The organism is Buchnera aphidicola (Aphis glycines), from assembly GCF_001280225.1.
GTDB lineage: Bacteria > Pseudomonadota > Gammaproteobacteria > Enterobacterales > Enterobacteriaceae > Buchnera > Buchnera aphidicola_E.
In genome coordinates, this window is the sequence record NZ_CP009253.1 from 288,358 (window position 1) to 346,028 (window position 57,671).

Annotated in this window: 49 protein-coding genes and 2 pseudogenes (2 of these 51 only partly in view); 27 read left to right on the plus strand and 24 right to left on the minus strand. The window is 24.5% G+C overall.

The window, feature by feature from the left end; translation table 11 throughout:
- The 6 genes from rnb to ribA form a co-directional block, all read left to right on the plus strand.
- Positions 1–1,779, plus strand: partial view of an exoribonuclease II gene (gene rnb, locus IX46_RS01335; protein ID WP_053940225.1) — the 3' portion only. Its footprint begins 162 nt before the window's first position; 1,779 of the gene's 1,941 nt are visible here — the last part of the coding sequence; its start codon lies beyond the left edge, outside the window; the stop codon is at positions 1,777–1,779.
- 108 nt (positions 1,780–1,887) lie between these two features.
- Positions 1,888–2,529: a YchE family NAAT transporter gene (locus IX46_RS01340; protein WP_053940226.1), complete on the plus strand. Its 642-nt coding sequence runs from the start codon at positions 1,888–1,890 to the stop codon at positions 2,527–2,529.
- 53 nt (positions 2,530–2,582) lie between these two features.
- On the plus strand, positions 2,583–3,239 hold the full coding sequence (gene lipB / locus IX46_RS01345) for a lipoyl(octanoyl) transferase LipB (RefSeq protein ID WP_053940227.1): 657 nt from the start codon (positions 2,583–2,585) through the stop codon (positions 3,237–3,239).
- Between the two features lie 61 nt (positions 3,240–3,300).
- Positions 3,301–4,209 carry a lipoyl synthase gene (gene lipA, locus IX46_RS01350; protein ID WP_053940228.1) on the plus strand — a complete coding sequence of 303 codons (909 nt, stop codon included), beginning with the start codon at positions 3,301–3,303 and terminating at the stop codon, positions 4,207–4,209.
- Between the two features lie 76 nt (positions 4,210–4,285).
- The gene (gene pyrF / locus IX46_RS01355; protein WP_053940535.1) at positions 4,286–4,972 is read left to right on the plus strand and encodes an orotidine-5'-phosphate decarboxylase; all 687 of its coding nucleotides are present in this window, start codon (positions 4,286–4,288) and stop codon (positions 4,970–4,972) included.
- Positions 4,973–5,052: 80 nt separating this feature from the next.
- Positions 5,053–5,643, plus strand: a complete 591-nt coding sequence (gene ribA / locus IX46_RS01360) for a GTP cyclohydrolase II (RefSeq protein ID WP_053940229.1) — start codon at positions 5,053–5,055, stop codon at positions 5,641–5,643.
- Between the two features lie 226 nt (positions 5,644–5,869).
- Here ribA and cls read toward each other — a convergent pair whose 3' ends face one another.
- The 8 genes and pseudogenes from cls to trpD all read right to left on the minus strand — a co-directional run bounded on the left by cls (position 5,870) and on the right by trpD (position 13,830).
- Complete coding sequence (gene cls / locus IX46_RS01365; RefSeq protein WP_053940230.1) at positions 5,870–7,330, minus strand: cardiolipin synthase; 1,461 nt, start codon at positions 7,328–7,330, stop codon at positions 5,870–5,872.
- A 254-nt stretch (positions 7,331–7,584) separates the two neighbouring features.
- Positions 7,585–7,986: pseudogene (gene yciA, locus IX46_RS01370) on the minus strand (acyl-CoA thioester hydrolase YciA); the annotation flags it as partial.
- A gap of 38 nt (positions 7,987–8,024) precedes the next feature.
- Entirely contained in the window at positions 8,025–8,558 is a 534-nt protein-coding gene (locus IX46_RS01375; protein WP_053940232.1) for a septation protein A, read from the minus strand.
- A 26-nt stretch (positions 8,559–8,584) separates the two neighbouring features.
- Positions 8,585–9,328 (minus strand): YciC family protein, encoded by a 744-nt coding sequence (locus tag IX46_RS01380; protein ID WP_053940233.1) that lies wholly within the window; start codon positions 9,326–9,328, stop codon positions 8,585–8,587.
- Positions 9,329–9,438: 110 nt separating this feature from the next.
- Positions 9,439–10,242 (minus strand): tryptophan synthase subunit alpha, encoded by an 804-nt coding sequence (gene trpA / locus IX46_RS01385; RefSeq protein ID WP_053940234.1) that lies wholly within the window; start codon positions 10,240–10,242, stop codon positions 9,439–9,441.
- Positions 10,239–11,426 (minus strand): tryptophan synthase subunit beta, encoded by a 1,188-nt coding sequence (trpB, locus tag IX46_RS01390; RefSeq protein WP_053940235.1) that lies wholly within the window; start codon positions 11,424–11,426, stop codon positions 10,239–10,241. Before trpB ends, trpA begins: the two co-directional genes overlap by 4 nt.
- Before the next feature lie 39 nt (positions 11,427–11,465).
- Complete coding sequence (gene trpCF / locus IX46_RS01395; RefSeq protein ID WP_053940236.1) at positions 11,466–12,821, minus strand: bifunctional indole-3-glycerol-phosphate synthase TrpC/phosphoribosylanthranilate isomerase TrpF; 1,356 nt, start codon at positions 12,819–12,821, stop codon at positions 11,466–11,468.
- On the minus strand, positions 12,799–13,830 hold the full coding sequence (gene trpD, locus IX46_RS01400) for an anthranilate phosphoribosyltransferase (protein ID WP_053940237.1): 1,032 nt from the start codon (positions 13,828–13,830) through the stop codon (positions 12,799–12,801). Before trpD ends, trpCF begins: the two co-directional genes overlap by 23 nt.
- A gap of 208 nt (positions 13,831–14,038) precedes the next feature.
- On the opposite strand from trpD, the gene IX46_RS01405 reads away from it, so the two are divergent.
- Both IX46_RS01405 and IX46_RS01410 read left to right on the plus strand, forming a co-directional pair.
- Positions 14,039–14,971, plus strand: a complete 933-nt coding sequence (locus IX46_RS01405; RefSeq protein ID WP_053940238.1) for a DMT family transporter — start codon at positions 14,039–14,041, stop codon at positions 14,969–14,971.
- The gene (locus IX46_RS01410) at positions 14,940–15,674 is read left to right on the plus strand and encodes a pseudouridine synthase (protein WP_053940239.1); all 735 of its coding nucleotides are present in this window, start codon (positions 14,940–14,942) and stop codon (positions 15,672–15,674) included. Before IX46_RS01405 ends, IX46_RS01410 begins: the two co-directional genes overlap by 32 nt.
- 1,690 nt (positions 15,675–17,364) lie before the next feature.
- Here IX46_RS01410 and IX46_RS01415 read toward each other — a convergent pair.
- On the minus strand, positions 17,365–18,156 hold the full coding sequence (locus tag IX46_RS01415) for an inositol monophosphatase family protein (RefSeq protein WP_053940240.1): 792 nt from the start codon (positions 18,154–18,156) through the stop codon (positions 17,365–17,367).
- A gap of 193 nt (positions 18,157–18,349) precedes the next feature.
- On the opposite strand from IX46_RS01415, the gene rlmN reads away from it, so the two are divergent.
- The 4 genes from rlmN to glyA all read left to right on the plus strand — a co-directional run bounded on the left by rlmN (position 18,350) and on the right by glyA (position 23,269).
- Entirely contained in the window at positions 18,350–19,432 is a 1,083-nt protein-coding gene (rlmN, locus tag IX46_RS01420; RefSeq protein WP_053940241.1) for a 23S rRNA (adenine(2503)-C(2))-methyltransferase RlmN, read from the plus strand.
- A gap of 104 nt (positions 19,433–19,536) precedes the next feature.
- On the plus strand, positions 19,537–20,637 hold the full coding sequence (gene ispG, locus IX46_RS01425; protein WP_053940242.1) for a flavodoxin-dependent (E)-4-hydroxy-3-methylbut-2-enyl-diphosphate synthase: 1,101 nt from the start codon (positions 19,537–19,539) through the stop codon (positions 20,635–20,637).
- 42 nt (positions 20,638–20,679) lie between these two features.
- The gene (hisS, locus tag IX46_RS01430) at positions 20,680–21,975 is read left to right on the plus strand and encodes a histidine--tRNA ligase (RefSeq protein WP_053940243.1); all 1,296 of its coding nucleotides are present in this window, start codon (positions 20,680–20,682) and stop codon (positions 21,973–21,975) included.
- A 40-nt stretch (positions 21,976–22,015) separates the two neighbouring features.
- Positions 22,016–23,269, plus strand: a complete 1,254-nt coding sequence (gene glyA, locus IX46_RS01435) for a serine hydroxymethyltransferase (protein WP_053940244.1) — start codon at positions 22,016–22,018, stop codon at positions 23,267–23,269.
- 58 nt (positions 23,270–23,327) lie between these two features.
- Here glyA and bioD read toward each other — a convergent pair whose 3' ends face one another.
- The gene (bioD, locus tag IX46_RS01440) at positions 23,328–24,032 is read right to left on the minus strand and encodes a dethiobiotin synthase (protein WP_053940245.1); all 705 of its coding nucleotides are present in this window, start codon (positions 24,030–24,032) and stop codon (positions 23,328–23,330) included.
- Between the two features lie 196 nt (positions 24,033–24,228).
- Positions 24,229–25,251 (minus strand): biotin synthase BioB, encoded by a 1,023-nt coding sequence (bioB, locus tag IX46_RS01445; protein WP_053940246.1) that lies wholly within the window; start codon positions 25,249–25,251, stop codon positions 24,229–24,231.
- Between the two features lie 77 nt (positions 25,252–25,328).
- Between bioB and bioA the strand changes: the two genes are divergently transcribed.
- Entirely contained in the window at positions 25,329–26,615 is a 1,287-nt protein-coding gene (gene bioA / locus IX46_RS01450) for an adenosylmethionine--8-amino-7-oxononanoate transaminase (protein WP_053940247.1), read from the plus strand.
- 4 nt (positions 26,616–26,619) lie between these two features.
- Here the strand turns inward: bioA and IX46_RS01455 are convergent, their stop codons facing one another.
- Together IX46_RS01455 and mfd are read right to left on the minus strand one after the other, a co-directional pair.
- Entirely contained in the window at positions 26,620–27,624 is a 1,005-nt protein-coding gene (locus IX46_RS01455; RefSeq protein ID WP_053940248.1) for a beta-propeller fold lactonase family protein, read from the minus strand.
- Between the two features lie 38 nt (positions 27,625–27,662).
- Positions 27,663–30,071: a transcription-repair coupling factor gene (mfd, locus tag IX46_RS01460; protein ID WP_053940249.1), complete on the minus strand. Its 2,409-nt coding sequence runs from the start codon at positions 30,069–30,071 to the stop codon at positions 27,663–27,665.
- Positions 30,072–30,469: 398 nt separating this feature from the next.
- On the opposite strand from mfd, the gene IX46_RS01465 reads away from it, so the two are divergent.
- The 4 genes from IX46_RS01465 to gap all read left to right on the plus strand — a co-directional run bounded on the left by IX46_RS01465 (position 30,470) and on the right by gap (position 34,687).
- A complete protein-coding gene (locus tag IX46_RS01465) occupies positions 30,470–31,669 on the plus strand; it encodes an ABC transporter permease (RefSeq protein ID WP_053940250.1) in 1,200 nt (399 codons plus the stop codon).
- Positions 31,662–32,354 (plus strand): lipoprotein-releasing ABC transporter ATP-binding protein LolD, encoded by a 693-nt coding sequence (lolD, locus tag IX46_RS01470; RefSeq protein ID WP_053940251.1) that lies wholly within the window; start codon positions 31,662–31,664, stop codon positions 32,352–32,354. Before IX46_RS01465 ends, lolD begins: the two co-directional genes overlap by 8 nt.
- Complete coding sequence (locus tag IX46_RS01475) at positions 32,351–33,592, plus strand: FtsX-like permease family protein (RefSeq protein WP_053940252.1); 1,242 nt, start codon at positions 32,351–32,353, stop codon at positions 33,590–33,592. The genes lolD and IX46_RS01475 overlap by 4 nt, the downstream gene beginning before the upstream one ends.
- A 96-nt stretch (positions 33,593–33,688) precedes the next feature.
- Positions 33,689–34,687, plus strand: coding sequence for a type I glyceraldehyde-3-phosphate dehydrogenase (gap, locus tag IX46_RS01480; RefSeq protein WP_053940253.1), 999 nt, complete (start codon positions 33,689–33,691; stop codon positions 34,685–34,687).
- 103 nt (positions 34,688–34,790) lie between these two features.
- Here the strand turns inward: gap and queF are convergent, their stop codons facing one another.
- Positions 34,791–35,582 (minus strand): NADPH-dependent 7-cyano-7-deazaguanine reductase QueF, encoded by a 792-nt coding sequence (gene queF / locus IX46_RS01485; protein WP_053940254.1) that lies wholly within the window; start codon positions 35,580–35,582, stop codon positions 34,791–34,793.
- A gap of 99 nt (positions 35,583–35,681) precedes the next feature.
- Positions 35,682–36,191: a flavodoxin FldA gene (gene fldA / locus IX46_RS01490; RefSeq protein ID WP_053940255.1), complete on the minus strand. Its 510-nt coding sequence runs from the start codon at positions 36,189–36,191 to the stop codon at positions 35,682–35,684.
- 209 nt (positions 36,192–36,400) lie between these two features.
- Between fldA and phrB the strand changes: the two genes are divergently transcribed.
- From phrB to IX46_RS03255, 7 genes and pseudogenes are all read left to right on the plus strand, one after another.
- Positions 36,401–37,825 carry a deoxyribodipyrimidine photo-lyase gene (phrB, locus tag IX46_RS01495; protein WP_053940256.1) on the plus strand — a complete coding sequence of 475 codons (1,425 nt, stop codon included), beginning with the start codon at positions 36,401–36,403 and terminating at the stop codon, positions 37,823–37,825.
- A 22-nt stretch (positions 37,826–37,847) separates the two neighbouring features.
- A complete protein-coding gene (locus IX46_RS01500) occupies positions 37,848–38,591 on the plus strand; it encodes a Nif3-like dinuclear metal center hexameric protein (protein WP_053940257.1) in 744 nt (247 codons plus the stop codon).
- A gap of 62 nt (positions 38,592–38,653) precedes the next feature.
- The gene (locus IX46_RS01505) at positions 38,654–41,428 is read left to right on the plus strand and encodes a 2-oxoglutarate dehydrogenase E1 component (protein ID WP_053940258.1); all 2,775 of its coding nucleotides are present in this window, start codon (positions 38,654–38,656) and stop codon (positions 41,426–41,428) included.
- Between the two features lie 24 nt (positions 41,429–41,452).
- Entirely contained in the window at positions 41,453–42,664 is a 1,212-nt protein-coding gene (gene sucB / locus IX46_RS01510) for a dihydrolipoyllysine-residue succinyltransferase (protein WP_053940259.1), read from the plus strand.
- Between the two features lie 237 nt (positions 42,665–42,901).
- Positions 42,902–43,597, plus strand: coding sequence for a 2,3-diphosphoglycerate-dependent phosphoglycerate mutase (gene gpmA / locus IX46_RS01515; RefSeq protein WP_053940260.1), 696 nt, complete (start codon positions 42,902–42,904; stop codon positions 43,595–43,597).
- A 239-nt stretch (positions 43,598–43,836) separates the two neighbouring features.
- Positions 43,837–44,799 carry a 6-phosphofructokinase gene (gene pfkA / locus IX46_RS01520; RefSeq protein ID WP_053940261.1) on the plus strand — a complete coding sequence of 321 codons (963 nt, stop codon included), beginning with the start codon at positions 43,837–43,839 and terminating at the stop codon, positions 44,797–44,799.
- Positions 44,800–44,896: 97 nt separating this feature from the next.
- Positions 44,897–45,683, plus strand: a pseudogene (locus IX46_RS03255) (aquaporin).
- Between the two features lies 1 nt (position 45,684).
- Here the strand turns inward: IX46_RS03255 and tpiA are convergent.
- The 7 genes from tpiA to serS form a co-directional block, all read right to left on the minus strand.
- Positions 45,685–46,455, minus strand: coding sequence for a triose-phosphate isomerase (gene tpiA, locus IX46_RS01530; protein ID WP_053940262.1), 771 nt, complete (start codon positions 46,453–46,455; stop codon positions 45,685–45,687).
- Between the two features lie 103 nt (positions 46,456–46,558).
- On the minus strand, positions 46,559–46,867 hold the full coding sequence (gene ihfB, locus IX46_RS01535; RefSeq protein ID WP_275226095.1) for an integration host factor subunit beta: 309 nt from the start codon (positions 46,865–46,867) through the stop codon (positions 46,559–46,561).
- 55 nt (positions 46,868–46,922) lie between these two features.
- Complete coding sequence (rpsA, locus tag IX46_RS01540; protein ID WP_053940264.1) at positions 46,923–48,599, minus strand: 30S ribosomal protein S1; 1,677 nt, start codon at positions 48,597–48,599, stop codon at positions 46,923–46,925.
- A gap of 117 nt (positions 48,600–48,716) precedes the next feature.
- Positions 48,717–49,364 (minus strand): (d)CMP kinase, encoded by a 648-nt coding sequence (gene cmk, locus IX46_RS01545; RefSeq protein ID WP_053940265.1) that lies wholly within the window; start codon positions 49,362–49,364, stop codon positions 48,717–48,719.
- Between the two features lie 63 nt (positions 49,365–49,427).
- Positions 49,428–50,711 (minus strand): 3-phosphoshikimate 1-carboxyvinyltransferase, encoded by a 1,284-nt coding sequence (gene aroA, locus IX46_RS01550; RefSeq protein ID WP_053940266.1) that lies wholly within the window; start codon positions 50,709–50,711, stop codon positions 49,428–49,430.
- A 39-nt stretch (positions 50,712–50,750) separates the two neighbouring features.
- A complete protein-coding gene (gene serC, locus IX46_RS01555) occupies positions 50,751–51,836 on the minus strand; it encodes a phosphoserine transaminase (protein WP_053940267.1) in 1,086 nt (361 codons plus the stop codon).
- 30 nt (positions 51,837–51,866) lie between these two features.
- A complete protein-coding gene (gene serS, locus IX46_RS01560) occupies positions 51,867–53,150 on the minus strand; it encodes a serine--tRNA ligase (protein ID WP_053940268.1) in 1,284 nt (427 codons plus the stop codon).
- 261 nt (positions 53,151–53,411) lie between these two features.
- Here serS and trxB point away from each other — a divergent pair, with 261 nt between their 5' ends.
- From trxB to aspS, 3 genes are all read left to right on the plus strand, one after another.
- Positions 53,412–54,371: a thioredoxin-disulfide reductase gene (gene trxB, locus IX46_RS01565; protein ID WP_053940269.1), complete on the plus strand. Its 960-nt coding sequence runs from the start codon at positions 53,412–53,414 to the stop codon at positions 54,369–54,371.
- Between the two features lie 105 nt (positions 54,372–54,476).
- A complete protein-coding gene (gene infA, locus IX46_RS01570) occupies positions 54,477–54,695 on the plus strand; it encodes a translation initiation factor IF-1 (protein WP_053940270.1) in 219 nt (72 codons plus the stop codon).
- 201 nt (positions 54,696–54,896) lie between these two features.
- Complete coding sequence (gene aspS / locus IX46_RS01575) at positions 54,897–56,657, plus strand: aspartate--tRNA ligase (protein WP_053940271.1); 1,761 nt, start codon at positions 54,897–54,899, stop codon at positions 56,655–56,657.
- A gap of 11 nt (positions 56,658–56,668) precedes the next feature.
- Here the strand turns inward: aspS and znuB are convergent, their stop codons facing one another.
- Positions 56,669–57,457: a zinc ABC transporter permease subunit ZnuB gene (znuB, locus tag IX46_RS01580; protein ID WP_053940272.1), complete on the minus strand. Its 789-nt coding sequence runs from the start codon at positions 57,455–57,457 to the stop codon at positions 56,669–56,671.
- Between the two features lie 34 nt (positions 57,458–57,491).
- A protein-coding gene (gene znuC / locus IX46_RS01585; RefSeq protein ID WP_053940273.1) for a zinc ABC transporter ATP-binding protein ZnuC crosses the window boundary here: on the minus strand, positions 57,492–57,671 show its 3' portion. Its footprint extends 537 nt past the window's final position; only the last 180 of its 717 coding nucleotides appear in the window; its start codon lies off the right edge, out of view; it ends in the stop codon at positions 57,492–57,494.

Here is a 57,671-nt window from a genome sequence, read left to right on the forward strand (position 1 = left end):
ATGCACGGAGATAAAGTATCTGCTTTGTTAAAAATAGAAAACAATCGTGAAATAGTTGATCCTGAAAAATTAATTGAACCCTTTTTAAAAAGATTTGTAGGAAGAATTCAAAAAAAAGATAATAAATTATTTATAATACCAGATTATCCTTTTCTAAAAGATCTCATTATAATATGTTACCCAAAAAAAAATTGCATTAATTTATTTGAAACAGGAGATTGGGCAACAGCTCATTTAGTTAAGCATAAGCTTAATGGAAGTTCTATATTTTGCGCAGAATTAATCGAAGAAATTGTCAAAAACAATGATCCATTAACACCATGGTGGGTAACGTTGTCACGTCATAAACTCGACAGAAAAGCACCGTTAATCGAAAAGCAAGATTTTATTTTAAAAGATCATTTCAAGAGACAAGATTTAACACATCTTGACTTTATTACAATTGATAATCTTCACACAAAAGATATTGATGATGCTTTATTTATTCAGAAAACTAAAAATGAAAATTTTCACTTAATAGTAGCAATTGCAGATCCAACGTCATATATAGAAAGTGGAAGTAAATTAGATATAACTGCTTCACAAAGAGGTTTTACAAATTATTTACCAGGTTTTAACATTCCTATGTTGCCTAAGGAACTATCAGAAAATATATGTTCATTACTCCCTAATGAACGTCGACCAGTGTTAGCATGTTCTATAACAATTACAAAAGATGGAAATATTTTGAATACAGTTGATTTTTTCTTAGCTTGGATTGTGTCAAAAGAAAAGCTATCTTATGAAGATGTTTCAAATTGGATTGAAAAAAAAAACTCATGGCAACCATCAAAAGAATCTATTCAAAATCAAATTTTGCTTTTACATCAACTATGTTTATCTCGAATAAAATGGAGAAAATTAAATGCAGTACTATTTAAAGATAGTTTAGAATATAGATTTCAGTTTTCTGAAACAGGTATAGTAAAAAATGTAATTATTGAAAAAAGAAGAATTGCTCATAAAATTATTGAAGAATCAATGATAATAGCCAATATTGTAGCTGCAAATTTTTTATCAAAAAATCTTGGATTTGGAATATATAATATACATACTGGTTTTGATCTGATTAATGCTGAGCATACTGTATCTTTTTTGAAAAGTTACAATTTAAATTTTACTGCAAAAGAAATAATGACATTAAGGGGGTTTTGTAATCTTAGGCGTGTGTTAAATCTTTTATCAGATAGTTATATTGATAGTCGTGTTCGACGATACCAATCTTTTGGAGAATTTAGCATTACTCCTGGCCCACATTTTGCATTAGGATTTTCAGAATATGCTACTTGGACATCACCTATTAGAAAATATAGTGATATGATTAATCATCGTTTATTAAAGTCAATTATTAAAAAAGAACCAAGTATTAAACCCGATGAAGAAATAAAATTAAAAATAAGTGAACAAAAACGTAAAAATAGAATATCTGAAAGAAATATTTCAGATTGGCTTTATACATTACTTTTACAAAAGAAAGAATATCAGAATAAAAAATTCTCTGCTGAAATTATTGATATTTCTAGAAGTGGAATACGAGCTAAAATAATAGAAAATGGTGCACATGTTTTTATTCCTGCATTGTTTTTACATCCTATTCGAGAAGAGTTAATTTTGAATCAAGAAACAGGAAAAGCTTTTATTAATGGTAATTTACATTATAAAGTTTCTGATGTAATTCAAATAATATTATGTGAGATTCGATTGAAAACAAGAAATATTATTGCAAGGCCTGATTATTAAATATGAATTTAGTATCTAAAAATCATTTAAAAATTTTAATTTCTTTAAATATTTTTAAAATTACTTCAATAAAATTATAAGAATTTCAATATTAATTAAGAGCTTAATATGCATATTTCAATTTGTGATTTTTCTATATATATAAAATTTTTTATAAGTTTATGCGCACTGGTAAATCCGATAGGAATGATTCCTATTTTCACTACTATGACTGCTAATCAATCTGTGTTAGAGCGAAAAAAAACTAATTTAGTATCAAATTTTTCTGCATTTTTAATATTGTTAATATCATTATTTTTAGGTGATACTATTCTAAATGTTTTTGGTATATCTATTAATTCATTTCGCATCGCAGGCGGTTTATTGATTATGGGCATTGCTTGTTCTATGATTAATGGAAAATTTACAAAAAGTAAAAAAATAAAAAAAAATCAAGAAGTAACTCAAGACAATATCAGCGTTGTTCCCTTAGCTATGCCTTTAATTGCTGGACCAGGTGCGATTAGTTCAACTATTGTTTGGAGTACCTATTATTCTACTTGGTTTAATTTAGTAGGATGTACAATATCTATTTTTTTATTTTCTCTAGTTTGTTGGTTATGTTTTCGAGCTGCTCCGTGTGTAGTGCAAATATTAGGAAAAACAGGTATTAATATTATCACACGTGTTATGGGTTTATTGTTAATGTCTTTAGGAATAGAATTTTTTAGTATTGGAATAAAATCTATTATATATGAATTATTACATTAATTTTAAAGATATTACTTTATATTTTACATGTTTAAACAACGTTGGATATTCTGTTGAAAAATAAAATTATGTTCTTTGAAAATATAGGATTAGTAGATTGGATTATAATTTCTGATAAAATGAATGATTTTACAGAAACACGTGATAGTTTCACATTTGATGAAATTTGGTTTGCAGAACATTACCCTATTTTTACAACAGGTTTATTAAACAAAGATTATTCAATCAAATTTAACAATAATTTTATTAATAATATTCCTGTGGTTACTTCAAACAGAGGTGGTCAAATTACATATCATGGTCCTGGTCAACAAATACTGTATTTTTTAATAGATTTAAAACGTCGGAAAATTAACATTCGTCAATTTATAGATATGATGCACGTTTTAATAATAGATACGTTGAATTATTTTTCTATCAACTCAATAATTAAAAAAAAATCCCCAGGAGTATACGTAAACGATAAAAAAATTTGTTCTTTAGGACTTAGAGTGAAAAAAGGCTGTACTTTGCATGGTTTATCATTGAATGTTGATATGAACTTAGATCCATTTAATTATATTTATCCTTGTGGAGATAGATATATTAAAATGACACAAATAAAAGATTTTAGTTCTTTGTTAACATTAAAAGATATTCGTGTAGTTTTAATTAAAAAATTATCTCAATTATTAAATGTTAAAATTGTGAAAAAATCATATTTTTATTGATTTTCAAACATTTTAAAAACATTTTTCTTAATTATAAAAAATACTTTATAAGTTATCGACAATGACATTTATAAATAAAAAAGAAAATTTAATACCTATTAAAAATATTTTAGTAAAAAAAAGAATGTTAAAAAAACCAGATTGGATTAAAATTAAACTACCTATTCACACATTTCAAATAAATAAAGTTAAAAACGCTTTACGAAAAAATAATTTACATTCTGTTTGCGAAGAAGCTAATTGTCCAAATTTATCAGAATGTTTTAATAATGGCACTGCGACTTTTATGATTCTTGGAGCTGTATGTACTCGAAATTGTCCATTTTGTGCAGTACTACATGGTACGCCTGAAAAAGTAAATTCTGAAGAACCTACAAAGTTAGCAAATGCTATATTTGATATGGAGATTAATTATGTAGTGATCACCTCAGTTGTAAGAGATGATTTATATGATTGCGGCGCACAACACTTTGTTAATTGTATAAGTGCTATTAGAGACAAAAATAAAGTAAAAATTGAAATATTAGTGCCTGACTTTAGAGGAAAAATTAAATTAGTTTTAGAAATTTTTAACGCTGCTTTACCTGATGTGTTTAATCATAATATAGAAAATGTTCCTCGGCTTTATAAAAAAATACGTCCTGGAGCTAATTATAAAAAATCATTATTATTATTAGAAGAATTTAAAAAAAAGTATAAAAACGTTATTACTAAATCAGGTTTAATGTTAGGAATAGGCGAGAAAGATAAAGAAATTATTCAGGTCATGAAAGATTTATATTCTAGTGGTGTGACGTTATTAACTATAGGACAATATCTTCAACCTAGCAAAAAACATCATCCAGTAGAACGTTATATATCACCATTAGAATTTGAAAATATTAAACAAGAAGCTATATCCATTGGTTTTAAAAGTGCATACTGTGGACCATTTATACGTTCATCGTATCATGCTAGTTCTCAAAATTAACGTATAAAACAATTAATTATATTTTTAAAAATATTTTAATAGAGGTTAAATAGTGTCAAAATTGAATAGTTTTAACATGCCCAAGATAATTATTGCATTAGATTTTAACGATAAAAAAGACGCTATGAAGTTAGTAAATCTGCTTAATCCATCTTTGTTTTATTTAAAAATCGGGAAAGAAATGTTTACAATTTTAGGAAAAAAATTTATTCATGAACTACATCAGTTAGGGTTTAATGTATTTTTAGATTTAAAATTTCATGATATTCCTAATACTGTTTTTAACGCGACGAAAGCAGCAGCAGATTTAGGTATATGGATGTTGAGTATACATGCATCTGGTGGAAAAAAAATGTTAATATCTGCTAAAAAAGCATTAAAATCATTTAAAAAACGTCCTTTATTAATTGGTGTTACAGCTCTTACAAGTTTAACACAAACAGATTTAAATGATATTGGTATTCAAACATCATTACAAGATTATATTTTAATTTTATCTAAATTATCTAGTGATTGTGGTTTAGATGGTGTTGTATGCCCAGGAAAAGAAGCGAAAAAAATTAAATCATTATGTGGCAAGAAATACAAAATAATTACTCCAGGTATTAGATGTTTAAATGATTCTACATTTGATCAACATCAAATTATTACTCCAATACAAACGAAAGAGTTCCCAATTGATTATATAGTGGTAGGTCGATCTATTACTACTTCAAAAAATCCAATTAAAAAATTAAATTTTATAATACAATCTATGCGATAATATTTGTATATTGAACATGTTTTTTATATATTTATATTCATTTAAATTCATGAATTTCTAATAAACATAGAGGAGTCTTTATGCAATTAACTAAAATAGAAAAAGCTATATTACCTACTCGTTGGGGAGATTTTATCATGTTTGGATTTGAAGAGAAAAAAAATGGGAAAAATCATATTGCTCTTGTTTATGGTGATATAAAAAAAAATATACCTATTCTTTCTAGAATACATTCTGAATGTTTAACAGGAGATGCATTATTTAGTCTAAGATGCGATTGTGGAGATCAGTTAAAAATGGCAATGCATAAAATTGCACACGAAGGAAGAGGTATATTAATATATCATCGTCAAGAAGGAAGAAACATTGGTCTTTTAAATAAAATTAAAGCGTATTCTTTGCAAGATCAAGGTTTAGATACTGTTGAAGCTAATTTAAAACTCGGATTTTCTGCAGATGAACGAGATTTTTCATTATGCGCTGATATTTTCAACATTTTAAACATTAAAAAAATTCGATTATTAACCAATAATCCATATAAAGTTGATATGCTAACTGCCGCTGGAATCGACGTTGTAGAAAGAATCGCTCTTATAGCAAAAAAAAATAATAAAAATTATTGTTATTTAAAAACTAAAGCAGAAAAAATGGGTCATTTATTGTGTAAGTAAAAATTTTTTTAAAAGATATATATAATATACATTTTATTAATCTTTCTTTTATATATCATTTAATAACATTAGATATATTTTTAAAAAAATTTATACTGTTTAAAACAGAAGGGGTTTTTATTAAACCCCCACTTAATTATTGAATCTGTTTGTCTTTCATCACATAAAATAATTCTTTTATATTTTTAAAATAGTTTTAAAAAATACAATTTGTTAATAAAATCATTTATAATAACGGACTTAAGAAATAAAAAATTTTTTCTAATATTTTTTTCCAATATGAACGATTAGACCAATTTTTTTTATCTAGTAACTCAGAATTAGACATGTATTCTGTTTGTACTAAAGATAATTTTTTACTAAAATTATTATCATCAATTACTAAAGTAATTTCAAAATTTAACCATAAACTTCTCATGTCTAAATTAACAGTTCCAATTAAGCTAAGTTGACGATCTACTAATATACTTTTACTATGTAATAACCCATTTTTAAATTGATAGATCTTGACTCCTGCTTCCAATAGTTCACTAAAAAAAACTCTGCTCGCCCATTTTACCAAAATAGAATCATGATATAATGGTATAATAATACTTACTTTTACACCTCTTTGCGCGGCTGTACAAATAGCGTGTAATAAATCATCACTAGGAACTAAATATGGAGTAGTCATAATTAATTCATTTCTTGAAGAATAAATTGCTGTTAATAAGGCTTGATGAATTACATTTTTAGGGAATCCTGGACCAGATGCAATTACTTGAACACTAGAATTGTGATTCGATGTATTTTTTAACATTTCTTTATTAGGTAGTTTAGGTAAAATTTTACATCCGGTTTCAATTTCCCAATCACATGAGTAAATCATGCCTATTGTTGTGGCTATGGGACCTTCAATTCGCGTCATCAAATCAATCCATTGATTAATTCCTGAAGATTTTTTAAATAAATTAGGATCTACTAAATTCATACTTCCAGAATATGAAATATAATTATCAATTAATATTATTTTTCTATGCTGTCTTAAGTCTAATCGGTGTAAAAACATTCTTACTAAATTAACTTTTAATGCCTCTACAATCTGAATTCCAGATTTTTTCATTTTTTTAACCCATGGACTTCTGAAAAAATCAAGACTACCAGCTGAATCTAGCATTAATCTACACCGTATGCCTCGTTTTGCTGAATTTATCAGTGCTCTTGCAACATCATCAGCAAGACCTCCTGGTTTCCAAATATAAAACACCATTTCAATATTTTTACGGGCTAAATAAATATCTCGAATTAAAATACTAATAGTTTTTTTATTATCAGTTAATAATGTGATTTTATTATTTTTAATCCCAGACATTCCTTGTCTATGCTTGCATAGTTGAAATAAAGAAGTAGCGACCTCACTATTTTTAATTTGAAAAATATATTTGCAAGATTTTAATTGATTTAGATATTGGTTAGATATAGACCAAATTTTTTTTGCTATTCTTTTATGTCTTTTTTCTAAATAAAATTCACCGAAAAAAAACCAAATTGAAATACCAATAAAAGGAATAATATAAATCGTTAACAGCCAAGACATAGAAGAAGGTATACTACGACGTTTAATTAAAATACAATAAGTAATATTAACAATAATTAACCAGTATATTAAAACAACTAAACACGTAGTTGAATCATAAAAAATATCCATTCATTTGAATATCCTATTTACACTTTTTTAGAAAAAGTTTTATATTTAATTGAATATTTTATATTTTTAAATAATTTTATTAAAAAATAACAAAAAATTATCACTTTTTATAAAATATTTAAGAATTAAATTTGTTATAACACTTTTAAAAAAGTAATGTTTTAAAGAAAAATATTTTTATTATTACTTTTTTAAAGTGTTAATTTTTATTTAAAAATTTTTTAGTTGTAATTTAAGAAATTTTAAGTATTATTTTAAATAATACTCATTGGTAACAATTCACGAGGCCTTCCCATTTTATCGATTGCTACGTAAATAAATATTGCTTCTGTAGCGCAATAATATTGACCTAAGGGTTTAGAATAAATTTTCTTAATCCAAACTTCTACATTAATTTTGATCGAACTTTTACCAATTTTTATACAATTTGCATAACAACTTACAATATCACCAACTGATACAGGTTGTAAAAAAGTCATTCCATCTACTCTAACAGTAACAACTTTTCCTCCTGCAATTTCTTTTGCTAATATAGCCCCTCCCATATCCATTTTCGACATAATCCACCCTCCAAATATATCGCCATTAGCATTTGTATCTGAAGGCATGGTTAGAGTTTGCAAAACAATTATGCCCTTAGGTAATGATTTTTTTTTTTAGCATTATTAAAATATTCACTCTATTATATAAAAAATTATTTCTTTTTTAATGCTTGATAATGCATATAAATACTTGTAATTACAATAGAAAAAAGCATTAAAATTGAAAGTCCAAAAACTTTAAAATGTACCCAGGTTTCTTCTGAAAAATAAAACGCTATATAAATATTTAAAATACTACAAAATAAAAAAAACAATGCCCAAAAAAAATTAATTTTTTTCCAACAAATATTGGACAGTTTTATATTTTTTTCTAAAAATTTTTGTATTATTGGTTTTCTCTCATAAAATTGACTTATGAATAATATAATAGAAAAAAACATATAAATTATTGTTATTTTCCATTTAATGAATTGACTATTATGAAAAAATATAGTTAATGAACCTAAAATACCAATTAAAATAAAACTAATTAAATTAATTTTATCTATTTTTTTATAAATTATATAATGCAATATGCAAGTTAAACCAGATGTAAAAATTAAAAATTTAGACGCAATGAAAATATCATATGTTTTATAGCATATAAAAAAAGTTATTATTGGTAATAAATTTAGTATTGTTTGCATATCAAGACCTAAAAAATTGTTTATTTTTAAGTTCGTAATAACAACATATAAAACCTAAATAAATATATTATTAAAATAGAAAAAAATATATTTATATTGACATTTAATATAAAAAAAATAAAATTTTTGTTTACAAAGTGAAAGTTTAACAAAAATTTTGTTGAAATAAATTTTATAAACATCCAGAATAACACTCCTGTACCCACGATATTTATATATTTCCAAGAAATAGAAATACTTAAACGTATCGATTCTACTACAGTGTTTTTTTGAAATGATAAAATAATAGGTGATAAAGCAAGTAATATCGATAAAAATATACCTGGAATAATAAAAAACATAAAACCTATTTGAATAATAATATTAGTGATACAATTTAATATAAATAAACTTGGTATAATTTTAATAAAAAACATTAGAGAAGGCGTAATTCGTTTTTGTGTGCTATTAGATAAATATGTGATTAAAGTAATTATGCTTCCTAATAAAAAAGTTTTACTACTCAAAAATTCAATTATTTTAAATATTGAATATTTTAACAATTCTTTTTTTTCATATTCACTCATGTTATTTATAAAATCAAAAACTGAATAAGAATTAATAAATCTATTATTTTCTATAATAGAAATAACATTCATATCTGGTTTAATTAAAATATTTATTATAACACTTATTAAAGTGCTAATAATAGATATACAAAAAATAGATTTTATTTCTTTAGATACAAAATGAAATGTATCATTATATAATTCACGTATTGTAATAAACATATGTATATCCCCTTTAAATATTATATAAAATTTTTAAGATAATACATATTATTCAAAATTAATATATTCTTTAAAAACAAAAAAATAAATCTTTTAAACATTGATTCAAATTATTTTGTAGATTTTATGAGTTTAAAACTGAAATCTTTTATTTTTTTTATCATATCTTTTTCTGTATTTAAATTTTTTTCAATAATATTTATAATTGCTGAGCCACATATTACACCGTTAGTTCCAGATAAAATTGATTTTTTTACTTGCGCAGCATTTTTAATTCCAAAACCTTGCAATATTGGTAAAGTATTGTATTTTTTAATTTTTTCTATAAATTTATTAGAAATTGAAACTATTTTTTCTTTAATTCCAGTGACGCCAGGACGCGATAATAAATAAATGTAACCTTTTGCATATAAAGAAAGTTGGTTTAAAAATTTTTCTTCCGCATCAGGAGGACATATAAAAATAGAGTTAATATTAAATTGATTAGCGTATTTATAAAAAATATCATATTCTTCAATAGGTACATCTGCTATTAATACAGAATCTATACCAGATTTTGAGCATTGTTGATAAAATTTTTCAATACCTTGGCTATATATAAGATTCGCATATAATAATATACCTATAGGTAGGTTTAAATATTTTTCACGCAATATCTGAATAATTTTGAAATATTTAAGCATGCTATAATTATTAGACAAAGCGCGTAAATTTGATTTTTGAATTATAGGACCGTCTGCCAATGGATCTGAAAATGGAATGCCTAATTCTAATGCATCTGATCCATTTTCAATTAGTGCATCTATAATTTTCATTGAAGTTTCTAAAGACGGATCACCTATCACAACGAATGGAACAAAACATCCTTCTTTGAGTATATTTTTTCGTTGAAACATTTTTTTATAACGACTCACAATTGTTTCCTATTTTTAAAAATTTTACTTACTGTAAAAATATCTTTATCTCCACGACCAGAAAGATTAACAATGAAAATTTGATTTTTATTAGGATAAAGATTCATTATTTTTAATGCATAAGCTATCGCATGAGAAGATTCTAAAGCTGGAATAATACCTTCTTTTTGAGATAAAATAGTAAACGCTTCTAATGCTTCTTCGTCAGTAATTGAAACATATTGAGCGCGTTTAGTGCTATTTAACCAAGCATGTTCAGGGCCTACAGAAGGAAAATCTAAACCTGCAGAAATTGACCAAGATTTTTGTATCTGCCCTTCTTTATCTTGCATTAAATAAGATTTCATGCCAAAATAAACGCCTTTTTTACCAAAACTTAATGGTGCTCCATGTTTTCCTGTATTTACCCCCTTTCCAGCTGGTTCTACACCAATTAAATTAACTTTCTCATTTATAAAATCAGTAAATATACCAATTGCATTTGACCCCCCTCCAACACATGCAATAATAGAATCAGGTAATTTTTTTTCTTTTTCTAAGATTTGCTGTTTAGCTTCTTCACCAATCATCTTTTGAAACTCTTTAACAATTCTTGGGTATGGATGAGGACCTGCAGCTGTTCCTATCATATAATATGAATATTTATAACTGCTAGACCAATCTCTTAATGCTTCATTACATGCATCTTTTAAAGTACCAGAACCGTTTTTCACAGGTATAACTTTTGCACCCATTAATTTCATGCGAAATACATTTGGTTTTTGACGTTCAATGTCTTTATATCCCATGTAAATACGACATTTTAAATTTAGTAAAGCACAAGCAATAGCAGTTGCTACACCATGTTGACCAGCACCAGTTTCAGCAATAATTTCTTTTTTATTCATCTGAATTGCTAGCATGGCTTGACCTAGTACTTGATTAGTTTTATGCGCTCCTCCATGTAATAAATCTTCTCTTTTTAAGTAAATGCGTGTTTTTGTACCATTAGTTAAATTTTTACACAAGGTTAATGGTGTAGGTCTTCCTGCGTAATTGTGTAAAAGATGTAAAAGTTTTTTTTGAAAAATTTTATCTGTTTTTATAGAAACAAAATTTTTTTCTAGCTCGTATAAAGCTGGCATTAATATTTGAGGAACATACATGCCTCCAAATTCTCCAAAATAAGGATTGAGTAAAGTCATTCAGTGTTATTCCTCTTATTATTTATGAAAAATGATTTGTTAGAATCTTAATTTTTGAAAAATTAATTTAATTTTTTTATGATCTTTAATACCAGGTGATATTTCTACCCCAGAATTTAAATCTAATCCATAACAATTGAATTTTGATGCAATGCTACAATTGTGAACGTTAATACCTCCTGCTAAAATTACGTTTTTTAATATGCAATTTTTTAGAATCGTCCAATTAAATGATGTGTTGCTCCCACCAGAATAAGAATCAAATATATATTTGTTGATAGAATTCCAGTTAAGTAAAGGTAGTTGTGACTGAATAGAAAATGCTTTCCAAATTTGAATGTTTTTAGATAATTTTTTTCTTAATAAATCAACATATTGTTGATTTTCACATCCATGCAATTGGATAGCATGTAAATATAATTCATCAGAAATTTTTAAAATAATATTAATATCTTGATTTTGAAATACCCCTACATATTTTAAATTGCTATTAAAAGTAACATTTTTTGCAATTTTTTTTGTGATTTTACGAGTTGAATTTTCCGCAAAAATTAAACCTCCATAAATTGCTCCATACTGTTCGCTTACTTGAGCATCAATAGAACGAGTTAAACCGCATATTTTATTATTACCAAAAATTAAAGATTTAATACTTATTTCTAAATTTTTTTTTGACATTAAGCTTGAGCCAATCAAAAAACCATTAACCATTGTGCTTAGTTCTTTTATGTGAGTATTGTCAGTTATTCCTGACTCGCTAATAATAATTCTATTTTTTATTAATGGAGATAAAATTCTAGTGCGATTTAAATCAATTGATAAATCATGCAAATTACGATTATTAATTCCAATAATTAAAGCATTTAATTGAATTGCACGATTCAGTTCTTCTATGTTATTAACTTCTGTTAAAACTTCCATATTTAATTTTTTTGCAATATTATATAATATCGTATATTGCTTATTATCTAAAATAGACAACATAAGCAATATAGCATCTGCATTATAATATCTCGCTAAATAGATTTGATATGGATCAATAAAAAAGTCTTTACATAAAATTGGTTGATCAACATTATTTTTGACAATATTTATAAACTTTAAATTTCCATGAAAATGTTTTTCATCTGTTAATACTGAAATTGCAGAAGCATATTTTTTGTATATATTCGAAATCTCAATAAGATTAAAATTTTTTTTAATAATCCCTAAAGAAGGAGATGATTTTTTACATTCTAATATAAAAAAAGGATTTTTATCTTTTAATGCATTAAAAAAATTGCGAGTTTTTATATTAATTTTTTTTTTGATATCTTTGAGGGGTTCTTTTTTTTTTCTATCTTTAATCCAATCTATTTTATATTTTATAATTTTATTTAGTATTGTTTCTTCCATATTCATCTTCTTTTAACATATTTGAGATTTTAACTATATGTTTATAAATCGCACCGCTACGCATTGTTTTCAATACTACTCTGGTATTTTTCTTTAAGTCTGTACATCCGAAAATTTTTAATAAAATTGCAACATTTACAGCAATTAATTCTTCATGTAATTTATTTCCATCGCCTTGCATCGTTTTTTTAATAATATCATAGCTTTCTTCCTGAGAATCGACTTTATGTATTGGTTCAGAATGTTCTTCTAAACCAAAATCTTTCGCTTCTAACTGATATGAATAAATTTTTTTATTTAGTAATTCCGAAACATATGTTATACCATTTAATGTAATTTCATCAGCTCCATCACTATGAATGACAATTCCTCGTTGATATTTGAGTGTTTTTAAAATTTTTATCATTGGATCAATTAAATCTTTTTTATAAACTCCTATTACTGTAAAAAAAGGACGAGAAGGATTTAAAAATGGCCCTAATAAATTAAAAATAGTTTTAATTTTTAAAGTTTGTCGAATTCGAGAGGCGTATTGAAAACCGTCGTGATACTGAGGAGCAAATAAAAAGCAAATATTTAATTTATCTAATGTTTTTAAGGCATTTTGAATAGATGGATTTAAATTAATTTTAAATTTTTTTAAAATATCAGATGAACCTGATGTGCTTGATATACTTTTATTACAATGTTTAATAATTTTAAATCCAAGATACGATGCAACAAAAGCGCTAGCAGTTGAGATATTAATGGTATTTTTACTGTCTCCTCCTGTACCAACTATGTCAGAAAAAATATAATTAGGTCGAGGAAAAGATTTCATATTTTCTAAACAAGCGTAAATTGCTCCTAATATTTCTTCTATTGATTCATTTCGAACATGCATAGCTGTTAAAATAGATGATAATTTGATTTCATTTATTTTTCCAGAAATAATAGACTGAAATAATCTATAACTTTCTTCTTGATTTAAAGATTCTAGCTTATAAAGTTTTTTGAATATATGTTGCATTGATGACCTTTTAAAACGTAAATTTAAAAATTAATATTTTTATTGTTTTATAATTTTTTACAATAATCGATTGAGTAAAATAATTCAATTTAAATTTAAGAAACTTTATTTATAATGCTATTTGTATCTAAAAAAATTTTTATTCACATATTATATAAGTATTAATATAATACGTTATATATAATAATTTTATTGTTGGAAATTTAAAATGAACAAAATAATAATAATATTATTATTTTCCTTAGTTTCTATAACTTGGGGGACTACTTGGATAGCAATGAAATTTGCTGTAGAAACAATCCCGCCATTATTTGCAACAGGAATGCGCTTTTTAATTGCTTCTCCTTTGCTTATTGTTCTTTCTTACATTACTAAAACACCTCTTTTATTTCCATATGGTCAAAGAAACTTTCAAATTATTATTTCTTTTTTTTATTTTTCAATACCTTTTACATTGATGTTATATGGCGGAAAATATGTTAATTCTTCTATTTCTTCAGTAATTTTTTCTAATATGCCAGTTGTTATTCTTATGCTTTCTTCTTTTTTTTTTAAAAAAAAAATCGATTTAATTAAAAAAATTGGAATACTTATTTCTTTAATTACATTATCTGTTATTTTATTTTTTAATTTAGAATCAGAACAATTTTTGCAATGGAAGGGAATTTTGGCTTTAATTTTAGCATTATTTAGTCATGCTTTAATTTACATAGAATGTAAAAGAAAATGCACTAATATCTCAGTTATTACATTTAATGCACTACCATCTTTAATATCCGGAGTATTTTTATCTTGTATTTCTTGGTTTTTAGAGCAACCTAATATTTATTTATTTTCTAACAAGTCAATTTTAGCTGTATTTTATCTTGGAAACTTTTCTGGTGTATTTGGCATATTGTCTTATTTTTATTTGCAAAAAAAAGTTAGTTCATTTTATGCTTCAACTATTTTTTTAATTTTTCCTATAATTTCCTATATTTTAGAAGTTTATTTTTATAAAAAAATATTTTTTTTCTATGAATTGTGGTGTATTTTACCTCTATTTACAGGAATACTATTAACTTTGATTCCAATGAATGTTTGCAAAAATATCAAAAGGCGTTTTGTTAATGACAGAAAAAATACAAAAAATACTTGCTAATTTAGGATATGGTTCACGTCGTGATATAGAAAAACTGATTAAAAAAGGAAATATACTTTTAGATGGAAAAAAAGCAATTCTTGGGCAACGTTTAGATAAAAAAAATCCTGGAGAAATTTTTATTGGAAGTGAAAAAATAATTTTTAAAAAACATAAAAAATTAGAAATTATTATTTACAACAAGCCTACAGGTGAAATTTGTACTAGAAATGACCCAAAAAAACGATCGACTGTATTTAATAAATTACCTTTTTTAACCTTAAGCAGGTGGATTAGTGTTGGGCGTTTGGATATTAATACACAAGGATTATTATTATTTACAAACAATGGAGAATTAGCAAATCAACTCATGCATCCGAGAAATAAAATTGAACGTGAATATTACATACGTGTTTTTGGTGAAATCAATATAAATACAATAAATATTTTAAAAACAGGAGTGAAAATCAAAAATAGTTATTATTCATTTAAAAATATTCAATTAATTTCAAATAATAAAAATAAAAATAAATGGTTTAGAGGCATTTTATGTGAAGGAAAAAATCGTGAAATTAGATTGATTTTTCATTCAATTCAATGTCAAGTAAATAAATTAATTAGAATAAGGTATGGTAATATTATTTTACCAAAAAACCTAAAAGAAGGAACATGGAAAAAGTTAAATAATAAATTATTAAATAAATTATGTAATTTAATTAAATAATAAATTTAAATTAGTTAATATTTTTACATAAAATTTTTACAAGTTATTATCAAATAATGATAAATTTTAATTTTTTGAATGGAAATTAATTGACATAAAAATTACAATGTTAATTATCATATTTTATCTAATAAAAAATAAATTATTAATTCATTGAAAATTTTACAATATAATTAATTATATGGCTTATCACAGATTATAATTTACAAGAAGAGGTAATGATATTTTCTTAGTATGTAAAAAAAATAATTGATAAAAATTTTATTAATTCATTTGGATAACATGTAATACAACAAATAAATATTAACTGAAAAAATTTTTTACAATGTTGATGCAATTAATATATAACTAGTTTATAGATAATACAATTAACTATTTATCAAATAAAATGTAGAATGCATATTTTTTTATCAGCAAGTTATACATAATAAAAATAAAATACTTGTTTTAAATTATGATTAGAACAGTAACATAATTGTTAAAAAATTAAAAACTTAATTTTTTATTTTTCAATAAAAAAACAAAGTTTTATATAAAAAAAATATATAAATACACAAAAATTTATTTGTATTTTTTCCATATTTATACAATCAAAAAAGCGAGAAATTATATCAACAATTATTATGACAGTCACTTTCTTATAAATAGATCAAATATACATTTAAATGAATACATTCCGAAATCAAATCGAAAAATTTATCTTAAAAATATAAAAAACAATAACTATTTATTAGATTAAATCAATTCTAATACGATTAAATTAGATTAAATAATTTAAAATCAACTTATAGTTTGTTCAATTAAAATAAAAGAAATATAAATCTATTATTACTAAACTAGTATTGGTGTGTTTCAATTAAAAGTTTTAAAGATGTCATAATTTTAAAATAAAATTTAAAAAATCAGTGTAATTTAAAATTAATTTAAAAATTTTACGTAAATAAACATCGATTCTTTAAAACACATATTTATCAAAGATTTACGTAAATATTCAAAGAATTTAATAAAGCATTATGAATTTACAAACTATAAATATATTAGAAGATTTGATAACTGTATAGATATAATGATAAAAAAATACAGAGTATTTATAAAATTTAAAAATAAAAAATGACGAAAAAATACTATAAAAATTTTATTTTTAAGTTGTTCGAGCATAATTAAAAATATAAAGAGTATTGTACAAATACTATTAATTAAATTAAAATAATTTAAATTAAATAAAAATATATTGATAAAAACTTGTAAATATTACATTACGATTAATAAAAATTTATATTTATTATGATAGTTTTAAAACATTTTATTTGTAATTCTTCAAAAATAATATTTAATGGTATTATTTATTGATCTGAAAAATTGTTTATAAAACACATAAAAATAATATATAGTTAAAAAAAATTACAAGTGTTTTATTTTTTTTAGTAAAATATATAAAATATAATAAATTTTTTAAGAGAAGGAGTATATAATTTTTTTCTGATATTTATATTTTCTGAATTTAAAAAAACTAAATCTCATAAAACAATTAACTCAATTAAAATAAATAAAAAAGTGAATAAATCTATAATTTTTTTTAATAAATAAAATTAAATAGTGGTTTATTATTTTTAAAAAAGTAAATCTTTAGATTATTTATATTTTGCATTCAAAGTTAATGATTCATTTTAATAAATCATAATTCAAAAAATTATATTTGTAATATGTAATATTTGCGTATTTTTTCAGCGATTAGTTTAATAAACTTAGGACTACTAGTGATATTTAACACACAATCAACATTTTTTTCTTGAAGATTACTGGTTAAACATCCAGATTCTCTTGCTTGTAACTGTCCTGCAATAAAATTAGTAGAATTTAATAAATTGTAATTAACAATTAAACAATCTACTTTCCCAGAGGATACATATGCTAAATCCAGTAAAACAGAACCAGTACATCTAAACGAAATACCAGATAAAACAAGTGTTTTATATATTTCTAGATATAATTTAGAATATATTTTTTGAGAGTTTAAATGTATTGATATTATTACATCACTTAAAGTATTTATGTTAGTACAGCGAGTTCGATACCCATTTAATTGTGATCCTTGCCCTCTAACAGAAGTAAATAAATCGTTTTTTATAGGATCATATATTACTGATATTTCTGTGTTTTTTTTTATTATCACCGCTATTGATATACAAAAATGTGGAAAATTTTTGATGAAATTTTTTTTACCATCTAATTCATTGATAATCCATAAAATTTTTTTATCATTTAATATATAATTGATGTTTTTTTTGATAATAATATGACTTGGATAATATTTATAAATAATCTCACTAATAACTTGATAGGTTTTATGCATAACTTGCTTAATAAAATATTGTTTTTTTTCATGATCATCTTTAATAAATTTTTGAGCATCATAATTTTGTATAATAATATTCCCTCCTTTCCGAATTGCACGAATTGCTATATTTAACATGGGATGCATTAAATTCTCCTAATTAAAAAAAATTATTTATTTTATTTTGAGTAATAATATCATAATTTATATATATATTTAATATTTTAATTTTTTAAATCAATTCATCACTGTAAAAATTAAACATTTAATGAAACTTTTTAATTTAATTTTTATACTTATTTGATAGGTAAAATTGTTATCTTTAATTCAGGTGTTATAGATGGATAAAACAATCAATTTAAATGTTTTAAATACCCAAGTAAATTTACTCGATTTAGATTTTAAAAATATTCAATTATTTCTCGCGTCTATTGGAGCAAAAATTTTTACTGCTGAACAAATTATACAATGGATTTACAGTCATAATTGTTATGATTTTAATAAAATGTCAAATATTAGCAAAAAAATTAAAAAAAAGTTACATCAAACATCTTGTATAAAAACATCAAATTTTTCAGAAGAACAAATATCTTCTGATGGAACGATAAAATGGGTTACATCTTTAAATAATCAAAAAATAGAAACAGTTTATATACCAGAAAAAAAACGTTCCACTCTTTGTATTTCATCGCAAATTGGTTGTTCTTTAAAATGTGATTTTTGTGCTACAGGAAAGCAAGGATTTAACAGAAATTTAAAAGTATCTGAAATTATTTCTCAAATTTTACAAGCTAAAAAAAAATTAAAAAATACGAAAATAACTAATATAGTATTCATGGGCATGGGTGAACCATTATTAAATTTAAATAATGTTATTACAGCATTAAAAATTATTTTAAACATAAATGGTTTTGGATTATCTAAACGTCGTATTACTTTATCTACTGCAGGTATCGCCCCAGCAATAGATAAATTAAATAAAATAATTGATATTAATTTGGCAATCTCTTTGCATGCTCCTAATAATAATATTAGAAATCTTATTATGCCAATTAACAAAATATATAATATCGAATCTATTTTAAGCGCAGTGTCTAGATATTTAAAAAATTCAAATGCTAATCGGAATGGAGTAACTATAGAATATGTGATGTTAAAAAATATTAATGACTCTATTAAAAATGCGCAAGAACTAGCTTATATTTTAAAAAAAATACCTAGTAAAATCAATCTCATTCCTTGGAATTCTTTTAAAAATTCAAATTTTATATCTAGTACTAACAGTAATATTAATACTTTTGCAAATATTTTAAGAAAAAAAGGATTCAATACAACAATTCGTAAAAATAGAGGACAAGATATTAATGCCGCTTGTGGTCAATTAACAGGAAATATAATTAATTATCGTAAAAATCATTTATAAATTTCTAACAATATTATATATTAGTTTAATTTATTAAAAAATTAAAATAATTAAAAATTTAAAATTAGATATTTATTCTAATCTAAAAAAAATATTAAAATATAATGAATAAATATAAACATATTAATAGAAGAAAATCTAATCGTATTTATGTAGGAAATGTGCCTATTGGAAATAATGCACCTATTTCTGTACAATCTATGACAAATACAAAAACAACAGATATTCAAGATACAATCAATCAAATTAATCAATTAATAAAAGTAGGAGTTGATATTATAAGAATTTCTATTCCAACAGAGGATGCAGCAGAAGCATTTAAAATAATTAAAAAAAAAACAAATGTTCCATTAATCGCAGATATACATTTTGATTATAGGTTAGCTATAAAATCTATACAATATGGTGCAGATTGTTTAAGAATTAATCCTGGAAATATTGGAAAAAAAAGAAAAATTAATGAAATAGTAAGTTGCGCAAAAAATAATAATATTCCAATTAGAATAGGAATTAATTCCGGCTCACTAGAACATGATATACTAAAAAAATATAAATCTCCTATACCAGAAGCTTTGGTGGAATCTGCTATAAGACATGTAGAATATTTAGATAGTTTAAATTTTAATCAATTCAAAGTTAGTGTAAAAGCATCTAATGTTTTTTCTGCTGTTCAAGCAAATAAAATATTAGCAAAAAAAATTACACAACCAATACATATCGGGATCACAGAATCTGGAAGTATACGTAATGGAACAGTAAAGTCATCTATTGGAATTGCTGCTTTACTATCCGATGGAATCGGAGATACTTTAAGAGTTTCTTTAGCTGCTCACCCTATTGAAGAAGTCAAAGTAGGTTATGATATTTTAAAAGTTTTAGGAATTAGGTTTAGAGGAATTAATTTCATCGCCTGCCCTACTTGTTCAAGACAAGAGTTCGATGTTATTAAAGTAGTAAAAGAGTTAGAAAAAAAACTAGAAGATATTGATACGTCTATGGATGTTTCTATTATCGGATGTGTGGTTAATGGATTAGGTGAAGCTAAAATGGCGCACTTAGGAGTAACTGGGGGATATAAAAAAAGTGCTTTATATCAAGACGGTATACGTCAAAAAAACATGCTAAATAATAAAGATATAGTTCGAGAACTAGAAATTTATATTCGTAATAAATCAAGTGAATTAAAAAATAAAAATGAAAACTAATTATTAGAAATTTATAAATATATTTATAAATAAGAGATCATAGTGAATAAAAACATTAGTTCAATTAGAGGCATGCATGATTATTTTTCTGAAGATTTAGATATTTGGCATAAATTAGAAAAAAATTTTAAACAAGTTTTAAATAATTATTCTTTTGAAGAAATCAAGCTTCCTATATTAGAAAAGACAGAAATTTTTCAAAAAGCTATTGGTAATGTTACGGATATTATAGAAAAAGAAATGTATTCATTTTACGATAAAAAAGGCAATAGTTTAACTTTAAGACCTGAAGGAACTGTAGGTTGTTTAAGAGCGATAATACAAAATAATTTATTATATAAAAAAAAATTAAAGTTTTGGTATTTAGGACCAATGTTTAGATATGAACGTCCTCAAAAAGGACGATATCGTCAATTTTATCAATTAGGTGTAGAAGTTTTAGGATTGAGTGAAATAGATATTGATTTGGAAATGATTTTATTGACAAGTCGTTTGTGGAAAATGTTAGGTATTCATCTTAACTTAACATTAGAGATAAATTCAATTGGTTTAAAATTAGATCGCATTAAATATCAAAAAGAATTAGTTTTATTTCTCAAACAATATGAATCTTTTTTAGATGAAGAATCTAAAAGACGTTTATATTCTAATCCATTCCGTATTTTAGATTCTAAAAATTTAAATATTCAACGTATATTAAAAAAAGCTCCGTCATTAAATGATTTTATTAATAATAATTCATTAAATCGATTTAATGATTTATGTAATATAATGAATATACATGGTATTAAATATCAATTTAATCCAAATTTAGTAAGAGGTCTAGATTATTATACTGACACAGTATTTGAATGGAAAAGTGATGAAATAGGATCAAAAGATACGATTTGTGCAGGCGGAAGGTATGATTCTTTATCTCAAGAATTATGTGGTATAAAAACACCAGCAATAGGATTTGCTATAGGAATTGAACGTTTAATTTTATTGATGAAGTCACTAAATATTTGTGCTATAAAAAAAGAAAGAATTAATATTTATATTATTTTTTTAGGAAAAGAAAATAAAAATCATGCTATTAGTCTATCAGAAGAAATAAGAGACACATATCCTAGGCTAAACATATTTATAAATTTTTCGAATTGCAGTCTTTCAAAAAAAATTAAGCACGCTGTTGAATCCTCATCTCGTATTGCAATTTTAATAGGTTCAAATGAAATTAAAAACAAATGTTATTTGATAAAAGAACTAAAAACAAAAAAAGAATTTTATCTTTTTAAAAATGAATTAATGCTGAAAATTGACAGTGTTTTTAATAAATATCTTTCAAAGGACAATTAACTTTTAAAAAATTTATTTTAATTTTTATTTCAGGAAAAACATGTTTAATAAACAGATAGAATTTAAAAAATATGATCCAGAATTATGGATAGCTATGTTAAAAGAAAACAAAAGACAGGAAAATCACATAGAGTTAATTGCATCAGAAAATTATGCTAGTAATTATGTAATGTATGCACAAGGATCTCAGTTGACTAATAAATATGCGGAAGGTTATCCAGGAAAACGATATTATGGCGGTTGTGAGCACGTAGATATTATAGAACAGTTAGCAATTGACCGAGCAAAAAAATTATTTAATGCTGATTATGCAAATGTTCAACCTCATTCAGGTTCTCAAGCTAATTTTGCAGTTTATACAGCTCTTGTTAAACCTGGTGAAGTTATTTTAGGTCTGAACTTATCTCATGGAGGACATTTAACACATGGTTCTTCTGTAAATTTTTCAGGTAAATTATATAATGCAATTAATTATGGAGTCGATCTAAACGGAGAAATTAATTATGAAGAAATATATAAATTAGCTAAAAAATATCGACCAAAAATGATTATTGGTGGATTTTCTGCGTATTCTGGTATTTGTGATTGGTCTAAAATGCGCAATATTTCAGATGAAGTCAATGCTTATTTAGTTGTTGATATATCTCATGTTGCAGGATTAGTTGCCACAGAACTTTATCCAAGCCCAATAGATTATGCACATGTTGTTACCAGTACTACACATAAAACATTAGCAGGACCTCGGGGAGGTATTATTTTAGCTAAAAACGGAAATAATATGTTTTATAATAAATTAGATTTGTCTGTTTTCCCCGGTGGACAAGGTGGTCCACTAATGCATGTAATTGCAGGGAAAGCAATTGCTTTTAAAGAAGCTTTAGAGCCAAGTTTTAAAATATATCAAGAACAAATTTTAAAAAATGCTAAAATTATGGTGAAAACACTCTCACAACAAGGATATGAAATTGTTTCAGGAAATACTTTTAATCATTTATTTTTAATAGATCTAACAAATAAAAAAATTACAGGTAAAGATGCTGACATTGCTTTAGGCAAAGCTAATATTACTGTAAACAAAAATACTATCCCTAATGATATTAGAAGTCCTTTTGTTACTTCTGGAATACGAATTGGAACACCTGCAGTTACAAGAAGAGGTTTTAAAGAACCAGAATTATCACAAGTTAGTTTATGGATTTCAAGTATTTTAAATGATGTTAAGAATATTAAAAATATTTTAAAAATTAAAAATAAAGTTTTAGAAATATGCTCTAAATATCCTGTTTACATGTAAATTTTACTAATGTATCCATCTTTGTTAAAGAGAATATTAATTTTGCTAGTAATACATTTTATTCAGGTAATTTAATTTTAATTTTATTTACGTTTGTTTTATTTATGTGTTTTGAATAAGGTACTATCCCTAATAATGGCGATTTAATATAACTTAACAAAGTTTGGATATAATATGAAGTATATTGATTTTCTGGAAAAATGTTATTTGCAACCCATCCTACGCATATTAAATTATCTGCAAGAATAGATTTTTCAGTTAAGATAGCATGATTAATACATCCTAGTTTTATGCCTACAATTAAAATTACTTTTAATTTTTCTTCTTTTACCCAATCTGCAAAATTATATTTATTTGATATAGGAGTATTCCATCCGCCAGCACCTTCGATTAAAATCCAATTAGATTTTAAAGAAATTTTTTTTAAACCTAAAGATAAATGTTCTTTTTTTATTTTTTTTTTCTTTATTACACTTAATATATTAGGTGGAGCGTTTTCAAAAAATGAAATTGGGTTAATTTCTTTATAACTTAAATAAATAGAACTGCTTTTTTGTAAAATATAACTATCTTCATTAATGAATTTATATTTTTTTTTATCAGTTTCAAAATCTATATTTTTGTACTTTTTTGTTCCAGAAGATATTGGTTTGTAACCTGCGGTTATATAACCAGAATTACTTGCTTTTTTTAACAAGATTCCACTTATCGTACTTTTTCCAATGTTTGTATCAGTACCAGTGACAAAAAATTTTTTTATCATAATTATCTTGTATGTTTATTAGGAGGTAATATATTTTAAATTAACTTAATATAATATACAAAAATTTATAAACTTATGTTAATGTAACTCAAACCAGTTTATTCTATGCATTCAGATAGTAAATACAAGAATATCATGGTTGGTTACTTAATTAAGTATATTTTATTTAAAATTTACAAAATGAAAAATTTTCTACTTAAATTCCAGCATTATAATATTGTTCTTGATTGAATTTTGTATTTTTTAAATTCAAGTTGTTTTCTCTTGTTGTATTTGTCTGATTATAATTAGGAGATAAATTTAATTTTTTAAAAAGTCTTAAATCACTTTCTTTCTCGGGATTGTTAGAAGTTAATAATTTACATCCATAAAAAATAGAATTTGCTCCAGCCATAAAGCACATAGCTTGTGTTTGATCATTCATATCTGTTCGACCTGCTGATAATCGAATATAAGATTTAGGAAGCATAATACGAGTAGCCGCTATAACCCTAATGAAATCAAAAGGTTCTACATTTAAATTATTTTCCATTGGAGTGCCTTTTATTTTAATTAACATATTTATTGGAACACTTTCAGGTTGTTTAGGAAGATTAGATAATTGCATTAATAATTTCATTCGATCCTGTATATTTTCTCCAAGACCAATAATACCTCCAGAACATAATTTCATTCCAGCGTCACGAACTATTTTTAAAGTTGTTAAACGTTCTTGATATGTTCTCGTGGTAATAACATGTTTATAAAAATTTTCAGATGTATCTAAATTATGATTATAAAAATCTAATCCTGCATTGAACAATCTTTTCGCTTGAGCATTATTGATGCTGCCTAAAGTCATACAAGTTTCCATACCCATTTTCTTTACTTCTTTAACAATTTTTTCTAAATACGGCATATCTTTTTCACTGGGGTTTTTCCAGGCTGCACCCATGCAAAATCGAGTTGAACCTGACTCTTTAGCATTTTTTGCAGATTTTAAAATCTGTTTTAATTCTAATAATGATTGTTTTTTTATTCCTGTTTTATACCTAGCACTTTGCGGACAATATTTGCAATCTTCTGGGCATGAACCGGTTTTAATAGATAATAATGTACTAATTTGTATTTTATTGGGATCAAAATTTTCACGATGTTTTTTTTGAGCTTCAAAAATAAGATCAAAAAAAGGCTTATCAAACAATGATTTTGTATCTTCTAGAGTCCATGTTTTTTTCATATTATCTCCAAAAAAAATATGATTTTATAAATTAAATGCTTATAATAAGGTATTCAATATTTTATACATAAATTATAATGAGTCAATCCGATATATTATTTGATTATAAACATATTTGGCATCCATATTCTTCTATTATAAATCCACTACCCTGTTATTCTGTTATATCAGCTAAGGGAGTATATTTAAAATTACAAAATGGAAGAAATATAATAGATGGCATGTCTTCATGGTGGTCTGCTATACATGGATATAATCATCCTATACTAAACAAATCTTTAAAGAAACAAATAAAAAAGATATCACACGTTATGTTTGGAGGAATAACGCATCCTTCAGCTATTTTGCTTTGTAGAAAATTAATTAAATTAACTCCAGAAAAATTAGATTGTGTTTTTCTTTCAGATTCTGGATCAGTATCTATTGAAGTCGCGATAAAAATGTTAATGCAATATTGGAAATCTTTAGGTCAAAATAGAACAAAAATATTAACTATTAGAAATTCTTATCATGGTGATACTTTTGCTGCTATGTCTATTTCCGATCCCGAAAATTCTATACACAAAATATATAAAAAATTTTTACCAAAAAATTTATTTGCAAACGCGCCAACTTCTAATTTTAATCAAGAATGGAATGCTAATGATATTATATCATTTCAAACAATAATAGAAAAAAATCAATTGCATATAGCCGGTGTAATATTAGAACCAATAGTACAAGGTGTAGGTGGAATGAAATTTTATCATTCTATATTTTTAAAAAAAGTTGAAGAATTATGTAAATATTATTCAATTCCATTAGTTTTTGATGAAATTGCTACAGGATTTGGTCGAACTGGAAAATTTTTCGCTTTTCAACATGCTAATGTTATTCCGGATATATTATGTTTAGGAAAAGCTATGACTGGGGGTACAATAACATTAGCTGCAACTTTAACTTCACGTGATATTGCCCAGACTATTAGTAGAAGTAATATTGGTTGCTTGATGCATGGACCAACTTATATGGGTAACCCATTAGCATGTTCTGTAGCTTATGCTAATATAAAAATATTAGAAACAAACGAATGGAAAAAACAAGTTATTAATATTGAAAAAGAGCTATTAAGCAGGTTGTTTCCATTAATTGAGCATCCAAGAGTTAATGACGTGCGCGTTTTAGGCGCTATAGGTGTAGTTGAATGCAAGCAGCACATTAATTTAGAATTAATGCAAAAATTTTTTGTCAAACATGGTGTTTGGATAAGGCCTTTTAAACAATTAATTTATATTGTTCCACCTTATATTATTAGTACAAAAAATTTAAAAAAACTAATTAATGTTATTCAACAATCTTTAAATGAAAATATTTTATTTTTTTAAAATTTTAAATTTTATAAGTTAGTATCCATAATGGTTCTATGCCTGTAGAATATGTATTGATTTTTTTCAAATGTCCTGTTTTTTGGTTAATATTGTATATAGAAAAATTATTAAATTTTTGACTTGCTACAATTATATATTTATCATAAAAATCAATACAGAACGTACGTGGTTGTTGTTCTATATAGTAAATTTTAACGAAAGAAATAGTGCCATTATTTTGATCAATATGAAACAGTGAAAGACTATTCAAAATTCTATCAGACACATACAAAAAATTACCGCATGATGTTAAATGGATATCAGCAGACCAATACTGACGAGAAACAATATGATTTTCTATGATTGAAATATTTTGTATATTTTCTACTCTAAATATATCATTCCTTATGTAGATCTTCCAGACATCTATAGTACCATTTAGTTCATTGATAGTATAAATAAAATCTTCATTAGGATGAAACTGAATATGACGCGGACCTGCATTGCATTTAGTTTTAATGAATGTTTGTTTTATATGCTTTAATATTCCATATTGCGTCAAATAATATAAATAGATACAGTCTTCTTTTAATGCAGTGACAAATAGTATATTATATTTTATGTTCATCAATGCTGCATGGCACCCATTAATATCATAAATAATTTGAATGGGATCTTTAGGAATTCCATGTTGGTTTAATGGAATAACGCTAAGAGAGTTAGTATGGTATGAACTACAAAATAAAAAATTTTTTTTAGGGCTAAAAGAAATATAATTAGGACTTCCTGGAATATAACTTTCATTTTTTTGTTCTAAATAACCATTTTTTTTAATATTATATACAATTATCCGATTGTTTGGACGCACACCAGCATATAATATATTTTTATCTTTAATATAATTCATTGGCTGAACATTACCATTAGTTTTAATCGTCTGAATTAATTCCATTTTTCCATCTTGATATAAATTCCACGCCTCTATGGTTTGACTCGTTGAGTTAGCAATATAAACAATTTGTTTCATATAGTTCCTCTTATAAAAAATTTTATTTTTCATTAATTTTAACTATTTGATTTTTTTAGGTGTTTTAATAAATTTATAATCCAATTTATACGCATAGTATCACTCTGAAAACTATGAAAAAATTTTAACTTTGTAGAATTAATCATTTTCCAAAGATCAGGTTCCTTGTGAAAAATTGAAAGTAAATATTGCATATTAATTGAATTTTTTTTATTAAATTTTATAATTCCTATATTTTTATTAGATTTAATATGTGAAATACCAATTTCTTTTGTTAATAATTTAATTTTCGCAATTAAAATTAAATTTTTAGCATATATTGGTAGTTTTCCAAATTGATTTAACAGTTCTAAAGATATTATTTTAATTTCTTTTTCACTTTTAGCATGTTCAATTTTTTCATAAAAAAACAATCGCTGATTTAAATCAAAGATATAATTTTTTGGCAATAAAGCAGGGATATATAGTTCAATATATGATTTTTTAATCAAATTTTCTAATGATATTTTTTCTCCATTTTTATAAATTTTAATAGTTTTATGTAAAAATTTCATGTATAAATCAATTCCTATACAATCAATATGACCACTTTGTTCCTTTCCAAGTAATTCACCTATTCCTCTAATCTCTAAATCTCTATTAGATAAATTAAATCCCCCTCCAAAATTGTTTGTCATAGCAATTGCTTCTAATCTTTTTTGAGCATCTAATGTAACTTTTTTAAAATTATTAACAAATAAAAAAGCATATCCTTGATTGTTGGAACGTCCAATTCTACCTCTAAGTTGATGTAACTGAGATAAACCAAAATGATCTGCGTTTTCAATAACAATAGTGTTTGCTTTAGGTATATCAATACCGCTTTCTATAACAGTAGTACAAACTAATACATTAAAACAGTTTTGGTAAAATTCATTCATTATATTTTTTAAATCAATATGATTCATTTTACCATGAACGATTTTAATTTTAGCATTAGGAATTAAATTTAATAATTTTGTAGCTATATTATCAATTCCTTGTATTTTATTATATATATAATATACTTGTCCGCCTCTAGATATTTCCTGAGAAATTGCTTTTTTTATTAAAATTGGATTATATTCATTTATAAAAGTTTGTATTTTTTTTCTTTCTTTTGGAGGATTAGATATAATAGATAAGTCTTTTATTCCGTGCATTGCCATATTTAATGTACGAGGGATAGGTGTAGCTGTTAAAGTTAATATATCAATATGAGAATATATTTTTTTAATTATTTCCTTGTGAATTACACCAAATCGGTGCTCTTCATCAATAATTAACAAACCAGGATTATACCATTCAATATTTTCAAATAAAATTTTATGAGTACCTATTAATATATTAATTTTACCAATACTAATATTTTCTAAAATTTTTTTCTTTTCTTTTATACTTCGAAATCTAGATAATATATCTATATTTATAGACCAATTAGCAAATCTTTTTGAAAAATTATTAAAATGTTGCTCTGCTAGTAGTGTTGTCGGAACTAAAACAACAACTTGTTTTTTATTAGATATACATATAAAAGCAGCCCGCATTGCAATTTCTGTTTTTCCAAAACCTACATCACCACAAATGATTCTATCCATAGGAATAGATTTATTCATATCATTTAATACTGATTTTATAGCATTTTTTTGATCCGAAGTGACTTGAAATAAACAATCTTGACAAAAAAGATTATATTGTTCTTCATTTTTTTGAAATGAAAAACCTTTTTTAGATAATCTATTTGCATAAATATTCAATAAAATTACCGCATGATCATATAAATTTTTACTAATTTTATTTTTTTCTTTATCCCATTTATTACTACCTAATTTATGTAAAACAATATTTTTTTCTGAATTTCCAGAATACGGAGAAATTAAATGTAAAGATGAAATAGGCACGTATAACTTATTTTCTTCTGCATATAAAATTACTAAATATTCTGACTCATAACTAGCTGTTTTTATTGTAGTTAATCCTTGATATCTTCCAATTCCATGCTGTATATGTATGATGAGATCGTGAATTTTTAATTGATATAAAAATTTATTTTTAATAGGTTTAATATTTATATTATTATTAATTTTAATTATCTCTTTTGTAGAGATAAATAAAAAATTTTTTTTAATATCTATAAAACTTTGATGTAAGTTTCCTATAACATAAAAAAAAGTATTTTTATGATTAACGTCATAAATGTTTTTTATATATTTGGGATAAATATTTTTTAGATTCAAAATTTTTAAAACTTCTATCAAACATTCTTGTTTTGTTATAAAAAAAATAGTTTTTCCTGAAAAATCATGTAAAAAAGAAAAAATTTTATTAATATTATTTATATCTCTATTTTTTTTAAAAAAACTTGGTAACTGCTGATGATGATAGTTCAAGAAATTTTTATTTGCTATACTTGTAGAGATAATTTTCATAATAAAATATTTTTAAATAAGATAAAAATTGCTTAATTTTGATTAAGAATTTCAAAAAAATGGTAGTCAAAATTAGATTTTATCTATGTTGAAAATGTTTTTATATCAATTAATTACATCGTTCAAATTTGTAACTTGATAATTAATGAAAAAAATTTAATTATTTAATAAAATTTTAGTAATTTTCTGTAAAATAAATATAAAAAAATAAAGATTCTATTTTTTATTTATTATATTATTTTTTTAAAAAAATATTATATTTCATTTTAAAAAAATTTTTATTTTAATTATGATAAAATATTATTTCGTATTTAATTAATTAATTTTGTAATAAAAAATTTTTTATTTAAACAATATTAAAATTTATTAAAAAATTTTATCAAAAAAAAGATATTTTAATGTATAAGCCCATATATATATTTATTGGTTTGCGTTATTTTTGGAACCGTCATTTAACAAATTTTAAAAAAATTATTACTATTTTGTCTATTATAGGTATCAGCATTGGAATAACATCTATTATTATTACAATGTCTTTAGTATATGGATTTCAGAACGAATTTAAAAAAAGTGTGCTTTCATTCATTCCCCATTTAATTATTACAAATAAGAGTTATTATATCAACAAATCTGAATTTCCTAAAAATATTTTAAAATTAAAAAATGTTAAAAGAGTATCTAGTTTTATTAGTGATAAAGTTCTTATTCAAAGTAAAGAAAATATCACTACTGGCGAAATTATTACTTTTGACAAAAAAGATTATAATATTTTTAAATGTTATAATATTCACAATTATCTATACACACTCAATGAAAAACAAAATAATATTATCTTAGGAAAAAAATTAGCAGAAAAATTACATGTAAATATTAATGATTCAATTAAATTGATAATATTACCTAAGATTAAAAAAAATTTTTTTAAAAAAAAGTTTAATACACGGATATTTAAAATAACTGGTTTATTTAATACAAATAATGACATTGATGATTATCAAATAATAATTAACACTAAAATTGCTATAAATTTTTTAAATTATTATAAAAATTATATTACTGGTTGGAGAGTTTGGTTAAAAGATCCGTTTTTTTTGAATATAAATTCTTTTCAAATTAAAAAAAATAATTTAATTTTTTTAGACTGGAAAACACAACAAGGTGAGTTGTTTAAAGCAATACAAATTGAAAAATATATTATGTTTCTTTTTTTTGTTTTAATTTTATTGATTGTAGGAATTAATATAGTTATTACTTTGACAGTAAATATGATAGAAAAACAAAATATTATTGCGATTTTACAAACACAAGGATTATGTCGAAAAAAAATTATGTTAATATTTGTTACATTAGGAGCTAGTACTACTATAATTGGTATTTTTTTAGGAACATTAATTAGTTTTATATTAATATTTCAAGGGAAAATAATTAATTTTTTAATAAATACCTTGTTTAGTGATATTGACATTCCAATAAAAATTTTTCCTTTTCAAATTCTTATAGTCGATATTACATTTGCAATGATATCTGTTGCGTCTACACTATATCCAATTTGGCATATCACTAAATCAACACCTTCTAAAATTTTATCTTATGAATAATATAATTTTACAATGCATCGATTTGACTAAATCTTATAAAGATAACAAAAAAATAACTCATATTTTAAAAAAAACATCATTCTGTCTTAAGAAAAGTGATATAGCAGTTATTATTGGAAAATCAGGATCTGGAAAAAGCACTTTTTTACATTTAATTAGCGGCCTAGAAAAACCTACTTCTGGAACTATTTTATTTGATGGTATATCATTAAGTTCAATGTCATCTAATCAAATAGCTCAATTAAGAAATGTGAATTTAGGATTTATTTATCAATTTCATCATTTACTGCTTGATTTTAATGTACTTGAAAACGTTGCAATGCCATTACTTATTAGCAATAAAACTGTTAGTGAAGCTAAAGAAAAAGCATACGAAATGTTAATTAAAGTTAATTTAGAAAAAAAAATTAAAAAATACCCATCTGAATTATCCGGAGGGGAGAGACAAAGAGTAGCTATTGCTCGAGCTTTTATTAATACACCAAAATTAATAATAGCAGATGAACCTACTGGAAATTTAGATTCTTATAATGCGAAAATAATTTTTGACTTGATATTTGAATCGAATATGAATTTAAAAACTTCTTTCTTAATTGTAACACATGATCTGGCATTTGCAAGGCAAGCACATGTGTTATTTGAAATAAAACATAGTCAACTAAATATAAAAAAACATATTCAATGAATTTTTTACCTTTTTTTATTGCAAAACGATTATATTTAAAAAACAATAACAATCATATAATTTTTTTAATTTCTATTTTATCTAAAATAGCAATTGCTTTGAGTGTTTTTATATTAATTATTAGTATTAGCGCTTTAAATGGATTTAAAATATTAGTAAATCAAAATATTTTGTCATCTGTACCTCATGGAATTATACAATCAATAGACAAACCATTCTTGCATTATCGGAAGATTATACAAAAAATTAATTCTATATCAGGAGTAAATTACTCTGAACCGTATATTTCATTAAGCGCAGTTTTACTAAAAACAAATAAAATTAAATTTTTTAATATTAAAAGTTTTACAAATATAAAATATATAAAAAAATACTTTTCTTTTCAAGAAGAGAATTATCAATTATCAAAGTTAGATAATTTTCAACATAATCAAATAATTCTTTCTTCTGATTTGTCTAGAGATTTAGAAATAAAAGAAGGAGATTGGATCAATTTTATAATTTTAGATAATAAGTTTTCTTTTCAATTAAATAAAATTAAAATATTTTCTCTTCAAATTAAATCTATATTTAATTCTAATGGAGTTTCAAATTCTAATATTGGGTTGATTCCATTTTCTTTTTTTCAAGGCAATTTTGACATAATAAATAATATTAATACTATTGAATTGTATATGTCTCGTCCATTAGACGCTAACAAAATTGTTTTAGATGCAGCTAAAATAATCAAAACTCCCGTAAGTTTATATACTTGGATTAATAACTATCAATATATATATAATGATATTAATAAAATAAAAACAATAATATATATTACATTATTAATGCTAATAATAATTTCTTCTTTCAGTATTATATCTGTATCATTGTTATCTATCTCGAAAAAAATAAAAGATATTTCTATTTTACGTAGTATAGGTGCTAACAATATTCTTATTCAACTTATCTTTTTATATTATGGTTTTCGTTTTATTTTAATAGGAAATGTAATCGGTTTATTCTTTGGTGTTATAACTATTTTAAATTTTAAGAATATTATGTGTTTTTTAGAAAAGCATTTTAACAATAACTTATTATTAAATAATATTTATTATCATAATTTTTTATTATTAGACTTAAATTTATCAGATATAATAATCATTTTTATCAGTACTATAGTAATAGGAATTCTTTCGAATTTATATCCTGCATATTATGCTTCAAAAATAGATCCTAATAAGATATTAAAAAAATTTTAATTATTTAATATTGATAAAATATTTTTTAATTAATTAAAATTTTTTATAAGTTTAATATTAATTGTATGTTTTTTAACAGAATAACTTGGTGAAATTATGACTATTAAGGTAGGTATAAATGGCTTTGGCCGTATTGGACGTGTTATATTTCGACTAGCTCAAAGACGTACAAATATCGAAATTTTAGCAATCAATGATTTAATTGACCCTGAATATATAGCTTATATGTTAAAATATGACTCTACACATGGTGATTTTCAAAAACATATTGAAGTAAAAAATAAAAATATTATTGTAAATGGAAAAAAAATTAGAACTACTTCGATTAAAGATCCTAAAAAATTAATGTGGAGTGATTTATCAATTGATGTTGTAATTGAATCTACAGGTCTCTTTTTAACTCAAGACACCGCTTATCAACATATTTTAGCGGGAGCAAAAAAAGTTGTAATCACTGGTCCTTCTAAAGATGATATTCCAATGTTTGTTAAAGGAGCTAATTTTGATAAATATCAAGGCGAAAATATTGTATCTAATGCATCTTGTACGACTAATTGCTTAGCTCCTTTAGCAAAAGTAATAGATGATAATTTTGATATTGTAGAAGGTTTAATGACTACTGTTCATGCTACTACAGCTACTCAAAAAGTTGTTGATAGCGCTTCAAATAAAGATTGGAGGGGAGGTAGAGGAGCATTTCAAAATATTATTCCTTCCTCTACTGGAGCAGCAATAGCTGTTGGAAAAGTTTTGCCAAATTTAAATAGAAAATTAACAGGTATAGCATTTCGTGTTCCTACATCTAATGTATCTGTTGTAGATTTAACAGTGCGTTATAAAAAATCAACTACATATGAAGAAATATGTTCTGTTATTAAGCATGCTTCAAATCAAGAAATGAATGGAATATTAGGATATACAGAAGATGAAGTAGTATCATCAGATTTTAACGGAAAAGAACTCACTTCAATATTTGATGCAAAAGCAGGTCTATCATTAAATAAAAATTTTTCTAAACTTATTTCTTGGTATGATAATGAAACTGGTTATTCTAGTAAAGTTCTAGATTTAGTTACGTTAGTATCTACAAAATAAACAGAATAAATTTATATTAATAATCTACAAAATAGCAGTATTAAGGACGCACTTAATACTGCGTATCGAAAAGAAAATTATAAAACATTAAATAAATTAATTTTTATTGTCTTGCTAATCTGATTAAATTAGGTTCAAAAAAAATATTACTTCGCCATGGATTAATATCAATACCCCCTCTTCGAGTATATCTTGCATAAATACTAAGTTTTTGAGGATTACAAATTTCTTGAATATCGTTAAATATTCTTTCAATACATTCTTCATGAAATTCATTATGATTACGGAAAGAAACTAAATATTTTAATAATGCAATATGACTAATTTTTTGACCGCTATAAACAATATTAATAGATGCCCAATCAGGTTGATTAGTTATTGGGCAATTTGATTTAAACAAATTACTATATAAAGATTCAATAACTATTTTGTTTTTTTTAGAACAGTTTTTAAGTAATAATTTATTATAGTTATATGATTTTATTGCAATGTTTTTATTATCTATACAAGTTCCAGAAAATTTAGATATACCTAAGTTCTCAATTTCATGTAAATAAAAAAATTTTACTGAAACTTCTCCTGTCACACATTTATTTAAATCAGATGTAAATATTTCTATTAAATTTCTTCTATTTTTAAATTTAATTTGATTAAAACTATTTACGTAAATTTTTAAACTTTTAGATTCAACAATATTTTCAGTTGTGCTATTAAACTCTATTTTAGCAATAGCAACTTGCGGTACTCCATTTAAATTTAACCAAGATATTTCATATAATGTCCAAACATCTTTACCTATAAATGGCAAATTTGCATGATTTATTTTAATTTGTATACGATGTTTTTTTCTCGGTATGCTTTGTAATAAATGAAATTGGTTTATTTTAAAAATCATATGATTGCTTTGTTAATTTTTTTAAATAAGAGAAAACTTATTAATATATTTATACTTCTTAAAAAATAAATTATTTAAAATACAATTGTATAAATTTTTTTAATAAAATTGAACAAGAATGTTTTTTATCCATTTTTCAATGCGATATTTTGTTTGATCTGATTGACGATCTTCGTCTAAAATAAGTCCCATGAAATACTCTTTATTTAGCAAAGATTTTGAAGAATCAAAATTATAACCTTTTGTTGGCCATTGACCAATGATTTTTGCTTTGTTTCTTTTAATAATTTTGTATATTACACTAAGTGCATCACAAAAATATTCACTGTAATCTTCTTGGTCTCCACAACCAAAAAGAGCAATGATTTTGTTAGAACAATTCACTGTTTTTAAAATAGGCAAAAAGTCATCCCAGTCACATTGTACTTCACCATAATACCAAGTAGGAATACCAAATATCAAGTTGTTAAAACTTTCTATATCTTTTTTAGAAGCACTGTTAATATCATATAAAATAGATTTATCTTTTCCAATTTTTTTTTGAACAATTTTTGCTATTTTTTCTGTGTTCCCGGTATCACTTCCAAAAAAAATACCTATTTTTTCCATATTTTTTCCTATTTCATTAAAAATTAATTTTTTTTGAAATAAATTTTTTATAATTTATTTATATTTTACGTATAATAAAAAAAATATTTTTAAACAAATTTTTTATTTTTAATTTATTATAAATCTGTTACTTAAAAAGTTAATTAAAATTTTTTAATAACAACGTAATATGTTATTTTTATCAATATTAAAACTTGAAAATCAAAATAATGCACACAAATTTAATATGGTTTCGTAATGATCTTCGAATATGTGATAATACAGCCTTATATCATGCATGTTTATCTAAAACAGATAAAGTAATAGGTTTATTTATTTTTACCCCAAAACAGTGGAACCGACATTATATTTCTATAAGAAAAATATCCTTTCTTCACCAACATGTAAAATTTTTGCAAGATGAACTATTAAAATTAAATATTAATTTATATCATCATGAATGTACTGATTTTTTAAACTCTATAGAATATTTATCTTATTTCTGTAAACTAAATAAAGTTAGTCGTGTATTTTTTAATTACCAATATGAGATTAATGAAAAAAATAGGGATTCCTTAGTAACACAAGAATTATCTGCACAAGGTGTTTTTATAGAAGGTTTTCATGATAATATTTTAATTGATCCTAATAAAATAAAAAATAAGAATAATCAACCTTATAAAAAATTTTTCTTCTTTAAAAAACAAGTAATAGATTATTTATATAAAAATATTCCTATATGTTTTCCTGCACCTACAAAAAGAATTTATCATCAACATGATATATTACCGATTTATTTAAATAAAAATGATAATATAAATTTTGATAAAAATCTATTTCCTATTGGAGAAAAAGAGGCTATCAACAGAATAAGAGATTTTTATGATAATAAAATTCAATATTATTTTGCAAAAAGAAATTTTCCATATTTAAACAACACCAGTATGCTGTCTCCTTATTTATCTTTAGGAATAATATCTATAAGATATTGTTTAAAGATGTTGTTAACAAAATATCAATATCAACCATTAGCTGTAATCCTCAATTCATGTTGGATAAATGAAATAATATGGCGTGAATTTTATTATCATTTACTGATTAATTTTCCTATACTAAGTAAATCTCAATCATTATTAAAATGGGAAAAAAAAATTCACTGGGAAAATGACATGAATTATTTTGATGCTTGGAAAAATGGAAAAACAGGATTTCCTATAATTGATGCTGCAATGAATCAATTAAATACAACAGGATGGATGCATAATAGATTAAGAATGATTACATCTAGTTTTTTAGTAAAAAATCTTTTAATTGATTGGAGAGAAGGTGAAAAATATTTTATGTCTAGTTTAATTGATGGAGATTATGCATTAAACAATGGTGGATGGCAATGGTCTGCTTCCATTGGCAGTGATTCAACAAGTTATATACGTATTTTTAATCCATTACGACAATCTAAAAAATTTGATAAATCAGGATTTTTCATAAAAAAATATTTACCTGAATTAAAAATGATACCAAATAGTTATATTCATAACCCATATGAATGGATAGTACAAAATAATTGTAAAACAAATTATCCAGAACCAATTATAAATCATGAATATAGAAAAAAAAATTTTTTATTAATTTATAAACGAGCTAAATTATTATAAAAAAGAGAAAAAATTAAACTATATGGAAAATTTTATTTTAGAAAAAATTATCAATAAAAAATTATTTAACAATTTTAATAAAGATATTGTATATAATGGGTTGCAAATAGAAGGCGAAAAAATAATTAATAAAATCGTTATAGGAGTTAGTATATGTCAAGATTTATTAGATTCAGCTTTATATTATAAAGCTAATACCATTATTGTTCATCATGGGTGCTTCTGGAATAAAGAAATTAACTACATTCATGGTATACAAAGAAATAGATTAAAAACTATACTTAGTCATAATATTAATTTATATAGCTGGCATTTACCATTAGATATCCATCCAGAATTGGGTAACAATGCGCAAATTGCCAAAAAATTAAATATTTTTGTTCAAGGTGAAATTTTACCTTATGTGTTATGGGGTATTTTAGAATCAAAAATAAATAGTTTAGATTTTGCAAAAAACATAGAAAAAATTTTTAAAAAAAAACCTATACATTTTTATCAAAATGCTCCAAATTATATTCAACGTATAGCTTGGTGTAGTGGAAAAGGACAGAGTTTCATTCAGCAAGCATATAAATTTGGAATAGATGCTTTTTTAACAGGCGAAGTTTCTGAGGAAACAATATATGTCGCTAAAGAGTTGGGAATTCATATTTTCGCTCTTGGGCATTACTGCAGCGAAAAAGATGGAATTCAATCGTTAGGAAAATGGTTGAATAAAAAATATAATTTAGATGTTATTTTTATTGATATTTATAATCCTGCATAATTGCTGAAAATATTATTGAAATTAAAACAAAACAATTTATTAAAAATTTTAAATAAAATATTATGAACGAAAACATGCTAAAAAAATTTTTTGATTCTTCTTGGTTATCTTCTAATAATAGACAATATATTGAGTTTATATACCAAGAATTTTTAAAAAATCCGTTATCTATTGATATTACGTGGAAAAAAAAATTTACAAATTTATCCATGGATATTGAAAATATTTCAAATAGTAATTATTTTTCTAATCTCGTTTTTGATCAAAAAGAACAAGCTAAAAAATTAATTAAAAAAAATAATGATTACTTAAATAATAAAATTAATCAAATGATTAATGCTTTTAAAAAAACAGGATATAAAAAATCTTTAATAGATCCTCTTCAGTTAAAAAAACAAAAAAAATATCCATGTTTAGAGCTTTCATTTTATCAATTTAATCAAGATGAGTTAGAAAAAATAATAGAGATTAATTTTCAAAAAAATCCTCGATATAAAATAAAAGTAGTAGATTTATATAATACATTAAACAATAAATATTGCAGTTCTATTGGTTTTGAATATATGTATATTGATGATATATATCAAAAAAAATGGATTACAGAATATATAGAATTATATTTCAAAGAAAATTTAATCTCAAAACAAAAGAAAATACAATTTTTAAAAGAAATAATTTATGCAGAAACTTTAGAAAAATATTTAGGAAAAAAATTTTCTGGTACAAAAAGATTTTCTTTAGAAGGTGCAGAAACACTTATTACGATTTTACATGAAATAATACGTTATGCGAAAAATAATGAGATTTTAGATATTATTATCGGTATGGCTCATAGAGGCAGATTAAATGTACTAGTAAATGTACTCAATAAAAATCCAAAAGTATTATTTGATGAATTTTCTGGTAACAACATATATACCAAGAAAAGTGGAGATGTTAAATATCATATGGGAGGTTATACACAAATCAAAAACAACGATCAAATAATTAATATAAAATTAGAATATAATCCATCACATTTAGAAATAATTAATCCAGTAATTCTTGGCTTAACACGAGCCTCTATAGATAAATCAATGAATTCAAATAATCAAGTTTTATCTATTAATATTCATGGGGACGCCTCAATTATTGGTCAAGGTGTGGTACAAGAAACATTAAATATGTCTCAAACCGAAGGTTATACAGTGGGTGGTACGGTTCACATTGTAATCAATAATCAAATTGGTTTCACTACCTCAAATCCTAAATATCTTCGATCTAGTAAATATTGTACGGACATTGGGAAGTTAATTCAAGCACCAATTTTTCATATAAATTCTGATGATGTAGAATCTGCAATTTTTGCTGTTCAGTTAGCACTAGATTTTAAAAAAAAATTTAATAAAGATGTTTTTATAGATTTAGTCTGTTATAGAAGACACGGTCATAATGAAGTAGACGATCCTTCTGTAACGCAACCTATTATGTACAAAAAAATCCAAAATCATCCTACTACAAAAGAAATATATTCTGATTCATTGATAAATCAAAAAATAATTAAAAAAAATGAAATTAATAAAATAATAGAAAAATATTCCAATAAGTTGGTTGAAGGAAGATCAATTTTTTGCAATAAAGAATATGTAAATATTCAATATAAAAATTTAGATTGTTTAAAAATAAAAAAAAGTTTAAAAAAATTAAATCTAAAATATATTCAAAAATTGTTATATGGTATCAACACTATTCCTCCGTCTATCAAAGTACATAAAAGGGTTAGAAAAATTTATCAAGATAGAATGGAAATAGCCAAAGGAAAAAAATTAATTGACTGGGGAACAGCAGAATCTTTAGCATATGCCACAATACTGAATGAAGGCATTTCATGTCGCCTTTCCGGCGAGGATATTAGAAGAGGAACATTTTTTCATCGACATGCTTGTATTCACGATCAGAATAACGAGTCTATTTATATACCATTACAGCATATTACAAACCATCAAGGGAAATTTGAAATTTGGGATTCTGTTTTATCAGAAGAAGCAGTATTAGCTTTTGAATATGGATACTCTTTACATCCTTCAAATGATTTAACTATTTGGGAAGCGCAATTTGGCGATTTTGTTAATGGAGCACAAGTAGTTATTGATCAATTCATTAGCTCTAGTGAGCAAAAATGGAATAAGTTATCCAATTTAATTATTCTTTTACCTCATGGTTATGAAGGTCAAGGTCCAGAACATTCATCGGGTAGAATTGAAAGATTTCTTCAACTTTGTGCACAAAATAATATGCAAATTTGTATTCCTACTTCATCCTCGCAAATATTTCATTTATTAAGAAGACAAATTTTTAAAGGTATCTATAAACCATTAATTGTTTTTACTCCTAAGTCTCTACTACGAAATCCATTGGCTTGTTCTTCTCTAGAAAATTTAATTAATGATGATTTTATAACAGTGATAGATGAATTTAATAATGATTTTAAACAGATTAAATGTGTTATTTTTTGCTCTGGAAAAATATATTATGATCTTTTAAACTACAGTAATAAAAATAAGATTATAAGTGTTGTGATAATTCGCATTGAACAATTATATCCATTCCCAATGATTGAAATGTTAAATATATTAAAAAAATATTTTTATGTGAAAAATTTTGTTTGGTGCCAAGAAGAGCCCTTGAACCAAGGAGTGTGGTTTTATATAAAGAATTATTTACATAATCTTCTACCATGTTCTTCTCAGCTAAACTATATTAGCCGTCCCTCTTCTGCATCTCCAGCAACAGGTCATATTGCTCTACATAAGAAGGAACAAGAAAAATTAATATACAATGCATTCAATTTCGCATAAAAACTTAAATAATAGGATTAAAAAATGAATATAATTAATATTCTTGTTCCAGATCTGCCAGATTCTGTAAGCGATGCAGTCATAGTAAAATGGCATAAAAAATCAGGAGAAATAGTATATTGTGATGAAAATATAGTTGATATTGAAACAGATAAAATAATGTTAGAGATATCTGCTCCATGTAACGGAAGATTAAATGTTATTTTAAAAGAAAAAGGATCAATTGTTAAATCAAATCAAATAATAGGCAATATAAATAAATTAAATGATACTGAAAAAAAAAAAATTAATTCAGTAATAGAAGAAAAACATATTTCTATAAAAAAGGTTGAGACTTCTCATAATAATCATATTAACTATAATGAAAATAAATTTTTCAACAATTTTTTAACACCTTCTGCTAGACGTTTTGTTAAAAGCAATAATATTGATAAAGATGCAATTACATCTAGTAAATTAAACTATACACTTAGAAAACAAGATATTGAAAAAAATATTCAAGAGAAATCTAAATTACACAATATTAATAACAAATCAAGTCATACATATCGCGTAAAAATGACTCGATTACGTCAAAAAATAGCTGAAAGATTATTACAAACAAAAAATAATACAGCTATGCTTACTACTTTTAATGAAGTAAATATGCAGCCAATTATTTCTTTGCGAAGTAAGTATAATAAATCTTTTGAAAGAAAATATAATGTTCGCCTAGGATTTATGTCTTTTTTCGTAAAAGCAGTGGTAGAAGCATTAAAAATATTTCCTGAAATAAATGCTACTATTGATAAAACAGATATTGTCTTTTACAAAAATTTTGATATTAGTATTGCTGTTTCAACACCAAGAGGCTTGATAACTCCGGTGTTAAGAGATGTTGATAAAATGTCAATGGCAGATATAGAAAAACAAATAAAAGAATTTTGCATAAAAAGCTTAGAAAACAAAATAAAACTAGAAGAATTAATTGGTGGAAATTTTACTATAACTAATGGAGGAATTTTTGGATCTTTAATGTCGACACCTATAATAAATCCACCTCAAACTGCTATATTAGGCATGCATGCTATTAAAGATCGTCCAATGGCAGTAGATAAAGAAATTAAAATCCTTCCAATGATGTATTTAGCATTGTCTTATGATCATCGTTTAATTGATGGAAAAGAATCTGTTAGTTTTTTAAACACTATAAAAAATATATTAGAAGATTTTAATCGTATTTTAATTAACATTTAAAAACAAATTTAAATAATTTTTTCATGTATATTAAAAGTACAGTATTTATAGATAATAATCTGTACTTTTATTAATATATGTATAAATTATATTGAATTTTACATATAATCTTCAACATTGTAATATCATAACCGTATGTATAACAACATTTTATTCTAAAGAAATAATGACAGAATATAAAAAATTGATTAAAATATTTTCAAAAAATGTATATCTCACTTACATAATATCGAGAATATAATTATGAATAAAGTAGTGTTGATTAGACATGGTGAAAGTCAGTGGAACCAGCTAAACAAATTCACTGGATGGCATGATGTAGAGCTGAGTCAAAATGGAAAACATGAAGCTAAAAATACAGGTTTGCTATTAAAAAAAGAAAAATTTTTTTTTGATTACTCGCATACTTCTATGTTAAAAAGGGCAATATATACATTACAATATATTTTAAAAGAATTAAACCAACCTTGGTTATCAGTACAAAAATCATGGCGTTTAAATGAAAGACACTACGGTGCGTTAGAAGGATATAATAAAGATGAAATAATTAAAAAATATGGACATGAACAAGTTCTTTTATGGCGGCGTAGCTTTAATATCTGCCCTCCCATGATTAATATAGAAGATAAACGATTTCCAGGTTATGATATACGTTACTCTAATATTGATGTGAATAAACTTCCTAAAGGGGAAAGTTTAGAATTAACTATACAAAGAGTCATTCCTTATTGGAAAAAATTTATTTATCCGCAATTAAAACAAAGAAAAAAAATACTCATTGTAGCACATGGAAATTCGTTACGAGCATTAATGCAATATTTAAATAAAATTGATACAGAAAAAATCATAGAATTAGAAATTCCAACCGCAGTTCCAATTATTTTAGAATTCAATGAAAAACAAATTCCTATTAAATGGTATTATTTAAAATAAATTATTTAGACATATTTTCTATTTAAAATCAATATATATTAGTATTTTATCGCTCATTTCAATAAGGGCAGGTACAATTTTGATAAGATATACGTATTTTAATTATATAATTATAGCGAGTTAAAATTTTTTATTTTTTTAATTCCAATATAAAATTTACATCTAATTAACAATATAAAAGCATATTTTGTATTAAAGATAGAAAATAATTTTTTATAGTAGTTAAAAACGAGATAATCATGATTAAAAGAATTGGAGTATTAACCAGCGGTGGAGATGCTCCTGGAATGAATGCCGCAATTAGGGGAGTAGTCAGAACAGCACTTAGTGAAAAATTAGAAGTATTTGGAGTTTACGACGGGTATCTAGGATTGTATCAAAATCGAATAATTAAATTAGATAGATATAGCGTATCAGATATGATTAATAAAGGTGGAACATTTCTTGGTTCTGCTAGATTTCCTGATTTTTGTAAAAATAAAATAAGAAATATTGCGATCAATAATCTTAAACAAAGGAAAATAGATGCACTTATTGTTATTGGTGGAGATGGATCTTATATAGGTGCGCAAAAGCTTACAAAAATGGGTCTGCCATGCATTAGTATCCCTGGAACTATAGATAATGATGTAGCAGGAACTGATTATACCATTGGTTATTTTACTGCTTTAGAAACAGTTGTTGAAGCCATTGATAGATTGAGAGATACTTCGTCTTCTCATCAACGTATTTCTATTGTAGAAGTTATGGGAAGATCTTGTGGTGATTTAACTTTATCCGCTGCGATTGCAGGCGGGTGTGAGTTTATTGTTCTTCCTGAAAGTAAATATACTAAAGAAGAGCTAGTTTTAGAAATAAAAGCAGGCATTAAAAAGGGAAAAAAACACGCAATAGTTGCAATTACAGAATATATATGTGATGTAGAGGATTTAGCTAAATATATTGAAAATGAAACTAAACGTGAAACACGAGCTACTATATTAGGTCATATTCAAAGAGGAGGAGCTCCGGTTGCATACGATCGTATACTTGCTTCTAGGATGGGCGCTTATTCTGTAGAGCTTTTAATTAAAGGTTATCAAGGTAAATGTGTCGGTGTTCAAAATGAAAAGATGGTTTTTAATGACATAACAAATGCTTTAAAAAATATGAAACATTCTTTTAAAAAAGATTGGTTAATTACTGCTAAAAAACTTTATTAATGCAAAATTAGTGCCGGTTTTCCCGGCGCTCTAAATTTTCATTAAATTATTTAATTATAAAATAATTTTACAATAAAATTGTATAGGTCTTTGAGAAATGAATATATGTAGTAGAAAAAATATATTTCAACAATGTATTTTTGAGTTTTTAGGAACAGGTTTGATAATATTTTTTGGAACAGGATTTCTAACGGCGTCAAAACTAACAAATTTTTATCTTAGTCAATATGAAATGAGTTTTATTTGGGGTTGCGCAGTATCTTTTTCGATTTATTTGAGTATTGCAATATCTGGAGCTCATTTAAATCCAGCTATTACGATTTGTTTTTGGTTGTTCTATAAATTTAATAAACAAAAAGTATTACCATATATTATCTCACAAATTTCTGGTACTTTTTTTTTTAATGTTAATATATTATATATATCACAAAATATTTATATTGTTCGAAAGACAACATCATATTGTTCGAGGAACTCAAGAGAGCCTTCAATTAGCTTCAATTTTTTGCGTTTATCCTCAAAAAAATTGTATATTTATACGTGAATTTACAATGAATATAATCATTGCGATAATTTTTATTATTATACTTATGAAAATTAATGATAAAAAATTGTTTTTTGTTATTAAATCAAAATTTCATCCATGCTTAATAGGAATATTAATTGCAATTATTAATATATCTTTAGGTTCTAAAAATAATATTACTTTAAATCCAGCGCATGATTTAGGTGCTAGAATATTTTTAAGCTTAATAGGATGGGGTAAAGTAGCTTTTACTGGTTCAAACAATAGTTATTTTCCATATTTTTTAATACCTATAATTTCATCTATATTTGGTATTAATTTAGGCGGATGGATATATAAAAAATTTATAAAAAATTAAATTATTTGCATAAAATTTCATTTGACACTTTAATAATTTCTAAAAATTCTTTGCAATCTAAAGAAGCACTACCAACGAGTAATCCATCAATACTAGATTTTTCAAGAAAACTTTTAGCATTTTTAGCATTAATAGAACCACCGTATTGAATAATTATTTCTTCTAAATTATTCGAACTATATTGATTAATATAGTCTTTTATAAATTGATGTATTGATTCTACATATTCAGGATCTGCTGATAAACCTGTGCCAATAGCCCAAATAGGTTCATATGCTATTATTGAATTTACAAATGCTTTTTCACCAAAAAATTCAAAGATGATATCTAATTGATTTTTTATAATTTCTTCAGTTTTATTGTTTCTTTTTTCATCTTCACTTTCTCCGATACATAAAATAGGAATTAAATATGAGTTTTTAATTAAACCAAATTTTTTTGCAATTAATTTATTATTCTCATTATGAAATAAACGTCTTTCGGAATGACCAACAATAACATATTTTACACCAATATCTTTTAGCATTAATATAGATGTTTCTCCTGTAAAAGCACCTTGCTTATGTATATCTACATCTTGCGCACCAAGAAAAATATTTAAATTATTTATTTTTTTATATATTCTCTCAAGATATATTGTTGGAGGTGCAATTATAACAGTATTATATTTTAAATAAGATGATATATTTAATTGTAAATTTTTTAAAAAAATAGAAATATTTTTGATATTACTATTAAGTTTCCAATTTGCTATAATAATTTTCTTTTTCATTTTAATTTTCTTTAATAATATTTTAATAAAATAGTTCAATATAGAAACTAAGCTTTTTATTAAATATATTTACTTAGTTTCTAGAATAGAATTTTAAGATATGTTATTTGTATATGTTAGCTCGATCACGCAATTGTTTCCCTGCTTTAAAGTAAGGTACATATTTTGCACTCAACTCGACTAATTCTCCAGTTTTAGGGTTTCGACCTATACGAGCATCTCGATAATGCAATGAAAAACTTCCAAATCCTCGAATTTCAATTCGTTTTCCATTAGCTAATGCAAGAGACATATATTCTAAAAGTTCTTTTATAGCAAGCTCTATTGTTTGATTTTCAATATGAATTTTTTTTTTAGCAATTTTCTCGAACAATTCTGACTTTGTCATATATCCTCTATTTGAAAAATTCATTTGCTTTAAACAGTTTTAACAATAAATATAAAAAATATCGTTCATTTTTATATAATTATTCAGTATTTTGAGCGGCTTTAAAAGCTTCTGCCATTACATTAGAAAACCTTTCATCTTTTTGTTTGTTGTTTAATTTATTTTTTATATCTTTTTTATCATTATTTTCATTTATAACATGAATATTTAAATTAATACTCCTATTTTTTCGATCAAAACTAGAGATTTTTACTGAAATATTATCATTAATTTTAAACATTGTTATAAATTTTTCATATTCTATAGAGGCATCAGAAAATTTGATATTTCCATCTATACCTTCTGATAAATTAATAATAACTTGTTTATTATCAAAAGATTTAATCTTACCAAAAATTATAGTATTTTTTTTGTAATTTGAAATATAAGTATTAAAAGGATCTTCTTCTAATTGTTTTATACCTAATGATATACGCTCTCTTTCTGCATCCACTTGCAATACTACTGCTGAAATTTCATCGCCTTTTTTATAATTTTTAACTGCTTCTTCACCACTAATTTTCCAAGAGATATCAGACAAATGAACTAACCCATCAATACCTCCTTTTAAGCCGATAAAAATACCGAAATCTGTAATAGATTTAATTTTTCCCGCAACATGCATTCCTTTTTTATGCGTTTCAGAAAATTCTTGCCATGGATTAATTTTGCACTGTTTTAATCCAAGTGAAATACGACGACGATCTTCATCGATATCTAAAACAATAACATCTACTATGTCATTAACAGCTACTACTTTAGTAGGATGAATATTTTTGTTAGTCCAATCCATTTCTGAAACATGAACTAACCCTTCTACCCCTTCTTCAATTTCAACAAAGCAACCATAATCTGTAAGATTAGTTACACGGCCACTTAATTTAATTCCTTCAGGATAACGTTTTGAAATCGCTATCCATGGGTCTTCTCCTAATTGTTTCAACCCCAGAGATACACGTGTTTTTTCTTTATCAAATTTAAGAATTTTAACATTGATTTCATCACCAACATTAACTATCTCACTAGGATGCTTGACTCTCTTCCAAGCCATATCTGTAATATGTAATAATCCGTCTACACCACCTAAATCTACAAATGCTCCATAATCTGTAAGATTTTTTACAATTCCTTTAATTTTTATACCTTCTTGTAAATTGGAAAGCAATTGATTTCTTTCAGCGCTATTTTCTGATTCAATAACAGCTCTACGCGAAACAACTACATTATTTCTTTTTTGATCTAACTTTATTACTTTAAATTCCAACTCTTTACCTTCAAGATGAATGGTTTCTCTAATAGGTCGAATATCAACTAAAGAACCAGGCAAAAATGCACGTATTTCGTTTAGTTCAACAGTAAATCCACCTTTCACTTTTCCATTAATTATACCAGTTACTGTTTTTGATGTTTCATGTGCTTGTTCTAAAACTAACCATGCTTCATGTCTTTTTGCTTTTTCACGCGATAAAAGTGTCTCTCCAAATCCATCTTCAATAGCGTCTAAAGCAACATCAACATAATCACCAACTTTTACATCAATCAATCCCTGAGAATTTTTAAACTGCTCCAATGGAATTGCAGATTCAGATTTAAGACCAGCGTCGACTAAAATTATATCTTTTTCTATAGAAACAATAACCCCCCGAATAATAGAACCGGGACGTGTTTTGATTTCTTTTAGTGATTCTTCGAATAATTGAGCAAAAGATTCATTCATATTAATAATATTAATCAATTTTCATTAATGTTCATTTTAACTTCATGCTAAAATGAGCTTGTTTTATATATCTTATAACAATCCTTGTTATAGGAATGGAAATTTTAAATTTTTATATTATATATTTATTTTTTTTTTGATTTCTTTCATGGAGCGTTCGATTACTTCAGAAAGTGTCATATTAGTAGAATCTAATATTATAGCATCTTTTGACGGGTATAAAGGAGAAATTAATCGATTTTGATCGCGTTCATCGCGAATTTTTAATTGTTCAAGTGATTTTTTATAATTAGTACATAATCCCATATTTTTAAATTCTTTCATTCTTCTATCAACGCGAGTAGATAAATTAGCTTTTAAAAAAAATTTAATAATAGCATCAGGGAATACTACAGTTCCCATATCTCTACCTTCTGCTATTAAACCAGGTTTTTTTCGAAAACATCTTTGCTTATAAAGTAAAATTTTTCGAGTTTCAGAAAAAGTAGCTAACTTAGACGCAGTTTCTCCAACTATTTGTAATTGACTTATTTGAGAAATTTTATTTTTTTTTAATAAAGAAAAATCTAAATTTTTTAAAAAAGCAATTATATTTTTTTCAAAAATAGGAATACTACTTTCTAAGATTAAAATTGCTAATAATCTGTATATTAAACCAGATTCTAAAACATACCAATTCAATTTTTTTGCTACTATATTGCATACAGTAGTTTTTCCAGAGGCACTTGGTCCGTCAATTGTAATTACAGGGATATTATTATTCATATTTTTATTATAAAATGTTTCCAACAAAAAAATTGCTTTTTAAAACGTTAAAATATTATTAAATTAATTTTTACAAATAGTTGAAAAATCTTCAAAATATGTTGGATATGTTTTTACTACACAATTAGGGTTGACGATTTTCACACCTACATTAGATAAGCATAAAAGCGAAAAACACATTGCCATGCGATGGTCATCGTATGTATTTATTTTAGCTAATTTAAATTGATTTGGAGGAGTAATAGATAAGAAATCTTTTCCCTCTTTAACAATTGCGCCAATTTTTTTTAATTCACGTGTCATAGCAGATAATCTATCTGTTTCTTTAACTCTCCAATTATATATATTTCGAATAATAGTAGTTCCATTAGAAAACAAAGCTACTATAGCAATAGTCATAGCTGCATCAGGAATATGATTCATGTCTAAATCTATTGCAGTTAATTTATTACGCGTAGAAATGATAAAAGAATCACTCCAACTGATAATTGCTCCCATCTTTTCAAGAATATCTGCAAATTTTATATCACCTTGAATGCTTTTTTTACCGATTCCCAGAACTTTAACTGATCCTCCTTTAATTGCAGAAGCCGCAAGAAAATATGAAGCTGAAGAAGCGTCTCCTTCAATCGTATAATCCCCTGGTGTTTTATATTCTTGATTTCCTGAAATATAAAAAACAGAATAATCTTGATGCTTAATATTTATACCAAATAATTTTATTAAGTTTATTGTAATATCTATATAGGGTTTAGATACTAAATCACCTTTTATTAATATAGTTGTATCTTTCAATGCTAGTGGAGCTATTATTAACAATGATGTTAAAAATTGACTGGAAATACTTCCATTTAAAGTAATTAAACCACCTTTAAAACCGCCTGTAGTTAAGATTGGAGGATATCCTGGGTGATTTTTATATTCAATAATAGCACCTCCTTGCTGTAAAGCCTGAACAAGATGTTTGATAGGTCTTGCGTTCATTCTATTATTTCCAGTTAACAAAACATTGTTTGTATATAAAGAAAAAACAGAAAGAAGCGGTCTAATAGCAGTACCTGCATTACCTAAAAACAATGATATAGGATTTGAAACTTGAAATTTTGTACTGTTTCCTTCAATATGACAAGTTTTATTTTGATTCGATAGCGAATAACAAATTCCAATTTTTTTTAAAGCACTAAGCATATGCCGAGTATCTTCACTGTCTAATAAATTATTAAGAATAGTGGTTCCGCTAGCTAATGCTGATAATAACAGAGCTCTATTTGAAATACTTTTTGACCCGGGCACATGAATCACACCATTGATATAAGATACTGGGTTTAACCTTAAAATTTTCTGCATCACACATTAACACTCTTTATTGTAGAAATAAATAATATTTTATCCATATTTTCGTTCAAAAAATAACATAAATTTTGCTAATTTTTTTACACCTTTAAGAGGCATAGCATTATAAATTGAAGCTCGTATACCACCAACTATTAAATGACCTTTCAGAGCATATAAACCATTTTTTTTTGACTCTTCTAAAAATATTTTATCTAATTCCGAATCAAATAAATGAAAAACAACATTCATCTCAGATCTATTTTTTTTATCAATATTATTAATGTAAAATTTACTATTATCAATCACTTGATATAATAAATCTGATTTTTCTTTATTTAATTGTGCAATTTTTTTAATTCCACCTTTCTTTTTCAGCCATTTAAAAACTAATCCTGATAAATACCACGAAAATGTTGGTGGTGTATTAAACATAGAATTATATTTATAAAGGATATTGTAGTCAAAAACAGATGGGCATACTTTAGAAGCATATCCTATTAGATCTTCTCTAATAATAATAATTGTAATTCCTGAAGGACCAATATTTTTTTGAGAACTTGCATAAATAATACCATATTTTTCAATGTCAATTGGTCGAGATAAAATAAATGATGAAAAATCTCCAATAACTATTTTATTATGGAAATCTGGTTCTTCATATAAAGATAATCCATCTATAGTTTCATTAGGACAATAATGAATATATGCAGAAAAATCACTAATATTCCATTGTGAGGGTTTTAAAAGATAAGTCTGATTATTCTTTTTTTTTCTAATTAATATATTTTTAGGATTACAATATTTTTTTGATTCTAACAATGCACAATTAGACCAATACCCACTATTAATATAATCAGCGTTAGAAAAATTTTTTATTAAATTCATAGGAATAGCTGAAAATTGGCCTCTAGCTCCACCTTGACAAAATAATATTCTATAATTATCAGATATATTTAATAGATCTCTTAAATCTTTTTCTGCTTCCATAATAACTTGATAAAACTCTTGAGTACGATGACTAATTTCCATAATAGAACATCTTAAATTGTTCCAATTTTTTAATTCTTCTTGGGCTTTGCAAAGAACATCTTTAGGAAGCATAGCGGGTCCAGCGCTAAAATTATAAATTGAATTCATTATCTCACCAACAATTAATATTAAATACAATTAATTTATGAATTTCATATTTTTCATATATTTAGTTTGCAATATTTTAGGAACTTTCACTCGACCATCTTCTTGTTGGTAATTTTCTAATATCGCTGCTAACGTTCTACCTACAGCTAAACCAGAACCATTTAATGTATGCACAAAATTGCTATTTTTTTCGAATCTTTTTCTATATCTAGTATGCATACGGCGAGCTTGAAAATCGCCCATATTTGAACAAGATGAAATTTCTCTATATTTATTCTGCGCAGGAAACCATACTTCTAAATCATATGTTTTAGTTGCAGAAAAACTCATTTCTCCTCCACATAATAAAACTTTTCTATATGGTAATTCTAATGATTGTAAAATTTTTTCTGCATGATTAGTTAAAATTTCCAATGTTTTCATAGATGACTCTGGTTTCACAATTTGCACAAGTTCTACTTTATCAAATTGATGTAAACGAATTAAACCTTTACTATCACGTCCGTAAGAAGAAGACTCTGATCTAAAACAGGGTGTATGAGCAGTTAACATAATAGGTAAATCTTTTTCATCTAATATTTCATTTCTAAATAAATTAGTTAAAGGAACTTCTGCAGTAGGTATTAGCATATATTTTTTTTTATTCATACTACTAATATGAAATAAATCATCACTAAATTTAGGTAATTGACCTGTACCATATAAAGCATCGTGATTGACTAAGTAAGGTACATATGTTTCTATATAACCATGTTCAGTCGTATGAAAATCTAGCATAAATTGACTTAATGCTCTATATAAAAGCGCAATGTTTCCTTTCATAACAACGAACCTTGAACCTGATATTTTAACTGCAGATTTCCAATCTATTTGATTAATTTTTTCACCTATTTTTACATGATCTTGAATAGGAAAATTATATTTTCTTTTCTCACCCCAGTATTTTATTTTTTTATTGTGATGTGATTCAGTTCCTTCTGGAACATCTTCAGAGGGTATATTAGGTATAGAAATAGAAAAATTATAAATCTTTTCTTTTAAAAGATTTAATTGATTTTTTAATATATTTAAATTTTTAATAGATTGAAAAATTTTATTCTTTAAATCTTCATTACTTTCTTTTAAAATTTTTGATTTTTTGAATAAATCCGATAATAGTTTATGTTGATATTGTAAATTTTCAGTTTCAACTTGCAATATTTTTCTTTCATTTTCCATTTTAGATATAGACGATACATCTAATTGAAAGCCTTTTTTTAACAATTTTTTTTCCACTACAGACAATTCTTTTCGCAATAAATAAGGATTTAACATAATTTTATATCTTTTAAAAATAATTAAAATTTTTATTTTTTTTAAATAGTAGATTATATTTTATAATTAACGATTTAATTACATTAATCAAACAAATATTTAAAATTTTATGTTCAAAATTTTATTTTATAACTAAATCGTAATAATATTAAAATGAAATAATAAAATTTTTGATAAATTTTGTATAATAATTGATAAAATTAAAAAATAATTACATTAATAAATTTAATATTTTTGATTTTAATCGTAATAAGGCATAACATGAAAACTAACAAACATACTAAAGTAATTATTTTAGGTTCAGGTCCAGCTGGATATACCGCTGCTATATATGCAGCACGAGCAAATTTGAAACCTTTACTAATTACCGGAGATAACAAAGGAGGTCAATTAATGAATACTAATGAGATTGAAAATTGGCCCGGAGACAAAAATCAAATTACTGGTGCAGAACTAATGCATCGCATGTATGAACATGCAAAAAAATATCAAACAGAAATTATATCTGACAAAATTACTACAGTAAAATTTAAAAAAAAACCATTTTTTTTGTTAGGTGAAAAAAATGAATATACAGCTGATTCAGTAATTATTGCTACTGGTTCCAATCCTCGTTATTTAGGATTAAATTCAGAAAAAGAATTTAAAGGAAAAGGTGTTTCTACTTGTGCGATATGTGACGGATTTTTTTATAAAAACAAAGAAATAGCAGTAGTTGGAGGAGGAAACACAGCTATAGAAGAAACATTATATTTATCAAATTTCGCAAAAAAAATACATTTAATACATCGAAGAAAGAATTTTAAAGCTGAACAAATATTAATTAATCGATTACTAAAACTAGTAAAAAATAAAAAAGTTATACTTCATTTAAATTACACTATACAAGAGATATTAGGAAATAATTTAGGTGTTACACATTTAATTATACGTAATTTTCGATCAATCAAAACAATGCAAAAACAAATAATTATATCTGGACTATTTGTTGCAATAGGGCATGTTCCAAATACAGATATTTTTATAAATGAATTAGAAACAGAAAATGGATATATTAAAATTAAAATAGAAAAACATGGAAATTATACACAAACAAGTATCCCAGGTGTTTTTGCAGCAGGCGATGTTGCAGATCATGTATATAAACAAGCAATTACATCTGCTGCTAGTGGATGTATGGCGGCAATAGATAGCGAACGTTACTTGAGTTCTTATATTTAAAAATTAGATTTTTTGTCTCATAAAAAACATACTAGTCAAAATGACTAGTATCAGTTATAATTAAAATATAAAATTTTTTATAATTTATTATTTTAGAGAAAAATAATGCCTAAAGAAGATAACATTGAAATGCAGGGAATAGTTATAGATACATTACCAAATACAATGTTTCGTGTGGAATTAGAAAATAAACATATTATTACTGCTCATATTTCAGGTAAAATGCGTAAAAATTATATTAGAATACTAACAGGTGACAAGGTTACTATTGAATTAACACCATATGATCTAACAAAGGGTAGAATAATTTTTAGAAGTCGTTAACTTATAAAATTTTAATAATAATTTAATAATTTTCACAAAAGTAAATTTTTAAAATAAACTACTTTATTAAACATCATGATAATTAAATTCTTCTAATTAATTTTTTCAATTATTTTTTTTAAAACTAATTTCATAAAAAATTACAAATAAAAACTATATTTTAATAAGATATCATTAAAAATAAATTTTGACAGAGAATTTATGCGCACTAAATATTGTGGAAATATTCGAATAATTGATATAAATAAATCTATCATTTTGTCTGGTTGGGTGAACAAAATAAGAAATTTTGGTCAATTTATTTTTGTAGATATGAGGGATTACACAGGCATTGTTCAAGTAATTTTTGAATTAAATAATTATTCTGTTTTTAAAAAAGCATCAATTTTAAAAAATGAATCATGCGTTCAAATTCACGGTATTGTACGGGAAAGAAATATTAAAAATAAAAATTTAAAATTAAGTACTGGAGAGATAGAAATATTAGCTAATAAAATAAATATTTTTAATATTTCGGATCCGCTTCCATTAGATTATTTAAATAATAACAGTGATGATTTAAAATTAAAATACCGTTATTTAGATCTTCGAAAATTTACTTTAATTGAAAATTTAAAAGTTAGAAACCAGGTCACTTGCTTAATAAGAAATTTTATGAATAAAAAAAATTTCTTAGATATTGAAACACCATTTTTGACAAAATCTACCCCTGAAGGAGCTAGAGATTATCTAATTCCAAGTAGAAACTATCCAGGAAAATTTTACGCTTTACCACAATCACCGCAATTATTTAAACAATTATTAATGATTTCTGGAGTTGATAAATATTATCAAATAGTTAAATGTTTTCGAGACGAAGATCTAAGATCTGATCGACAACCTGAATTCACGCAAATTGATATTGAAGTTGCATTTATGAGTAGTAAAAAAATTCGAAGTATTGTAGAACAATTAATAAAAAAAATTTGGTTGAAAATACTAAACTATAATTTAAATAAATTTCCTATACTATCTTTTAATGAAGCGATAAAACGATACGGATCAGACAAACCCGATTTACGTAATCCTATGGAAATAATTGATATATTAAATATTTTTAATAAAAAAAATTTTTTTGATTTTTTTAGAATTAATTCAGAAAGAAAAAACAGAATCGGTTTATTATGCTTTCCATTAGGTGAAAAAATCAGTCAAAAAAAAATTGAAAAATATTGTAGTTACGTCAATCAATTTGGTGCAAAAAAATTATTTTATATAAAAATTAAAAAATATGAAATTGGATTATCAGGTATTCAAAGTTCAATAAAAAGTATTTTAAATGAAAAAATATTAAATAAAATTATAAGCCAAGTGGGGGCTAAAAATGGAGATATTTTATTTATTATAGCGGATATAGAAACAATTGTAAATAAATCATTAGGAATGTTACGTATAAAATTAGGCGATGATTTTAAAATTTTTGAAAAAAATATTTGGAAACCATTGTGGGTAATAAATTTTCCTATGTTTAAAAAAGATAAATATGGAAATTTTTCCTCTGTTCATCATCCTTTTACTGCATATAAAAAAAATCATGAAAAAAAATTTTTCAATAATTTAGAAAATTCTGTATCAGATAGTTATGATTTAATAATCAATGGATATGAAATTGGTGGTGGATCAGTTAGAATTCACAATGCAAAAATGCAAAAAAAAGTTTTTGATATTATTGGGTTAGATAAAAAAGATCAAAAAGAAAAGTTTGGATTTTTAATAGAAGCGTTACAATATGGAGCCCCACCTCATGCAGGAATAGCTTTAGGATTGGATAGAATAATAATGTTATTAAGACAAACAAATAATATCAGAGATGTCATTGCTTTTCCCAAAACAACATCAGCTTCATGTCTTATGACAAAGGCTCCAAGCCAAGTGAAAGATCAGGATTTAAACGATCTAGGTATAAATATTTCTATAGAATAAATATTAAAATTTTACAAAAAAAATTTTTTTATAGTACTTAATAAATAAAGACAAGAAGAAAATAAAACAATAGATGGACTTGTAGGAATATTAAAAAATATAGATGAAATTACTCCTCCTGTAATAGAAAAAATACTTATTAAAATTCCAATAATCACCATTTTTTCTGGAGAATTAGAAAAATATTGTGCAGTAGCGGGAGGAATAACTAATAAAGAAGTGATTAATAAAGCACCTACAAATTTGATTGCAATAGAAATGGTTAAAGCAGTTGTTAACATTAAAGTCAATCGTACATAAAAAATATTTATTCCATCAATTTGAGCTAATTCAGGGTTAATTGTAACTAATAAAATAGAATTCCAACGAATAATTAAAATAATTAAAACTATGACACTCCCTAAAATAACAGAAAATAAATCACATATCTCCATAGATAATAAATCACCGAATAGATAATGATTAAAATTAACTTGTTTTGAATTAGCAACGATACTAATTAATATCATGCCTAAAGATAGTGAGCTATGTGATATTATTGTTAATATAGTTTCTAATGCAATTGGTAATATTTTTTCTAACCAAGCCAAAAAAATAGCAAGTACACTGATAAAAACTAAAATAATATAAAATGAATTAGTTTGAAATATTATGGATATAGCTAATCCAAGTAAAGATGAATGCGATAATGTATCACCAAAAGATGACATACGACGCCAAACTATAAAAGCACCTAGAGGTCCTGTAGCAAAAGATAGAAAAACTCCAGATAACCATCCAGGAAAAATTAGTTTAAACATAATATAAAATACTCTAAAATTTTATTTCACCGCTTTAATATTGATGAATATGATCATGATTATGATGATAAATTGCGATTTCTTTAATGCGTTTTGAACCAAATATTGAAATAAATTCTAAATTTTTAAATACCATTTTAGGACTACCAGAACAACAAATATGTTTATTTAAACAAATAACATAATCAGTTCGAGCCATAACAAAATTTAAATC

Bases quoted from the DNA above. Each gene is read 5' to 3' on its own strand.
- IX46_RS01340 (WP_053940226.1), top strand. From the start codon at position 1,888: ATGCATATTTCAATTTGTGATTTTTCTATATATATAAAATTTTTTATA.
- lipA (WP_053940228.1), top strand. From the start codon at position 3,301: ATGACATTTATAAATAAAAAAGAAAATTTAATACCTATTAAAAATATT.
- pyrF (WP_053940535.1), top strand. From the start codon at position 4,286: ATGCCCAAGATAATTATTGCATTAGATTTTAACGATAAAAAAGACGCT.
- ribA (WP_053940229.1), top strand. From the start codon at position 5,053: ATGCAATTAACTAAAATAGAAAAAGCTATATTACCTACTCGTTGGGGA.
- cls (WP_053940230.1), bottom strand. From the start codon at position 7,330: ATGGATATTTTTTATGATTCAACTACGTGTTTAGTTGTTTTAATATAC.
- IX46_RS01375 (WP_053940232.1), bottom strand. From the start codon at position 8,558: ATGCAAACAATACTAAATTTATTACCAATAATAACTTTTTTTATATGC.
- IX46_RS01380 (WP_053940233.1), bottom strand. From the start codon at position 9,328: ATGTTTATTACAATACGTGAATTATATAATGATACATTTCATTTTGTA.
- trpB (WP_053940235.1), bottom strand. From the start codon at position 11,426: ATGACTTTACTCAATCCTTATTTTGGAGAATTTGGAGGCATGTATGTT.
- trpCF (WP_053940236.1), bottom strand. From the start codon at position 12,821: ATGGAAGAAACAATACTAAATAAAATTATAAAATATAAAATAGATTGG.
- trpD (WP_053940237.1), bottom strand. From the start codon at position 13,830: ATGCAACATATATTCAAAAAACTTTATAAGCTAGAATCTTTAAATCAA.
- IX46_RS01405 (WP_053940238.1), top strand. From the start codon at position 14,039: ATGAACAAAATAATAATAATATTATTATTTTCCTTAGTTTCTATAACT.
- IX46_RS01410 (WP_053940239.1), top strand. From the start codon at position 14,940: ATGACAGAAAAAATACAAAAAATACTTGCTAATTTAGGATATGGTTCA.
- IX46_RS01415 (WP_053940240.1), bottom strand. From the start codon at position 18,156: ATGCATCCCATGTTAAATATAGCAATTCGTGCAATTCGGAAAGGAGGG.
- rlmN (WP_053940241.1), top strand. From the start codon at position 18,350: ATGGATAAAACAATCAATTTAAATGTTTTAAATACCCAAGTAAATTTA.
- ispG (WP_053940242.1), top strand. From the start codon at position 19,537: ATGAATAAATATAAACATATTAATAGAAGAAAATCTAATCGTATTTAT.
- glyA (WP_053940244.1), top strand. From the start codon at position 22,016: ATGTTTAATAAACAGATAGAATTTAAAAAATATGATCCAGAATTATGG.
- bioD (WP_053940245.1), bottom strand. From the start codon at position 24,032: ATGATAAAAAAATTTTTTGTCACTGGTACTGATACAAACATTGGAAAA.
- bioB (WP_053940246.1), bottom strand. From the start codon at position 25,251: ATGAAAAAAACATGGACTCTAGAAGATACAAAATCATTGTTTGATAAG.
- bioA (WP_053940247.1), top strand. From the start codon at position 25,329: ATGAGTCAATCCGATATATTATTTGATTATAAACATATTTGGCATCCA.
- IX46_RS01455 (WP_053940248.1), bottom strand. From the start codon at position 27,624: ATGAAACAAATTGTTTATATTGCTAACTCAACGAGTCAAACCATAGAG.
- mfd (WP_053940249.1), bottom strand. From the start codon at position 30,071: ATGAAAATTATCTCTACAAGTATAGCAAATAAAAATTTCTTGAACTAT.
- IX46_RS01465 (WP_053940250.1), top strand. From the start codon at position 30,470: ATGTATAAGCCCATATATATATTTATTGGTTTGCGTTATTTTTGGAAC.
- lolD (WP_053940251.1), top strand. From the start codon at position 31,662: ATGAATAATATAATTTTACAATGCATCGATTTGACTAAATCTTATAAA.
- IX46_RS01475 (WP_053940252.1), top strand. From the start codon at position 32,351: ATGAATTTTTTACCTTTTTTTATTGCAAAACGATTATATTTAAAAAAC.
- gap (WP_053940253.1), top strand. From the start codon at position 33,689: ATGACTATTAAGGTAGGTATAAATGGCTTTGGCCGTATTGGACGTGTT.
- queF (WP_053940254.1), bottom strand. From the start codon at position 35,582: ATGATTTTTAAAATAAACCAATTTCATTTATTACAAAGCATACCGAGA.
- fldA (WP_053940255.1), bottom strand. From the start codon at position 36,191: ATGGAAAAAATAGGTATTTTTTTTGGAAGTGATACCGGGAACACAGAA.
- phrB (WP_053940256.1), top strand. From the start codon at position 36,401: ATGCACACAAATTTAATATGGTTTCGTAATGATCTTCGAATATGTGAT.
- IX46_RS01500 (WP_053940257.1), top strand. From the start codon at position 37,848: ATGGAAAATTTTATTTTAGAAAAAATTATCAATAAAAAATTATTTAAC.
- IX46_RS01505 (WP_053940258.1), top strand. From the start codon at position 38,654: ATGAACGAAAACATGCTAAAAAAATTTTTTGATTCTTCTTGGTTATCT.
- sucB (WP_053940259.1), top strand. From the start codon at position 41,453: ATGAATATAATTAATATTCTTGTTCCAGATCTGCCAGATTCTGTAAGC.
- pfkA (WP_053940261.1), top strand. From the start codon at position 43,837: ATGATTAAAAGAATTGGAGTATTAACCAGCGGTGGAGATGCTCCTGGA.
- tpiA (WP_053940262.1), bottom strand. From the start codon at position 46,455: ATGAAAAAGAAAATTATTATAGCAAATTGGAAACTTAATAGTAATATC.
- ihfB (WP_275226095.1), bottom strand. From the start codon at position 46,867: ATGAATTTTTCAAATAGAGGATATATGACAAAGTCAGAATTGTTCGAG.
- rpsA (WP_053940264.1), bottom strand. From the start codon at position 48,599: ATGAATGAATCTTTTGCTCAATTATTCGAAGAATCACTAAAAGAAATC.
- cmk (WP_053940265.1), bottom strand. From the start codon at position 49,364: ATGAATAATAATATCCCTGTAATTACAATTGACGGACCAAGTGCCTCT.
- aroA (WP_053940266.1), bottom strand. From the start codon at position 50,711: ATGCAGAAAATTTTAAGGTTAAACCCAGTATCTTATATCAATGGTGTG.
- serC (WP_053940267.1), bottom strand. From the start codon at position 51,836: ATGAATTCAATTTATAATTTTAGCGCTGGACCCGCTATGCTTCCTAAA.
- serS (WP_053940268.1), bottom strand. From the start codon at position 53,150: ATGTTAAATCCTTATTTATTGCGAAAAGAATTGTCTGTAGTGGAAAAA.
- trxB (WP_053940269.1), top strand. From the start codon at position 53,412: ATGAAAACTAACAAACATACTAAAGTAATTATTTTAGGTTCAGGTCCA.
- infA (WP_053940270.1), top strand. From the start codon at position 54,477: ATGCCTAAAGAAGATAACATTGAAATGCAGGGAATAGTTATAGATACA.
- aspS (WP_053940271.1), top strand. From the start codon at position 54,897: ATGCGCACTAAATATTGTGGAAATATTCGAATAATTGATATAAATAAA.
- znuB (WP_053940272.1), bottom strand. From the start codon at position 57,457: ATGTTTAAACTAATTTTTCCTGGATGGTTATCTGGAGTTTTTCTATCT.